The organism is Halolamina salifodinae (assembly GCF_017874235.1).
Lineage (GTDB): Archaea > Halobacteriota > Halobacteria > Halobacteriales > Haloferacaceae > Halolamina > Halolamina salifodinae.
The window spans coordinates 112386-170056 of sequence record NZ_JAGGLC010000002.1 but is presented as its reverse complement, the minus strand read 5'-3'; the positions used below and the strand labels follow the sequence as shown (position 1 = coordinate 170056).

General features: G+C 65.9%; 40 protein-coding genes, 1 tRNA gene, 1 pseudogene and 1 CRISPR repeat array (2 of these 43 cut by a window edge). Of the genes and pseudogenes, 13 read left to right on the top strand and 29 right to left on the bottom strand.

What is annotated here, in order from left to right:
- Positions 1–2608: direct repeats of the CRISPR family, unit length 30 nt; unit sequence GCTTCAAACCCACAAGGGTGCGTCTGAATC; it reaches 966 nt to the left of the window's first position.
- Positions 2609–3573: 965 nt separating this feature from the next.
- Positions 3574–5109, bottom strand: a complete 1536-nt coding sequence (locus J2753_RS05365; protein ID WP_245334511.1) for a uracil-xanthine permease family protein — start codon at positions 5107–5109, stop codon at positions 3574–3576.
- A 409-nt stretch (positions 5110–5518) separates the two neighbouring features.
- Between J2753_RS05365 and J2753_RS14670 the strand changes: the two genes are divergently transcribed.
- Together J2753_RS14670 and J2753_RS05360 are read left to right on the top strand one after the other, a co-directional pair.
- Complete coding sequence (locus tag J2753_RS14670; protein ID WP_345777179.1) at positions 5519–5749, top strand: hypothetical protein; 231 nt, start codon at positions 5519–5521, stop codon at positions 5747–5749.
- Between the two features lie 124 nt (positions 5750–5873).
- Positions 5874–9743 carry an Eco57I restriction-modification methylase domain-containing protein gene (locus J2753_RS05360; RefSeq protein WP_209490900.1) on the top strand — a complete coding sequence of 1290 codons (3870 nt, stop codon included), beginning with the start codon at positions 5874–5876 and terminating at the stop codon, positions 9741–9743.
- 350 nt (positions 9744–10093) lie between these two features.
- Here the strand turns inward: J2753_RS05360 and J2753_RS05355 are convergent.
- Together J2753_RS05355 and J2753_RS05350 are read right to left on the bottom strand one after the other, a co-directional pair.
- A tRNA-Trp gene (locus J2753_RS05355) sits at positions 10094–10269 on the bottom strand.
- Positions 10270–10317: 48 nt separating this feature from the next.
- Complete coding sequence (locus J2753_RS05350; protein WP_209490899.1) at positions 10318–10542, bottom strand: DUF5795 family protein; 225 nt, start codon at positions 10540–10542, stop codon at positions 10318–10320.
- A gap of 121 nt (positions 10543–10663) precedes the next feature.
- Here J2753_RS05350 and J2753_RS05345 point away from each other — a divergent pair, with 121 nt between their 5' ends.
- A complete protein-coding gene (locus J2753_RS05345; RefSeq protein WP_209490898.1) occupies positions 10664–10846 on the top strand; it encodes a DUF5786 family protein in 183 nt (60 codons plus the stop codon).
- A gap of 75 nt (positions 10847–10921) precedes the next feature.
- Here J2753_RS05345 and J2753_RS05340 read toward each other — a convergent pair whose 3' ends face one another.
- The 6 genes from J2753_RS05340 to J2753_RS05315 all read right to left on the bottom strand — a co-directional run bounded on the left by J2753_RS05340 (position 10922) and on the right by J2753_RS05315 (position 18686).
- The gene (locus tag J2753_RS05340; RefSeq protein WP_209490897.1) at positions 10922–12091 is read right to left on the bottom strand and encodes an NAD(P)/FAD-dependent oxidoreductase; all 1170 of its coding nucleotides are present in this window, start codon (positions 12089–12091) and stop codon (positions 10922–10924) included.
- Between the two features lie 48 nt (positions 12092–12139).
- The gene (locus tag J2753_RS05335) at positions 12140–14419 is read right to left on the bottom strand and encodes a PAS domain S-box protein (RefSeq protein WP_209490896.1); all 2280 of its coding nucleotides are present in this window, start codon (positions 14417–14419) and stop codon (positions 12140–12142) included.
- 68 nt (positions 14420–14487) lie between these two features.
- Complete coding sequence (gene kynU, locus J2753_RS05330) at positions 14488–15810, bottom strand: kynureninase (RefSeq protein WP_209490895.1); 1323 nt, start codon at positions 15808–15810, stop codon at positions 14488–14490.
- Between the two features lie 49 nt (positions 15811–15859).
- Positions 15860–16918: an AIR synthase family protein gene (locus J2753_RS05325; RefSeq protein ID WP_209490894.1), complete on the bottom strand. Its 1059-nt coding sequence runs from the start codon at positions 16916–16918 to the stop codon at positions 15860–15862.
- 77 nt (positions 16919–16995) lie between these two features.
- The gene (locus tag J2753_RS05320) at positions 16996–17403 is read right to left on the bottom strand and encodes a DUF7528 family protein (protein ID WP_209490893.1); all 408 of its coding nucleotides are present in this window, start codon (positions 17401–17403) and stop codon (positions 16996–16998) included.
- Positions 17404–17519: 116 nt separating this feature from the next.
- Complete coding sequence (locus J2753_RS05315) at positions 17520–18686, bottom strand: LEA type 2 family protein (protein WP_209490892.1); 1167 nt, start codon at positions 18684–18686, stop codon at positions 17520–17522.
- An 82-nt stretch (positions 18687–18768) separates the two neighbouring features.
- Between J2753_RS05315 and J2753_RS05310 the strand changes: the two genes are divergently transcribed.
- Positions 18769–18951, top strand: a complete 183-nt coding sequence (locus tag J2753_RS05310; protein WP_209490891.1) for a hypothetical protein — start codon at positions 18769–18771, stop codon at positions 18949–18951.
- Here J2753_RS05310 and J2753_RS05305 read toward each other — a convergent pair whose 3' ends face one another.
- The 6 genes from J2753_RS05305 to J2753_RS05280 form a co-directional block, all read right to left on the bottom strand.
- Positions 18952–21288: a heavy metal translocating P-type ATPase gene (locus J2753_RS05305; RefSeq protein ID WP_209490890.1), complete on the bottom strand. Its 2337-nt coding sequence runs from the start codon at positions 21286–21288 to the stop codon at positions 18952–18954.
- Positions 21289–21370: 82 nt separating this feature from the next.
- Positions 21371–22876 (bottom strand): ABC transporter ATP-binding protein, encoded by a 1506-nt coding sequence (locus J2753_RS05300; protein ID WP_209490889.1) that lies wholly within the window; start codon positions 22874–22876, stop codon positions 21371–21373.
- Positions 22873–23895: an ABC transporter ATP-binding protein gene (locus J2753_RS05295; protein ID WP_209490888.1), complete on the bottom strand. Its 1023-nt coding sequence runs from the start codon at positions 23893–23895 to the stop codon at positions 22873–22875. Before J2753_RS05295 ends, J2753_RS05300 begins: the two co-directional genes overlap by 4 nt.
- Positions 23892–25313: an ABC transporter permease gene (locus tag J2753_RS05290; protein ID WP_209490887.1), complete on the bottom strand. Its 1422-nt coding sequence runs from the start codon at positions 25311–25313 to the stop codon at positions 23892–23894. The genes J2753_RS05295 and J2753_RS05290 overlap by 4 nt, the downstream gene beginning before the upstream one ends.
- Position 25314: 1 nt before the next feature.
- The gene (locus J2753_RS05285) at positions 25315–26337 is read right to left on the bottom strand and encodes an ABC transporter permease (RefSeq protein ID WP_209490886.1); all 1023 of its coding nucleotides are present in this window, start codon (positions 26335–26337) and stop codon (positions 25315–25317) included.
- A gap of 126 nt (positions 26338–26463) precedes the next feature.
- Positions 26464–28365, bottom strand: a complete 1902-nt coding sequence (locus J2753_RS05280; RefSeq protein WP_209490885.1) for an ABC transporter substrate-binding protein — start codon at positions 28363–28365, stop codon at positions 26464–26466.
- A 168-nt stretch (positions 28366–28533) separates the two neighbouring features.
- Here J2753_RS05280 and J2753_RS05275 point away from each other — a divergent pair, with 168 nt between their 5' ends.
- Positions 28534–29502: a metallophosphoesterase family protein gene (locus tag J2753_RS05275; RefSeq protein ID WP_209490884.1), complete on the top strand. Its 969-nt coding sequence runs from the start codon at positions 28534–28536 to the stop codon at positions 29500–29502.
- A gap of 64 nt (positions 29503–29566) precedes the next feature.
- On the opposite strand, the gene J2753_RS05270 is transcribed toward J2753_RS05275, so the two are convergent.
- Positions 29567–29926: a hypothetical protein gene (locus J2753_RS05270; protein ID WP_209490883.1), complete on the bottom strand. Its 360-nt coding sequence runs from the start codon at positions 29924–29926 to the stop codon at positions 29567–29569.
- A gap of 117 nt (positions 29927–30043) precedes the next feature.
- On the opposite strand from J2753_RS05270, the gene J2753_RS05265 reads away from it, so the two are divergent.
- The gene (locus J2753_RS05265) at positions 30044–30445 is read left to right on the top strand and encodes a CBS domain-containing protein (protein ID WP_209491199.1); all 402 of its coding nucleotides are present in this window, start codon (positions 30044–30046) and stop codon (positions 30443–30445) included.
- A gap of 2 nt (positions 30446–30447) precedes the next feature.
- Here the strand turns inward: J2753_RS05265 and J2753_RS05260 are convergent, their stop codons facing one another.
- Positions 30448–32493, bottom strand: a complete 2046-nt coding sequence (locus J2753_RS05260) for a prolyl oligopeptidase family serine peptidase (protein ID WP_209490882.1) — start codon at positions 32491–32493, stop codon at positions 30448–30450.
- Between the two features lie 258 nt (positions 32494–32751).
- On the opposite strand from J2753_RS05260, the gene J2753_RS05255 reads away from it, so the two are divergent.
- Positions 32752–34659 carry an ABC transporter ATP-binding protein gene (locus J2753_RS05255; RefSeq protein WP_209490881.1) on the top strand — a complete coding sequence of 636 codons (1908 nt, stop codon included), beginning with the start codon at positions 32752–32754 and terminating at the stop codon, positions 34657–34659.
- Here J2753_RS05255 and J2753_RS05250 read toward each other — a convergent pair whose 3' ends face one another.
- The 6 genes and pseudogenes from J2753_RS05250 to J2753_RS05225 all read right to left on the bottom strand — a co-directional run bounded on the left by J2753_RS05250 (position 34660) and on the right by J2753_RS05225 (position 41269).
- The gene (locus J2753_RS05250) at positions 34660–35181 is read right to left on the bottom strand and encodes a hypothetical protein (protein ID WP_209490880.1); all 522 of its coding nucleotides are present in this window, start codon (positions 35179–35181) and stop codon (positions 34660–34662) included.
- Between the two features lie 175 nt (positions 35182–35356).
- Positions 35357–36334, bottom strand: a pseudogene (locus tag J2753_RS05245) (ABC transporter ATP-binding protein); the annotation flags it as partial.
- On the bottom strand, positions 36331–37608 hold the full coding sequence (locus tag J2753_RS05240) for an ABC transporter ATP-binding protein (RefSeq protein ID WP_209490878.1): 1278 nt from the start codon (positions 37606–37608) through the stop codon (positions 36331–36333). The pseudogene J2753_RS05245 and the gene J2753_RS05240, both read right to left, overlap by 4 nt.
- A complete protein-coding gene (locus tag J2753_RS05235; protein WP_209490877.1) occupies positions 37608–38636 on the bottom strand; it encodes an ABC transporter permease in 1029 nt (342 codons plus the stop codon). Before J2753_RS05235 ends, J2753_RS05240 begins: the two co-directional genes overlap by 1 nt.
- Positions 38637–38639: 3 nt before the next feature.
- Positions 38640–39587, bottom strand: a complete 948-nt coding sequence (locus J2753_RS05230; RefSeq protein WP_209490876.1) for an ABC transporter permease — start codon at positions 39585–39587, stop codon at positions 38640–38642.
- A 17-nt stretch (positions 39588–39604) separates the two neighbouring features.
- Positions 39605–41269, bottom strand: a complete 1665-nt coding sequence (locus J2753_RS05225; protein ID WP_209490875.1) for an ABC transporter substrate-binding protein — start codon at positions 41267–41269, stop codon at positions 39605–39607.
- A 213-nt stretch (positions 41270–41482) separates the two neighbouring features.
- On the opposite strand from J2753_RS05225, the gene J2753_RS05220 reads away from it, so the two are divergent.
- Positions 41483–41908, top strand: a complete 426-nt coding sequence (locus tag J2753_RS05220; RefSeq protein WP_209490874.1) for a YegP family protein — start codon at positions 41483–41485, stop codon at positions 41906–41908.
- Between the two features lie 21 nt (positions 41909–41929).
- Here the strand turns inward: J2753_RS05220 and J2753_RS05215 are convergent, their stop codons facing one another.
- The 3 genes from J2753_RS05215 to J2753_RS05205 are packed head-to-tail and all read right to left on the bottom strand — an operon-like array spanning position 41930 to position 45530.
- On the bottom strand, positions 41930–43534 hold the full coding sequence (locus tag J2753_RS05215; protein ID WP_209490873.1) for a TrkH family potassium uptake protein: 1605 nt from the start codon (positions 43532–43534) through the stop codon (positions 41930–41932).
- A 52-nt stretch (positions 43535–43586) separates the two neighbouring features.
- A complete protein-coding gene (gene trkA, locus J2753_RS05210; protein WP_209490872.1) occupies positions 43587–44921 on the bottom strand; it encodes a Trk system potassium transporter TrkA in 1335 nt (444 codons plus the stop codon).
- Between the two features lie 39 nt (positions 44922–44960).
- Positions 44961–45530 (bottom strand): SRPBCC family protein, encoded by a 570-nt coding sequence (locus J2753_RS05205; protein WP_209490871.1) that lies wholly within the window; start codon positions 45528–45530, stop codon positions 44961–44963.
- A 120-nt stretch (positions 45531–45650) separates the two neighbouring features.
- Here J2753_RS05205 and J2753_RS05200 point away from each other — a divergent pair, with 120 nt between their 5' ends.
- The 4 genes from J2753_RS05200 (at position 45651) to hpt (ending at position 49800) form a co-directional block, all read left to right on the top strand.
- Positions 45651–47609: an ABC transporter ATP-binding protein gene (locus J2753_RS05200; protein ID WP_209490870.1), complete on the top strand. Its 1959-nt coding sequence runs from the start codon at positions 45651–45653 to the stop codon at positions 47607–47609.
- A 276-nt stretch (positions 47610–47885) separates the two neighbouring features.
- Complete coding sequence (locus J2753_RS05195) at positions 47886–48167, top strand: hypothetical protein (RefSeq protein ID WP_209490869.1); 282 nt, start codon at positions 47886–47888, stop codon at positions 48165–48167.
- A 25-nt stretch (positions 48168–48192) separates the two neighbouring features.
- Entirely contained in the window at positions 48193–48993 is an 801-nt protein-coding gene (locus J2753_RS05190; RefSeq protein ID WP_209490868.1) for an NAD(P)/FAD-dependent oxidoreductase, read from the top strand.
- A gap of 243 nt (positions 48994–49236) precedes the next feature.
- Positions 49237–49800 carry a hypoxanthine/guanine phosphoribosyltransferase gene (gene hpt, locus J2753_RS05185; RefSeq protein ID WP_209490867.1) on the top strand — a complete coding sequence of 188 codons (564 nt, stop codon included), beginning with the start codon at positions 49237–49239 and terminating at the stop codon, positions 49798–49800.
- Positions 49801–50035: 235 nt separating this feature from the next.
- Here the strand turns inward: hpt and J2753_RS05180 are convergent, their stop codons facing one another.
- Both J2753_RS05180 and J2753_RS05175 read right to left on the bottom strand, forming a co-directional pair.
- Positions 50036–52174: an alpha/beta hydrolase family protein gene (locus J2753_RS05180; RefSeq protein WP_209490866.1), complete on the bottom strand. Its 2139-nt coding sequence runs from the start codon at positions 52172–52174 to the stop codon at positions 50036–50038.
- A gap of 55 nt (positions 52175–52229) precedes the next feature.
- Entirely contained in the window at positions 52230–53228 is a 999-nt protein-coding gene (locus tag J2753_RS05175; RefSeq protein ID WP_209490865.1) for a DUF4349 domain-containing protein, read from the bottom strand.
- A gap of 321 nt (positions 53229–53549) precedes the next feature.
- Between J2753_RS05175 and J2753_RS05170 the strand changes: the two genes are divergently transcribed.
- Entirely contained in the window at positions 53550–54299 is a 750-nt protein-coding gene (locus J2753_RS05170; protein WP_209490864.1) for a YqjF family protein, read from the top strand.
- 24 nt (positions 54300–54323) lie between these two features.
- Here J2753_RS05170 and J2753_RS05165 read toward each other — a convergent pair whose 3' ends face one another.
- Positions 54324–57671, bottom strand: the 3' portion of a protein-coding gene (locus J2753_RS05165) for a tetratricopeptide repeat protein (protein ID WP_209490863.1). The gene runs 174 nt beyond the window's last position; 3348 of the gene's 3522 nt are visible here — the last part of the coding sequence; the start codon falls outside the window, past its right edge; the stop codon is at positions 54324–54326.

Below are 57671 nucleotides of genomic sequence, written 5' to 3'. Positions count from 1 at the left end.
CCGTTGCTTCAAACCCACAAGGGTGCGTCTGAATCGCCGGTGTGGACCGCCGAGAGCGACCGCTGGGCGCTTCAAACCCACAAGGGTGCGTCTGAATCGTCGGCCAGCGCCTCTACCTCGCCGGGCTGCACGTCGCTTCAAACCCACAAGGGTGCGTCTGAATCGGGGTCATCGGTCCCGGCGATCTCTCGCTGCGCTTCGAGCTTCAAACCCACAAGGGTGCGTCTGAATCGGTGGTCGGCGTGGACGGCATACCGGGCGTCGGGGCTTCAAACCCACAAGGGTGCGTCTGAATCCGAGGAGACGCTTCGGACCTCCAGCACCGAGTTGGAGCTTCAAACCCACAAGGGTGCGTCTGAATCTTAGTCCTTACTCGGGCCGATAGGGGCGCGGTCGACGCTTCAAACCCACAAGGGTGCGTCTGAATCTCGATCACCGACTACGGCCGCCGGCCGGTAGAGGTGCTTCAAACCCACAAGGGTGCGTCTGAATCAAGTCGGGGGAGGATCATCCGCGGTGGAAAGGAGACGCTTCAAACCCACAAGGGTGCGTCTGAATCGTGGCGCTCACCTTAACAGATAGGCCTTGTAAGTGCTTCAAACCCACAAGGGTGCGTCTGAATCGACTTAGTGAGTTCCACAGTGTTAGCGTCCATATCCGCTTCAAACCCACAAGGGTGCGTCTGAATCGGCGAGATAAACCGCGATGTCACCGGCGAGCAGTCGCTTCAAACCCACAAGGGTGCGTCTGAATCGGGTTCGAGCCGTTCGACTACCAGCGGGATCTCCTCGGCTTCAAACCCACAAGGGTGCGTCTGAATCTTCTCGATATGCTCCAGATTGATGGCCTTCCGGTCGCTTCAAACCCACAAGGGTGCGTCTGAATCTCCCACTTCGGCGCTGGCCGACGGTCGACTGGTCGTCGCTTCAAACCCACAAGGGTGCGTCTGAATCGGCCGCGGACTGCGGGGTCCCGGTCGAGTCAACCGGGCTTCAAACCCACAAGGGTGCGTCTGAATCCAGTCCCTGACCAGCTGCAGGACTCCGTTGTGGATGCTTCAAACCCACAAGGGTGCGTCTGAATCGCGTTCCCGGCGGAGACAGCCCCCGACTCATCGGTGGCTTCAAACCCACAAGGGTGCGTCTGAATCGACGCTCCCGATCGCCGCCGCGCCCACTATCTCGGCTTCAAACCCACAAGGGTGCGTCTGAATCCGAGACAACCGAGGGCGACCTCACGACGATCTTCGAGCTTCAAACCCACAAGGGTGCGTCTGAATCTGTCGTCGGGGTCTTTCACCGGGTACGTCCGGCGCTTCAAACCCACAAGGGTGCGTCTGAATCAAGGGGACCGCTACGACAATCTGGAAGCGACGTGGGCTTCAAACCCACAAGGGTGCGTCTGAATCCGACGAGCCGCGTGAGGCCGTTGTCCTGGTCGTCCTCGAAGAGCTTCAAACCCACAAGGGTGCGTCTGAATCGCCGCCGGGTGGTTCGCCACGGCGACGGGCCGGACGCTTCAAACCCACAAGGGTGCGTCTGAATCGGCCTTCTTCAGGTCGGCCTCGCTGTCGGCGTCGGCGCTTCAAACCCACAAGGGTGCGTCTGAATCCCGGAGCGGTGGGGTTCTCCTCACGGGCCTACAGCGCTTCAAACCCACAAGGGTGCGTCTGAATCGTGTTCGCATTGCGGCGGGCCGACGGGCGCCGCCGACGCTTCAAACCCACAAGGGTGCGTCTGAATCACGGTTACTTGCGTCATAGTGTCGCTACGTGCCACAGCTTCAAACCCACAAGGGTGCGTCTGAATCTGTTGGGGGTGTGGTTGGCCGGGCGCTCTCGGGGGCTTCAAACCCACAAGGGTGCGTCTGAATCACTGAATCGACCCGCCGGGCGAGGAGCGGCGGGTGCTTCAAACCCACAAGGGTGCGTCTGAATCGACCTGTTCGACGACAACGCCGAGAAGCGGTTCGACCGCCTGCTCGGCGGCTTCAAACCCACAAGGGTGCGTCTGAATCCGAGACCGTTCCGGTGATCGGCGTCTGCATCCCCTGTGCGCTTCAAACCCACAAGGGTGCGTCTGAATCTTGACTCTGATGAGTGGGGTTACTGGCTACAGGCAGCTTCAAACCCACAAGGGTGCGTCTGAATCACGACATAGACATCACGGCCCGGGACTGCGATAAAGGTGCTTCAAACCCACAAGGGTGCGTCTGAATCGAGCGCCGCTGATCCCGTCGTCGTGCTGCACGACTGCTTCAAACCCACAAGGGTGCGTCTGAATCGATGTCGTGGATGAAATCGTGGAAGCCATCGAGGCTTCAAACCCACAAGGGTGCGTCTGAATCGATCCTTCAGGTGGCTGGTGTGCTGAAGTTCTTCAGGCTTCAAACCCACAAGGGTGCGTCTGAATCTGATACTGGGCCACCACCAGGTTATTCGCCAGGCTGCTTCAAACCCACAAGGGTGCGTCTGAATCATGGCCGACCTGCGGGCCGTGCTCTCGAAACTGGAGGCTTCAAACCCACAAGGGTGCGTCTGAATCAGATTTCAAATCCCGACAGCACAATGTCGATAATAGCTTCAAACCCACAAGGGTGCGTCTGAATCCATGCCCAATTCCGGACATACAACGCTGCTAAGAGGTCCCCGCACCAAGTAGCTTCCGTCGACCCGCAATCCGCTCCAACCCCCCGTGGGGTCGACATCTTGGAGGGCTCATAGGCCTTCCCCGTTCTACGACGACGTTCCATCCGGAGAAGTCGCCCTATGACTCACCGAAAGATGGCGCCCCCGCGACGCTCGGCTTGCGACGGTAGATCGCGTACAGCGAACGTGATGACCCTCATGGGTGACTACATGAACGGGGTTCAGGGGGAACTGAAGCACGGGGAAACGCGGTCCCTCGCTTGGAGGCTCGCGAGCAGTAGCACGTTTACCAGCCCCGAACGCATCGATGATCGCTCGATTCATGGCTGTCAGTCGCCCGCTGCTCCGTGCCCTTCACGCAGCCGTGGGGCTGTCCTGCTCGCTGTTCTACCTGATTCGCCGCCGCGGGCTGCCAGCTTCTCACGCTCCTTTGGGCGGCCCGGCCGGCAGCGGAGACCATCGTCGCCGTCGTCGTCGGACCGGTGCTCCTGAGCGGCTATCTGAGCTACCGGTTCGGTACGATCCAACTACTCCGGCGTCTCGACGCGGTCGAACTCCGTCAGGTCGTCGCCGAAGTGCTCGGTCATCTCCGCGAGAACGGTCTCGGCGATCTCTGCCTCCGCGTTCCGGCTGCCTCCAACGCGGCGATGCGTTCCCTGAACCGGGCCATGAGCTCGCTGTCCTGCGCAAGAACTCCGTTCTGTGACCCTCGTCGACCACCTGGGCCAACGACTCGGCCACGAGCGTGATCTACTCCAGCAGCTGTCCGGCCGCCGAGATGGTGGCGTGGGTCAAGCGGTAGGTCGAAGCCTCGGTGTCCTGGACGAAGCGGTTCTTCCACCCCATGCGATAACGCTCCGAACGTCGACAGTTATTTGTTGAGTCGCCGGCCGGAAAACCCGGCAGACAGCCGAACGCTCGCGCGTTCAGTCCCCCTTCAGGAAGCGCTCGTAGGCGGACCGGAACGCGCCCGACTCCTCGGTTAGCTCCTCCCACTCGTCGAGGCCGCGCTCGGCGCGCGTGCCGTCGACGGTGTTGTCGAGGACGAACGCGACGAGGCCGCCGACGGCCATCCCCGTCCCGCCGACGACGTACACCGTGTCGGCGACGATTTTGAGCGTGGCGTCGGGGACCACCGGCGCGGTGAGGACCCAGCCGACGACCGGCGTGTTCGCGACGCCCTGCTGGAAGGCGGCGGCGCTCCCGACGTTGCCCATGTACGCCGGGATGGCGAGACCGAGGAACAGCGCGATACCGATGATGAACGCGTTTCTGGAGGAGTCGAGGTCGACATGTTTCAGGTTCGAGAGGCCGACGGCCGCGATCTGCCCGAACATCGCGATGTAGAGACCACCGACGATGGGGTCGGGGATGGTCATGATCAGCGCGCCGAAGGGCCCGAAGAAGCCGACGACGAGCATCAACACGGCGCCGACCTGGATCACGAACCGCGAGGCGACGCCGGTGAGGCCGATGGCGCCGATGTTCTCGGAGTAGGACGTCGACCCGTTCCCGGTGCCCATGATCCCGGCGAAAACGGTGGCGACACCTTCCATCCCGATCCCGTGGTCGATCCGGCGCGCGGAGGGCGCTCGCTCGCCCGCGAGGCGCGCGACGGCGTGGTAGTCGCCGAAGGACTCGATCATCGAGGCGACGACGCCCGCGAACATCCCGATGATAAAGGAGGTTTGGAACGTCGGCATCCCCCACTGGAGCGGCGTCGGCACCTGAATCAGGCTCGCCTCGGCGACGACCGTGAGGTCGATGAACGCCGGCGAGTCGGCGGGAATGACCCCGAATACGGAGAACACGGTCGCGACCAGCCACGCGGCGACGATGCCCAGCAGGACCGGGTAGAGCCGGAACACCCGGTGGGCGTCGTCGAGATACTGGCTGAAGGCGACGATCAGGAGGACCGTGAGCCCCAGCAGCCACCAGGCCTGACTCGCCATCGTGACCTGTGGGGCGCTGAACAGCGAGAGGCCGATGAGGGCGATGGTTGGCGCGATGACGACCGGCGAGAGATAGCGTTTGAGCCAGCCCATGACGCCGAAGTAGCCCATGAGGATCTCGACGATCCCGCCGACGATGATCGCACCCTGTAAGGCGAGGATCGCTTGCTCCCAGTTGCCCTCACCGACGAAGCCGATGATGGCGATGGCGGGCGCGAGCATCGAGAAGGTCGCTCCCTGCACGATGGGGTAGCGGTTCCCGAACGTCGTCTGGAGCAGCGTGCCGACCCCGGAGACGACGAAGAACGTCCCGACGTACAGCGGCTGGTACTCCTTGGGCATCCCCATCGCGGTCGCGAGCGCGATCGGGACGGCGATGTTCGCGCCGACCATCGTGAGGTAGTGCTGGAGCCCCAGCAGTGCCGACTCACCGGCCGACGGGCGCTCGTCGATACCGTACTCGACGTCGCTCGACTGTTCGACTGATTCGGTTCCCGGCTGCCCCGCCATTCCTTCCGGTGGGGCCTCCGGGTTCGACTCCTCGGACATACGTTGATGAGGAGTCCAGCGGTCCCGCGTAAAAATCCGGCCACTCTCACTCGCCGGTCGGCGCCGAACCGCGCGGGCGGGGCCGGCGGACACACGCCAGGTTCCCTATCCCGACTGGGGCACGTGGGCAGTCACGTCAGTCGAGGGGGTCAGTCCGATATCTCGACCTGTAGAAAGCTACCGCTAGTGCGTGTCAGAGTGCCCGCCTATAGGGATAGACGGGCTGGGCTCCGTGATCTAGGCGGAAACCCGTTTAGGGGAATCGACGCATCGGAATAACGGTATCGTTGTCTAGGCGTGATACAGCTGCAAGGATTGCGGCTGTGAGTGGACAGAGGTAACTAAGAAGGGGGGTGTAGTTGAAGTGTAGATGCGCCGGTTCAGAGAGGGTGACAGCGTTCGAGTGGATATTCCCGACGAGACCGACCCAGACCACGACCGACTACACGGGGAGAACGGGACTGTCTCCGACGTCCTCAGGGATGACGCACCAAGAGAAACCGGCGACGAGAGAGACGCATACCTGTTCCGAGTGGAATTGGATAGCGGTGGAGTCGAAGACCTTCGATGGCGAGACCTCCGACCAGCCCCCGAGTCGTAGGCACTCGACGGGAGCCGGCGTTCCCGCCGTAATCGAAGGAAGGAGGTAACCTAATTGGGTGGCTACCCGCACGTTTATACCGCCGTGGGTGCCATCACGCAGTAATCAGCCGGCTGACGAAATTATGTCTTCAGCACCCCCATCAACCCCTGCCGAGTTCGTCGCCGAAGAGTTCGAAACCAGCGTTACCGACGCCGAGACCGATGCCATACTCGAAGCTATCGACAACGTGGTTAGCAATCTGAGAGATCAGATAGACGACGAACACCTGCTCACAACTCTACGGAAGGACCCCGGCTCGTACCGGCTCAAGAGCGAATACACGCGAGACGGTCTCCAGCCCGAATCGTTCACACAGGAGGCTGTTATTGAGCCGTTTCTTGACGCCCTCGGTTATGAGTACCGCTCGGAGGCCGGCGGTCTCTCCGGTGGACAAACGCAGGTCGCCGACTACACCATCTCGCTTCGGGACCACGCCGATATCGACTCTACCCGGCTCCTCGTGGAGGCAGAACCAATCAACAAGAAACTCCACAGCCGAGACCACGGTATCGGGCAGGTCAAAGACTGGCTCAGCCAACGAGAGTTTGAGTCCGACTTCGGCTTCGCTACCGACGGTATCCGATGGGTGTTCGTTCGATACGACCCGGACTCGTACACGCACAACGTCATTGAGGAAGTGGACTTGCGACCGGTCTTCCTCGCTCTGTTGGAAAACCAGATAGGTGCCCGCGACGACCTCTCGGAGGCAGTCTTCGACGCTGACCGCGAAGAGGTCGTCCGGCTCATCAGGACCTTCGAGTTCGAGAACTTCGTCTCCATCGCCAGCGACGCCCGGCAGGTCATCAAGCAGAAGAAAGAGCAGATCACCGACGAGTTCTACGACGACTACATTGAGTACGTCTTCGGTATCGTGAGCGAGGACGAGGAGACCACCCGCTCGCTCGTCGGCGAGGGCGTCGTCGCTCCTGACGCCGCAACCGAGGACGATTCTCGACTGTTCGCGGTCGAACTGATGAACCGGCTGGTCTTCGTGAAGTTCCTCGAAGACAAGTCTCTGGTCGAACCGGACCTGCTTCGCACTCTGAAAGAGACCTACGAAGAGAATACGTACACGAGCACGTTCTATGGAGAGTTCCTTCAACCGCTCTTCTACGACGTGATGAACGAGGAGGTGGGCAGTCGTTCCCCGCAGGTCCAGCAAATCGAGTTGTTCCAAGACATTCCCTACCTCAACGGCGGCCTCTTCCGGCCGACTATCAACGGTGACGACGGAGAGTTCGAGGAAGAGGATTTCGACGTTCGGAACTCGGTTCTGTTCTCCATTATCGACCTGCTGGAGCGGTATAGTTTCTCGGCTGGCGGCGCACCTACGGACCTCGACCCGAGTGTTCTGGGGAACGTCTTCGAGAAGACTATCAACTACATAACCAGCGACAACGCGGACACCAACAAGGAACTCGGTGCGTACTACACCCCCAGCGAAATCACCCGATTCAGCGCCGAGGAAACTGTTCGACCCGCCCTCCTCGACCGTTTCCAGACGGTGCTAATGGGGGAACGCGATTGGCCCGAACCAGAGGTGGAGCGCTACGACTCCGTCTACGAACTCATCAACGATATTCCCGGGAGTTGGGGCCTCATTAGTGCCCTACTTGCAGAGGTGGACGAGTTCCGGGTCGTCGACCCCGCTTGCGGGAGCGGTCACTTTCTCACCTCCGTCCTCGAAGAGATCGTCAACGTCCGGAAAGCTCTATACAGCAGGAACGCAGACGAGGACGACGACGAACCGTTCCCCGACGAGTACAAGCTGAAGAAGACAACCGTTCTGAACAACATCTACGGGGTAGACCTGATGGGGTCGGCTGTCGAGATTGCCAAACTCCGATGCTGGCTCTCGGTGATTGCGGAACTTGACACCGAGAACGTAGACGACCTTGCCGCCGACGACGCCCTCGCACTCCCAAACGTCGCGTTCAACCTTCGAGAAGGGAACAGCCTGATTGGATATACCGGCTTCCCGGAAACTACTGAAGAGGGCGACCGAACGCTGGGGAGTTTTAGCGAGGACAGCGTTCGTGACCGATACAGGGACATTATTGACGAGATCGAAGCACACGAGCAGGCACTCGACAGCGAGACTGCTGAAGAACACCGTGAATGCGCGAATCAAAAGCTACGCGATGCTCGGAAAGAACTGACTGAGAACATCCACGGGGACTTCGTTGAGGCTGGTATCGACGACATTACGCCCCGGACGGTCGAGACGATGGAACCGTTCAACTGGGTGCTTGAGTTTGCTGAAGTGTACGCGGATGGTGGCTTCGACGTGGTTGTTGGGAACCCGCCGTGGGACAGAATCAAGCCACTCCGCGATGACTTCTTCTCGCGGTACGATACCGACTTCATCACCCTGCTACCCGAAGCAAAGGATGCGCGACAGGAGGAGCTGTTAGAGGACCCAGAGATAGCGGAAGCGTGGGAAGAATACAAACGGAATATCCAGATACAGGCCGACTATTTCAATAACTCAGATGCTTACGAACTTCAGCGCCCGACCGTAGCGGGCCGAACTGAGGGGACAGAGAACGATCTGTCGGCACTTTTCCTGGAGCGTGTATTTCAAATCGCCCGAGATGACGGGTACGTTGCGCAGGTGCTTCCGGGGGCTATCTACAATGGGTCGTCGGCGAAAGACCTCCGGATGCATCTGTTGAACGAGACGACGATTGAGTCGATAATCACCTTCGAGAACAGGGGGATATTCCCGCTCGTTCACTACCAGTACAACTTCGGCGTCACGGTCTTCAAGAACGAGGGACGGACCGAGGAACTTCACGCAACCTTCCAGCAGATTGGTCCCGAGTCTTTGTCCATCCTTGAGAACTTCGAGGAGAAGGGGTTACTGATTCCTCGATTAGTGATGGAACGGTATTCTCCTGAAGCCCGAATATTCCCCTACGTTGATTCACAGGAGGAGGTAGATGTGTTGACTGAAGTTCTGAAGCATCCACCGGTTGCGGACGAGTCCCGAGACGGCTGGTTCGCGAACCCATACCGGGAACTCGACCGAACTAATGATACCGACCGGTTCGTAGAAAACCCCTCGCGGGGCGCCTATCCGGTTCTCGGCGGGAGTAACATCTACCAGTTCGTGCACAACGACGATTTCCATGGAATTGAACCCCCCGAATTTTGGAGTGTTGGCGAAGAGAGGGACCCCGACCTAAGCGCGAAGCGCCGTATCCGAGAGAAGCAGATCCGGAAACTCAAGCGCGCTGTCTACGATGCCTTTGACGGGACGGGTTCGCAGGTTGGCTTCGTTAACGAACTTCTTGAAGACCATCGGGGACATGAATTGAGCGAGGACGACGTACTACTTGACTGCACGCAACCCCGTATCGTCTTCAGGGACGTTGCACGTTCCTCTGACGAACGAACGATCATCAGTTCTGTCATCCCGGACGGCGTAGTCTGCCACAACACCCTCCACACAGTTCGACCTTATACGGTGGAACCCTCGGAGGAAGACCTCGAAAAGGAAACCCTGCATTCGGCCTACAAGCGAGTGTTCTCCAATAAGGAGTTATTCGTGGCTGTTGGACTTATCAACAGTCTTCCCTTTGATTTCCTGATGCGTACAAAGGTTGACACGCATATAGTGATGTACAAGTTCGAGGAGTCGCAGGTTCCGGAGCTTACAAACGGTGACGAGTGGTTCGACTACATCTCCACGCGAGCCGCCCGGCTCAACTGCTACGGCGAAGAGTTTGAGGAGATGCGCGACCGGCTGGGCAGTATCGAGCCGGCAACAGATATGGACGAACGTCGTGAGGTACAAGCCGAACTCGACGCCGCTGCGTTCCACGCTTACGGTCTCGACCGTGAGCAGACCGCGTTCGTGCTGGATGACTTCCACCGCGTGCAGAACCCCCGACTAATGGACGAGGACTACTTCGATATGGTGCTGGAGAAGTACGACGAGCTCGCCTGACTCGGAAACATATCTCACAACCCAAGAGGTTTCTGCGGCATAATTGGGCTGCTTTTGCTTCTGTGCCCAGAATCCATCCACCGGCAATTCTTGCTAGGCGTGAATACCGATTTTGTGTCCTCCGATTGGGACACGCCATCGTTTCGGGGTGAATACGACCGGCTGAATACGAGAATGGCCTTTATAACTCAACCACTCTGACGGCTGTTGTCCGGACTCTGAGCCTTCCCAGAAAGTGGGGACGGAGGGATTTTGAACCACGGTCGCTCGCGATGCTCGTTCCCTGCTTCAAATCCCACCGACCGATCACGTTGTAGCCGGCGCTCGACGGGTGAGCGCCGACAAGAAAGTGGGGACGGAGGGATTTGAACCCCCGATCGACTGATATCTCCGGTGCGCCTCGGTCCTCCAGAGGGTCGTCATCGCCGGCGATGATCAGTCGCCGACTCGGTATATCAGTCTGGAGTTCGTCACCGGGCGCGTAGCCTCTGGAGTCAGTCGCCATCCCGGGCTTGGCCACGTCCCCTTGCAAACATCGCTACATCCGTTCGGTGTAAAGGGATTTCGATCCGGTTCAGTCCCGGTCGATCTCGGACCAGTCACACTCCTGGCACTTGTACGCCGTGACGAACGCCGTCACGCTGGGCATGTAGCCAACACTGATCACGTCGCCGCCACACTCCGGGCAGTCCCGGTCGGCGTCCTCGATGGGTTCGGCCTCCAGCACGTCGTCGCCCTCCACCTGTTCAGCCAGCGATTTCGGCGTCACCATCCGTCCCTGCACGACACGGTTGCTCATGTTCCCGACGAGGACCCGAAGGCCGTAAGCCCTGTCGGTCTGCCCCGCATACCCGCGCCAACGGCCCGCACGGCGCGGACAGGCCCACAGGGTTTTTGCCCTCCACCCCGTCGCTCCGACTATGGGATTTGGCTCCTACGACGAGTCCGAGCAGGAGAACCAGAACCAGGACACTAACGACCAAGCGGAGGGCGTCGACATCGACGGCGGCGAGGAGGGCGACCTCTCCTTCGAGTCCTCGGAGTCGACCGACGAACTGGTCGGCAAACTCGAGGAGATGCGCGACGACGAAGACGACGAGTAGGCCCGTGACGACCGCGTCGCGAACCCCACCCCGTTCTTGATCGAACGACCCGCCAGCCGCGGCTCAGGGTAGCTCCTATATCTCGGTGATGTCGTCCGCTTCCTTCCGCAGCACCCCCAGCGCACGCCGCAGGGAACCGTGCTCTGCGAGATACGTCACCCCGACAGCCGACTTGAGCGCGGTCGCCGCGCTGCCGGTCAGTACCGTCGGCCCCACCTGCGCCACCGCGTCATCACCCACTGAGATCAGCCAGCCGGGACTCTCCCAGCGCCACTGCTCGACGTCGACGAACCCCCCGTCCGCGGTGGCGCTCGCGACGACGTTCCGCGCGGCCGTCTCCGCGGCGCGCACGGCCGCCGACGCGCTCGCGGGCACTGCCTCGCCGTCAGCGTCGACGATCCGTGCGGCGTCGCCCAGCGCGAACGTCCGCTCGTCGAGTCGGAGGTCCCCGCGCACCTGCGGGCGGTCGCCCCCCATCGCCGCACTCCCCTGGATCCCGCCGGTCCAGACGAACTGGTCGTAGTCGATGGCGGCTGACTCGGTTGTGATCTGAACCGCGTCGGCCGCGGTCACGGTCGTCCCGGTCCGGACTGTCACACCCTGTGCCTCGAGTCGCTCCCGCGTCGCCAGCCGGAACCCCTCGGGGAACCCCGGCACAACAGTCGCCTGCTGTTCGAGCAGGAGGATCTCTACGTCGTCGTCGACGCCGCGCTCGCGGGCCATCGCCGCCAACTCCCCGGCGACCTGCACCCCCGAGAGTCCCGCCCCGCCGACGACGACCCGCCCCGACCGCTCGGTCTCGGCGGCGGGGTCGGCGTGGCCTAACTGGTCGATCACCGCCTCGAACTCCCGGCGGATCCCGGCGGCGTGCTCCAGCGTTTTCAGCGGCGTGGCGTGTTCCGGGAGCCCCTCGATGCCGTAGTAGGCCGTTTCGGAACCCAGCGCGACCACGCAGTAGTCGTACTCGAGGCCGTCGCCGCCCGCCAGCGAGACGGTTCGGGCGTCCCGATCCACCCCAGTGACCCGGCCCTCGTGGAGCGACGCGCGGTCGAGCAGTTCCGGAAGCGGCACCGAGATGTCGTCGACGTAGTCGGGCTGGCGGATCGCCCGATGGAGTTCGTGTTGGACCAGGTGGGTCCCGGTGTCGTCGACGAGCGTCAGCGACGCCTCCTCGGGGAGCCGTCGCTCGAGCTTTCGTGTCACGAGCAGACCCGCGTAGCCGCCGCCGAGCACGAGAACGTCCATGTCGTTCCTTGGGGCGCCGACGGGAAAACCGTACCTGCCGCGGCGGACTCAGGCGGTCCGGTCGGTCCCCTCGCCCTGCGCGTCCAGTACCTCGCCGTCGACGAACGAGACGCCCGTGATCTCGAAGCGGGCCCCGCCGTCGCCCGCCGCAAGCGTGATGTCCCAACCGTGAGCCTCGGCGACCCGTCCGACGATATCGAGACCGTAGCCGGTGCCGTCGGTCGCCGTGGAGTAGCCCGACTCGAACACCTGCTCGCGGTGTTCCGCCGGGATCCCCGGGCCGTCGTCCTCGACGGCGAACCCGCCGTCGAGGGGTTCGAAAATCACCGTGACATCCGGATTGGCGGCGGAGTCCGTCCGGTCGTCCGTGGAGCCGTGTTCCACGCTGTTCCGGAAGAGGTTCTCGAGCAGGCGGATCAGTTCGGTCTCGTCGGCCTTGACGGCGACGCCGGTATCTACCTCGACGGACAGCGACGACGCCGGCTCCGAGACGGACGACCAGGCGCGCTCGGCCGCCGACCGGAGCGGGACCGAACTCACCGAGAGGTTCCGCTCGTCGGTCCGGGCAACCGTGAGCATGTCCTCGATGAGGTCGTTCATGCGTTCGGTGGCGCTCTCGGCGGCGTCGACGTGCTCCCGGACCGCTTCGGCGTCGGCCGCGTGCGACTCGATCAGTTCCAGACGGCCCTGCACGACGTTGAGCGGGTTCCGGAGGTCATGAGAGACCATGGAGGCGAACTCGTCGAGGCGCTCGTTCTGGGCCTCGAGGCGGCGCTCGTTCCGGCGCTGGGTGGTGATGTCCCGGGCGACCAACACCACTTCTGACTCGCTCCCCTTGGGCAGCGGCGCGACCCGGGCCTCGAACCACCTGGTGTCGGCGCCCTGCTCGACGCGGTACTCCCGCTCCTGGATCTCGCCCGTCGCGAGCGTCTCGTCGATGGCGTCGAGGATCGCCTGGGCGTCCGGTTCGTCCAGCTGTTCGCCCACGAACTCCCCGAGTAGCTCTCCCTCCGAGCGACCGCCCCGAGCGTCGTGCTGGGACGCGAGCCACACCTCCTGATAGACGCCGTCCTCGTCGAGGAAGAACACGTATTCCGGGAACGCAGCGGCCAGCGAGTCCCGGCGCCGTGAGCGCTCGCGGAGTTGGGCCTCCCGCTCGGCCCGGTCCAACGCCACCGCGGCGTGGGAGGCGAGCGTCTCACCGAGTTCCCGGGCGTGGTCCGTCTTCGGGCCGTACCCCCGGAGACAGAGTACGCCGTGGCGCTCCAGAGGGACACAGAGCATCGTCCCCGATTCAGTCTCGTAGGTCCGACTCTCCCCGGTCTCTATCGCCGCCCAGTCGGGGCTCTCCGCCAGCGGGATCGGATCGCTCGGCGCGTCGGGGTCGCTCCCGCCCACCGCGACTGGTGTGAGTTCGTTCTCCTCGCGGATCACCAGCGCACAGAACGTCGGGTCGAGTACCGACTCCGCGGCGTCGACGACCCCGTCGTACACCGCCTCGTGCTGTTCGGCGCCGAGCAGCCGGTTCGCCGCCGTATGGAGCCGTTCGAGGTGGCTCTTGTGTTGCTCCAGTGCCGCCTCGCGGCGCTTCCGGTCGCTGATGTCCCGGATCGTCGCCAGCACCCGGCCGGCGCCGGCGACATCCATGCACGTGAGCGTCACTTCGACGGGGAACTCCTCGCCGTCGGCGCGGACGTTCCGCCACTCGAACGTCTGTGGGTCGCCGTCGGCGGCCGCTTCCAGGCGCTCCATCGCGCGCTCTGTCGTGTAAGGCTCCTCGTCGGGAAACACGTCCGCGAGGTCCACCTCGGCGGCGTCCTCGGCGTCGTAGCCCAGCATCTCCGCGTACTGGGGGTTGGTGTCGATGACGCGGCCCGTCTCGGCGTCGTGGATCATCATCGGGCCGGCGCCCTCCTCGAACAGCGCACGGTGGCGCTCAGTCGACCGGTAGCGCTCCGCGTGGCGCCGGACCCGGTCGGTGAGGCTATCGAAGTCGGTGCCGGCGCCCTTCTGTACGTAGTCGTCGACGGCCGCCGAGGCGGTGGCGTCGATCCGGTCCCGGTCTTTTCCGGTCAGCAGCACGCAGGGCGGGCCGCCCTCCGTCGCCTCGATGACCGGGCGGAACGCACCCGCGCGGTCACCGTCGTAGTCGCTCAGTACACAGTCGAACCGCTCCGACGCGAGGCGGTCCAGCGCGGCGTCCGGCGACGCCGCCGAGACCACCACGAACGGGGATTCGGCGCCCAACAGGTCGGCGACGAGTTCGCAAAACGACGCGTCGTCCTCCACATGGAGGACCCTGATCGGCCGACCCATCCCGTGATCCATCGGGGTAAACTATGTTAGCACGTTACAAAAATACCGCGATGGCCCCCCTCGATGGCCGCGGAATTCGGCTACGAGAGGCCCTCAATCGCCTCGAACTCCTCGCTGGCGCCCTCGTCTATCACGGCCCGCAGATGGTCGGCCACGTCGAACACGTCAGCGTAGCCGACGTACAGCGGCGCGGGACAGATCCGGATCACGTTCGGCGGCCGGTAGTCGACGACGACCCCGCGCTCGCGGAGCGCCTGACTCACGCGGTCTGCGTCGGGGTGTTCGACCGCGACGTGGCCCCCGCGGCGGGCGTCGTCGACGGGCGTGCCGACCGCGTAGTCGTAGCCCGCCGCGGAGAGGTCCTCGACCAGCGTCGCAAGCAGATTCGTGAGTTCCAGCGATTTCTCCCAGATCTGCTCGATGCCGGCCTCGTCGAGCAGGTCGAGCGAGCCCTCCAGGGGCGCCGCCGAGAGCATGGGGATGGTGCCGACCTGCCACGCGCCGGCGGACTGCTCGGGTGTGTAGGCGAGTTCGAGGTCGAACTGGCTCTCCTTCTCGTTGCCCCACCAGCCCGGGAGCGCGGGCGTGAGGCCGTGGTAGCGCTCGTTCACGTACAGCCCGGCAATCGCCCCGGGTCCGGCGTTGAGGTACTTGTAGGAACACCAGACCGCGAAGTCCACGTCCGCCGCCCCGAACTCGTGGGGCACCGCGCCGACGGAGTGGGCGGCGTCGAACCCGGCGAGCGCGCCGTGGTCGTGGGCCAACTCGGTCAGGGCCTCGACATCGAACAGCTGGCCCGAGCGATAGAGCGCGGTCGGCATGAACAGGATTCCCACATCGTCGTCCATCGCGTCCCGGATGTCCTCCTGTGCGATGGTTCGGCCGTCGCGGCTCTCGACCAGTCGGAGGTGCTCGTCGGGGTCAAGGCCGCGCTGGCGGAACTGCGCGCGGATCGCGTAGTGGTCGGTCGGGAAGTCGAGTTCGTTGACGACGACGACGTTCCCTGATGCGTCGACGGGCGAATCTTCGTCCGGGACTGCGCCCGGCGTGTCGGCGACGTGGTCGAGGAAGGTGCCGATCAGCGTGTGGATGTTGACGGTCGTGGAGTTGGCGATAACGACCTCCTCGGGGTCGGCGCCGACGTAGGGCGCCAGTCGCTCGCCGAGGTACTCGGCGTAGTTCCACCACGGCTGCTCGCCATCGGTCCAGCCCTCGATGCCGCGCTCGCGCCACTCGTCGACGACTCTGTCCAGCGTGCGCTCGGCATCCTCGGAGACCGGCCCGAGTGAGTTGCCGTCCATGTAGAGGTCGCTCGGGAGGTCGAAACGCTCGCGGAACTCCGAGAGCGGGTCGTCGGCGTCCCGCGCGGCCGCGTCCTCGCGGGAGACGGAGAACAGGCTCATGGATCCGGGTGGGGGCGGGCCGACAAAGGCGTTGCCACCGCGGCCGCGCTCACTTCTCGAACGCCGCGTAGGCGTCCCACGACTGATCGCGCGGTGGCTCGGTCCACTCCTCGCCGCGGAACCGAACCCCCGACCCCTCGCGCACCTCGCCGATTTCGGCGACCGGCGTCTCACGGGCCTCGATAGCCCGACGAACCGCGTCGGCGTCCGCCGGGGGAACCGCCAACACGAGCGTCCCCGAACTGGTCACCGTCCACGGATCGACGCCCAGCGCCTCACAGACCTGCGGGACGCCGGCGTGCATCGGCACCGCGTCGGCGTCGTCGGGCGAAGCCCGACTGCCCGAGGGACGTTGTCCCTCGACGTCGACGTCGAAGCGAACGCCCGCGCTCCCGGCCATCTCGCACAGCGCACCCAGCAGGCCGCCTTCGGTGGCATCGTGCATCGCCGACACCGCTCCCGCCTCCGCGGCGGTGACGGCATCCCGGACGAGTCGGGCCTCGTCGATGCCCGCGGCGGCCTCGGCGACGGTTTCCGGCGCCAGACCGCGCTCGCCCAACTGCTCGGGGTAGAGCGAGGCGAACAGCCCCGCCGTCTCGACGGCCGGTCCGCGCGTCACGAGCAGGCGGTCGCCCGGGCGCGCGCCGTCCGGGCGCACGACCGTTTCCGGGTCACACACGGCCATCGCCGTCGCGGCGCCGACCCACGGGAGTTCCGCGCCCGGGTAGCGCGCGGTGTGGCCCGTGACGATACTCGTCCCCAACTCCCGGCACTCCTCGTGGATCCCGGTCCAGAGCGCGTCGAACTGCTCGTCGGTGACGGACTCGGGCAGCGAGAACGAAACCGCGAGGTGGGTGGGCGCGACGCCGGCGACGGCGACATCCGAGAGCGCGACGTGGAGCGCGAACCGGCCGGCACGTTCGAACCCCAACCCCGGCAAGACGGAGATCGGGTCGGTCGCGATAGCCAGCCCCGTGCCGTCGAGATCCAGCAGGCCGAAGTCGACGCCGTGGGTCGGCCCCAGCGCCACGTCCCCCCGTTCGGCGCCGAGGCGTGGGGCGATCCGCTCGGCGAAGAACGCCCGGTCGATCTTGCCGCGGTCGGTCATACCCCACGTGGCGGCGGGAGCGACGTATGCCTGCCGACCGACGCGCGTCGGGCGACTTGTCGCCCGGCGTCGCTGGGTCAGTCACTGTTGCCTTTCTCGGCCAGCAGCGGCCGCTCGCTGACCAATCGACAGTCGAACGCGGGATGTTCCGCGAGGTGGCGGACGACCAGATGCCGGCGGGAGCCAGTCGGCCCGCGCTCGCCCACCTCCGCAGCGCCGAACTCACGGGACAGCGCGTCGTACAGCGCCCGCAGCGCGCCGAAGGAGTCGAACACCTGTTCGTTGCCCGGCGTATCGGCGCCCCGCCGGGAGACGGCGTAGCTCCCGTCCCGGCGGTAGTGGCCGGCGGTTCTGAACAGCTCCAGCCGCCGGTCCAGCGCGTCGCCGACGGCCGCGCGCAGCGCGAGCGCCTGCTCGCGGCTCAGTTCGTGGTGTTCGCCGTCGACGACCAGCCGAACCGTCCCGTCGTCGGCTTCGACCGACATCGGCGTCTCATCTCGCGAGAAGAACCCGATCAGGAGCGCGGTTACTCCGCATACTCGTCGTTTCTTCCGGCCACCGCAAGAACGTGTCGGCGCTCAGAGCCGTGTTGACACGACCCTCAGCGCGGCGCCGCGACCGAGAGGATGCCGTCGTCGGTGGGTGTCGGGGTCGGCGTGGGGGTCGGCGTCGACGTTGAGGAGTCACCCGGCGTGGGCGTCGCCGTCCCGTCGCCGGATGTCGCGGTTCCGGAGCCAGACGGCGTCGGTGTCGCCGTGCCGTTCTCCGTTCCGCCGTTGTTCGTTCCGCCGTTGTTCGTTCCGCCGTCGCTACTGCCCTTATTGCCGAAGATGTCCGTCTCGATGGTCCGCTCGATAGAGTCGAGCGGGATTCGGACGGTGTCGCCGCCGAACGAGGAGAGGTCGACCCGGGCGTAGAACGCCACCTCCAGTTGCGTTGTCTGGTTGTTCCGGAGGTGGGTCACCCACCACTCGTCTAAGTTCTCGTTCTGGAGCGCCGTCGTCGCCCGGACCGTCTCCATCTCGCCGGGGTTGATCGTGACCGCGCTGGATGTCGAGCCCTCGCCCATCGTGACGTTGTTCATCCGGATCTCGTAGCCGATCTCCGAGATGGCTACCGGCGTGGGGTTGGGGTTGTACAGTTCGAACTGCGTGTCGATCTCGGTGGTCTCGTTGCTCACGTCGCCCCACTGGCCGCTGGTGCTGTTGAGCCAGAGCACGGGGTTGGGCGCGGCCGGTTCGTCGACGTCGATGGGCCGGTCCTCCTCGCTGTTGAAGCCGCCGATCACGTTGGTGTTGACGCTGCGCTCGATCTGCGGGCGGAACTCCTGGCCCAGCAGGTCCGAGTGGACCGAGGCGTTGATCACCAGCGTCGTGTTCTCGCCGTTCTCGACGTGGCTTGTCCACCACGGCGGGATCCGGTCGTTGTTCATCAGTGTCGTCACCGGAATGGTGGTGTTGCCGCTGGCGTTCACGCCGATCCCCTCACGGCCGCCGGTCGCCATCCGGACGCCGTTCATCTCGACCGAGTAGTCGACGGTCAGCCCGCCCAACCGAACCCCGAACGGGTTGGGGTTGTTGACGACGAGTTCGGACTCAATCGTCGTCGTCGACTCGTTCACCGGGCCGAAGGCGTTGTCGACGCCGACGACCGAGGGTGCGCCGATGATCCCGACGGCCCACGCACCGCCGACCGAGAGCGATACCACCCCGAGCACCGCGACGGCGGCTTTGAGTGTCGACGCCGCCACGAGCTTCCCACCGAGCATACGTGTTGGTGAACGCTCGCGACTCTTAGAGCCATCGGGCCGGAAGCGAGTCGCTCATGGCCCCGGAGTCCCAAGAACATTCATGGACGAACGGACGGAGACAATCGTCGGTCTGGGGGCCGCTGTGGTTCTCGTCGTCGCGGGCACGCTCGCGACGGGCTACCTCCCCAGCGAGCCGCGTTCGCAGCTACTGGCCGGCGGAATCATCGTCGCCGGGTTCGCGCTCGGCTTTCTCGTACTGGGGGAGTTCGAACTCCCCGACTGATCACGCCACCCGGGACTCCCGGAAGGCGTTGCCCGCGATCAGCCCACAGCACAGCACCGCGGCCGCCATCGTCAGCACGGGGTTCAGGACCCCAACGAGCGCCAGCGGGATCGCCACGACGTTGTAGAGCAGCGCCGCGCGGTCGTTCCACCGACGCCGCCCGTAGCTCTCCGCCGAGAGGTCGAACGCCGCCGCGACGCCGGCGAGGTCGTCGTCGACGACCGCCAGATCCGACGCTTCGGCCGCCAGCGCGGTGCCGCTTCCCAGGGAGATGCCGAGATCCGCCGCGGCCAGCGCGGGTGCGTCGTTGGTGCCGTCACCGACCATCGCGACCGGGCCCGACGAGCGGAGTCGTCGGACTGCAGCGGATTTCCCCGCGGGCGGCACGCCAGCGAACACGTGCGTGACGTGCGGGCTGGCGGCGAATTCGGCAGCGGCGGACTCGTCGTCGCCCGTGAGCACCACCACGTCGAGCCCCTGGGCCGCGAGGCGTTCGAGCGTCGCCTCCCAATCCGGGCGTGGCTCGTCGCCGACGATGACGATACCCGTCGCCTCCCCCCCATCGCCGACGAGCACCGTGAGACGTCCCGCGTCGCGAGCCGCAGCAGCGCGCTCCGCAATCCCCGCAGGCACCGCCCAGCCGCGCTCGGCGAACAGGTCGGGATTGCCAACGAGCACGCGCCGGCCGTCGACGACGCCCTCGACGCCCGTCGGATGGCTGGTGAACGACTCGACATCAGCGCCGTCGTCGCCGAACGCGTCGACCAGCGCGGCGGCCGCGGGGTGAGAGGCACGCCGCTCCAGTTCGGCTGTGGCGGCGAGCAGTTCTGTGTCGGCATCGTGGTCGAGTACCTCCATCTGCCCCGTCGTAAGCGTCCCCGTCTTGTCGAACACGACCGTCTCGACGCCGCGCAGGCGCTCGAACGTCGTCTCGTCGAAGACGGCGACGCCCCTCTCGAGTGCGCGGGTAACGCTGCTGCCCGCTGAGAGCGGCGTCGAGAAGCCCAGCGCCCACGGCGCGGCGGCGATGGGGACCGTCAACGCGGCAGCGATGCCGCCGGCGATGCCGCCGCCGAGTGCCAGCGTGCCGGCACCTGCGAGCAGCGGGAGGCCGACCAGCGCCGGCGTGACGCGCTCGGCGATCCGGTTGGCCCGGCGCTGGCCGCCGTGGGCCGCGCTCTGGAACCCCCAGACCGAGGCCGCGAGGCGGTCGACGCTGCTCTGGACGTCGTCGCCGACGACGAGCGTCGCCGCGCCCGTCGTGACCACCGACCCGCCGATCAGGTCGTCGCCGGCCTGCTTCCGAACGGGTCTGGACTCGCCGGTGACGACCGCCTCGTCGACGGTACATTCGCCCGACGCGAGCGTGCCGTCGACGGGCACGCGCTCACCCTCGGGGACGAGCACGCGGTCGCCCGGTTCGAGGCGTTCGACCGGCACGGCCTCGGTGCCGGAGTCGGTCTCGCGTGCCGCCTGTTCGACCCGGGAGACCGTCAGGTCGGTCAGCGCGCTGGCGGCCTCGCGTTTGGCCAGCGACTCGTAGAACGTCGCGCCGGTGACGGTAGCGACGGCGACGACAGCGAGGTCGTAGTAGGCGGCCGTATCGCCCGCGAAGAAGCCGGCGACGCCGTAGAGGAACGCCGCCAGCGCGGTCAGTGTGACGAGCAGGCCGGTGTTGGGCTTCCGGAGCACGAGGGCGATGTAGGCGTCCCGCAACACCGGCGCGCCGGTGACGACGATGACGACGAACGTCAGCACGAGGAACACTGGCAGCACCGTCGCGATGGAGCCCTCGCCGGCCAGCGGGTCGGTGTAGCCGAACAGCGTGGCCAACTGCGAGGGGTAGAAGACGACGGCGTAGGGGATCAGCAGGAACGAGGCGAACACGACGCCGGCGGCGTAGCGATAGCCTAGTGCGCCGTCGACGATGCCGCCCTCGGTTTCGACGGAGCGCTCGCCTGTGGCGCGGTCCTCGCGGGGCGTGGCGTCGTAACCGAGGCCGCTGAGCGCCTCGCGGAGTTGCTCGGTCGGCGGGTCGCCCTCGCAGTCGACCCTGACCGACTCGGTGACGTAGCTTGCGTCGGCGTCGACGACGCCCTCGACATCGCCGGCGACCGCTTCGAGATACGCCTCGCAGGTCGCGGAGTGCATCCCCTCGACCGAGAAGTAGACCGCCGTCGAGTCGTCGGACTCGGCGTGGGAGGGTGTCGCCTCGCGTTCGGGGGGCGCCGGGAGCGTCTCGGCGACTGATCGACAGCCTGCCGAGCAGTACCGCCCCTCGCGATGTGCGGGGACGGGGCTGTCACAGAGAGCACACGCTGACGAACCGGGACTCACGGGGGAAGCTAGGGCCGCGCGGCGTAATGTCGGTTCCGGACGCGGACGGAAGCCGCGGCCGGGGACCGGGCACAGAGTGGGCTCAGTCGCTCCGGTAGCGCTGCTCGATAACCGCGTCGGGGTCGGTGTACTCCTCGCGGTGGCGGAGGCACCGACTCCTCCGGCCGTCGCCCACGTCTGCGGCCTTGGGGTGTTCCTCGGTACAGACGCTGCCGAACGCGTCGTCGAGGCGGGTCGCGGCGCCGTCCTCGTCGCCGGCGCGGGCCATCTCGGCGGCCTCGTAGACGACCGCCGCGGCGTCGTCGGGCATGTGCAGCGAGATGCCCTCTGGGGTTTCCTCGGAATCGAACAGTTCGAGCAGGAGTTCGTCGACCGTCGACACCTCCTGAATGCCGAGTCGCTCCTTGACCACGGTGATGAGCCCCTTTTCGGCGTTAGCGCGGGCACGGAACACCGAGTGGAGTTGGTCCAGCGCCTCCCAGTGCTCACCGGAGACGCTGTACTCGTCGGGCCGGATCTTCGCCGGGCAGCGCGTCGAGAACCGACAGCCATCGGGCGGGTCACGCGGGCTTGGGGGCGTCCCACGGAGCGTGATGCGCTCGCCCGTCTCGATCATCGTGCCGGGGATGGCCGACAGCAGCGACTCGGTGTAGGGGTGGGCCGGGTCGGTGAACACCTGCTCGGTCGGACCGAGCTCCATCACTTCGCCCAGATACATCACCGCCACACGGTCGGCGATGTGCCGGACGACGCTCAGGTCGTGGGCGATGAACAGGTAGGTGAGGCCGAGTTCGTCCTGCAGGTCCTCAAGCAGGTTGATGATCCGGGCCTGCACGCTCACGTCGAGCGCCGACACTGGCTCGTCGAGCACCAGAAACCGCGGCTCGAGTGCCAGCGCGCGGGCGATGCCGACGCGCTGGCTCTGCCCGCCCGAGAACTGGTGGGGGTAGCGGTAGAAGTGCTCCTCACGAAGCCCCACCTGTTCGAGCAGGTGCCGCACGCGCTCCTCGCGCATCTCGGCGGCGTGTTTGGTCACGTCGACGCTGACCTGCTCCTCGTCGATGTCGACCTCCAGGTCGTCGACCGAGAGCGGCGCGTCCCCCCGGACGGTGACGCTGTCGTCGACGCCGACGATCACGTCAGGGCGCTCACCGTCCTCGGCGCGGTGGGCGCGCGTGCCCGCGACCGAGCGGCCGCCCTCGACGGCCACCGCGAAGTTGGGCCAGTCGTGGGCGTCCAGCGGCTCACGGATGATCTCGCCGACGGTCATCCGCTCGTTCAGGCTGGCCTCCGGGTCCTGAAACACCATCTGGGCCTGGCTCTGCCACTTGCGGAGTTCGCTCCCGGAGATACTCGTCACGTCGGTGTCGCCGGCCAGCACCTCGCCTTCGGTGGCGGTCTCGAGGTTCAGGATGGTCCGACCAAGCGTGGTCTTCCCACAGCCTGACTCGCCGACGAGGCCGAGCGTCTCGCCCTCGCGGATGTCGAAGTTGACGCCGTCGACGGCCTGCACGGGGTCGTCGCCGAACAGGCCGCCCGTGTCGTAGTACTTCTTCAGGTCCCGAACTTCGAGGAACGCCTCGCTCATGCGGACTCACCTCCGTGGGCTTCGACGCCGCCCTCGGGTGGCGTCTCCTCGAACGTGTCGTCGTAGAGCAGACACGCGACCTCGTGGTCGGTGTCCACGTCGCCGACGCGGACGCGGCCGGGGTGGACCTCCTCGCAGGCCCCGAACGCGTAGTCACAGCGGGGCGCGAACCGACAGCTCGTCGGCTCGCTCGTGGAGGTGGGCACCTCGCCCTCGATGGTGGGGAGCCGATCACCCTCGGCGTTCCGCCCGGGGATGCTCGCGAGCAGCCCCCGGGTGTAGGGGTGTCGCGGTTCCTCGAACAGTTCGTCGACCGGCGCGCTCTCGACGAACTCGCCGGCGTACATCACGTTCACGCGGTCGGCGGTCTCCTCGATCACGCCCATGTCGTGGGTGATAAACAGGACGCCGAGGTCCTCCTCGCGCTGGAGGTCGTCCAGTAGTTCGAGGATCTGGGCCTGAATCGTCACGTCGAGTGCGGTGGTCGGCTCGTCGCAGACCAGCAGTTCCGGGTCACACGCCAGCGCAATCGCGATGACCGCGCGCTGGCGCATCCCGCCGGAGAACTGGTGAGGGTACTCCGAGACCCGGCGTGCGGCGTCGGGAATCCCCACGTCCTCCAGCAGTTCGACGGCCTTCTCCGTCGCCTCGCTCCCGCGGAGGCCCTGATGGATGCGGAGTGCCTCCTTGATCTGGTTCCCGACGGTGTAGACGGGGTTGAGCGAGTTCATCGGGTCCTGAAACACGATGGCGATGTCGCCACGGTGCTGGTCCCAGTTGCCGCCGACGAGTTCGTCGCCGCGGAACCGGATCGAGCCCTCCTCGATCACGCCCGGGTCGTCGACCAGTCCGAGCACCGAGCGGGCAGTGACGGATTTGCCCGAGCCGGATTCGCCGACGAGGCCGACCGTCTCGCCCTCGGAAACGTCGAAGCTCACGCCGTCGACGGCGTGGATGGTCTCCTTGTCGGTGTGGAACACCGTCCGGAGGTTCTCGACTTCGAGCAGCGTCTCGCTCATGCGCCAGCCCCCGCGCCGGCGGTCTCGTCGCCGGCGCTGTCGGACTGCGGGTCGATGGCGTCACGGATCCCGTCGCCGAGCGCGTTGAACCCCGTCACGACCAGCGTGATGAGGATGCCCGGGATCAGCGAGATGTGCCACGAGCCGGTGCGAACGTAGTCCTGACCGAGGTTGACCGCCCGGCCCCACTCGGGGGTCGGCGGCGCCACCCCAAGCCCGAGGTACGAGAGCCCCGCGATGGAGATGATGGCGCCGCCGAGGGTCATCGAGCCGTAGATGAGCAGGTAGCCAGTGATGTAGGGGAGCATATGTTTACGCATGATCGTCGTCGGTCGCTGGCCGAAGCTCCGGGCGGCGTCGATCCACTCGCGCTCGGACACCTGTAGCGCCGGCCCACGGAGCGAGCGCCACATGTACGTCCAGCCGGTGAACGCGAAGATGAGCGCGAGCAGGAACCCGCCGCTGTAGATCTCGTTGATCCACGTATCGCCCAACACCGTGGTCAGCATGATCAGCAGCAGGAGCTGGGGCATCGCCATCACGGCGTCGGAGACCAGCACCATGCTGAGGTCGACACGCCCCTTGTAGTACGCCGAGGTCAGCGCGAGCGACGCCGCGATGGTCGCGCTCAGGCCGACCGAGAGCACGCCGATCACCAGCGAGATGCGTGACCCGACCATCAAGAAGGTGAACAGGTCCCTGCCGTTCTGCATCGTGCCGAACGGGTGGAACCGTCCGTAGTCGTCGTAGCTCCACGGGCCGACGTTCTGGTTGTTCCCTCGGGAGGCCGAGCCGAGGTTGGCCTCGCCGACGACGATGGTCTCGACTGAGCCGCTCTCGCTGTCCCAGTAGGAGATATCGTTGCCGTAGGAGTTGCGCATGTTCTGGTCGACGGTGGTCGGCCCCAGCGCGGGGGCGAACACCGCCATGGTGACGAACATGAACACGATCACCAGCCCGAACAGCCCCCAGTTGTGGCTCCGGAGGCGGTCGAGCACGTCGTCGCGGGGCGTCCAGTCGGCCTTGCGGTACGTTGAGCGGTAGAGCCGGTAGCCGGCGACGACCCAGCCCATGATGCCGAACGCGTACACGTAGACGAGCGTCGCGCGGATCGCCCACGCCACCGCGGGCGCGAGGCCGAGGAACGTCTCCTGATAGCCGCTCCCGTTGTAGTAGCCCTGATTCGGGATCGCCTCCCGGGAGAGCAGCGTCGGGATCGAGCGCGCCGCGCTCTCGAGGCCGGTGAGGAAGCCGGCGCTGTCGACGCCGGGCACCGCGAGGGCGATCTTGATCAGCGCCTCCATGGTGAACGTCGCCGCCGCGCCCGCTTCCAGCAGGAACAGCAGCAGGCCGATCCCGAGCCACGCGAGCGTGCGGCCGTCGCCGGACGCCCGTTGGAGAGTCTCTCTGTTCAGCATCTCAGTCACCCTCCAGTCCGACTCGCGGGTCGATCAGCGTGTAGAGCACGTCCTGTATCAGGTTGATGCCGACAATCATGAGGATGAACACGTACATCAGCGTCCCGACGAGCGGGAGGTCCCCCTGGATGGCCGCCTGGTAGAACAGGTAGCCGATCCCGTTGATGCCGAACACCGTCTCGACGAGCACGCTGCCGCCGATGAGCAGGAACGCCTCGCTGGTGATGATGGGGACCAGCGGCACCAGCGCGTTGCGGAGGATGTGTTTGTAGACCAGCGAGCGCTTCGAGACGCCCTTCACCTTCGCGAGTTCGACGTAGTCCTGGTTCTTCACTTCGAGTACGGCCGTCCGGCCGATACGCATCTCGTTGCCCATCGACGCCGACCCGAGCACGATGGCGGCGGGGAGCACCTTCTTGGTCGCCCGGAGGAAGCCGTCGACGGTGCCGAGTTGGGTGAGGTCGGGGTTGCCGGAGATGCCGGTCAGCAGGTCCGGGCCGACCGTCTCCCAGGCGAAGCCGAAGATGGCCTCGGAGCTACCCAGCAGCGCGAGCAGCATGATCCCGAGCCAGAAGTTCGGCATCGCCCGCCAGACGATCCCGCCCATCGAGGCGACGTAGTCGGCGACCGTGTTCGACCGCATCCCCGCGTAGAACCCCAGCGGGACGCCGACGAAGATGGCGATCAGCACCGACCAGAACCCAAGCCAGAGGGTTCGCGGGAGGAAATCCATAATGAGTGCGTTGACGTTCGACCCCTGATAGAGCAGCCACGTCTGACCCAGGTCGAACACGAGCAGGCTCGAGAGCCAGTCGAAGTAGTGCTGGAGCGGTGGCTGGTTCAGACCGAGTTGGGTCTGTGCGGCCTGATACGCCGCGGGGTTGCGGACCTGTCCCTCGCTGAGTAGGCGAGCCGCGGGGTCGATCGGACCCATGAAGATGATGAACCACGTCATCGTCGCCCCCAACCAGACGACCGGGATCGCCATCAACAGGCGCTTCCCGAGATACTTGGCTCGACTCACGTCCGCCCTCCGTCTGTCGACTGTTCAGTACGTTCGTTTCGGAGGTCGAGGCCGCGTACTTGATGCATTCGTGTGCGTTCGGGTGCGGGTAAGAAGGGGGTAGTGAAAAGACGGCCGGTTAGCGGTCTACCGGCTCAGCGTCAGATCAGTGAACGACTGGTTCTCCATCACGCCGTACATCTCGACATCGACGTGAGTATGCCAGAAGCGCTGGCTCGTGGTGTGGACGATCGGGAGCTCCTGCACTGCCGCCCAGTTGACTTCCTCGATGGTCTGGAACGCCTCGGCCCTGGACTCCTGGGTGGCGTCCTCGGCCGCGTAGTTCGACTCCCAGGCGTCCATCGCCGTCGAGCGGAGCTCCTCGTCGTGGGAGCTCCCCTCGGCGCCCCAGCGGGTGAACTGGCCCGAGGGCTCCGAGCCCCAGAGGAAGCGCAGGAAGTTCTCCGGACCGGGGTACTCCATCCCGTCACCCAGCGCGAACACTTCCATGCTGCCGCTGATCGCCTGGCTGATGATGGTGCCGAACTCGGCCTCGGTGATCTCCATCTCGATGTGGGCCTGTCGGAGCTTCGACTGCAGGCGGGTGAACACCTGCTGGTAGCCGCTGTCGCCCGAGATGGTCGTCGCCGTGATCTCGAAGGGATCGCTCTCGCTGTAGCCGGCGTCCTCCATCACCTGCTTTGCGGCCTCGAGGTCGGTCTCGGCGTGGCCGTACATGTAGCCGTCGGCGGCCACGTCGAGGTTCGACTGATAGCCCGACTCGGCGTGCTGGGTGTACGTGTCGTTGGCGTCGACGCCATCCTCGAACGTCGGGTAGGCCGCCGGCGGCGTGATGTGGTACGCCGGCTGGGCGGTGCCCTTGTAGACGTTCTCAGCTACGTCGTGCTGGTTCAGCGCGTAGGCGAACGCCTTCCGCACCGGGATCGGTACCTCCAGCGTGTTGAAGACGAGATACTCCGTCGACAGCGACGGGATCTCGCCGTAGTTGACCGTCGTGCCGCCGAGGTCGTAGGTCCCGATCGATCGGTTCCCCTGCTCCTCCTCGATGGTGACGTTGTCCGGGGTGAACGACGCCGCCGGCATCCCCTCGAGGATGTCGGCGTTGCCGTTCTCGAACCGGCTTAGCCGCGCGTTGCTCCCCGGAACGACCGTGTAGACGATCTCGTCGATCTGGGGGACCGTCCCGTAGTAGTCCTCGAACTTCGACAGGGTGATCGCGTCACCCTTGCTCCAGGAGTCGACCTGGAACGGGCCGGCACCCGCGAAGTGGGGGCCGTCGCCGGACGTGCTGAAGAACTCGTTGTAGGAGTACTCGCCGTCGTACCCCTCGATGTCGCCGACCGATCCGGCCGGCAGGACCGCGAACGCGCCGCCAGCGATCTGGAACAGCGTCCACGAGAACGCGCTCTCGAGGGTCATCTCGACGGTGTAGTCGCCGGTCGCCTCGACGGCGAGTGAGCCGGAGACGTAGTCCGCGAGCGTCGTCTCGTCCGTCGGCTCCGCGACGGTCGCGTCCTTCTCGTGGACGACCGTCATCGTGTCGCCGACGATGTCGTCGCGGTTGCGGGAGTTGTCGGACTCCGCAAGCCGGTGGAAGGAGTAGACGACGTCCTCCGCGGTGACATCGTCGCCGTTGTGGAACGTCGCGTCCTCGCGGAGCGTGAACGTGTAGGTCAGGCCGTCCTCGGACAGTTCGTAGTCCTTGGCCAGTCCGGCCTCCGGCGGGTACTCCCCGTCCGGGAACTGGAGCAGCTGTTGGTTGTACTGGTTGTAGCCGGCGCCCGACCCCTTCGCGTTGATGGGGTCGAGCGTCTGGATCGAACCCTGCGCCATCATCTGCAGGGTGCCGCCCGCCATCGGTGTTCCGCTCTCCTCGGTCTCCGTGTCGTCGGAGCCGCCTTCAGGTTCGTCTGTCGGGGTTGCCGTTGCTGTCTGATCCGGTGCGTTGCCACCACAGCCGGCGAGAGCCGCCGCCACGCCGGTGCCTGCCGCCGCCAAGAACGATCGCCGAGTTTTCTCCTCGGGCATCACCTCAACAGGATTTCCGGCAATGGAAATAGTTTGCCCTCTACAGTGGTCATCGCTGCATATTACGAACTGAACATGGCTCTCGATGCCCCTATATATGCATATATAACGGTCGATCCAACGGGCGAAGCTCCACAGGTTTATGTGCCGCGTTGGCCCAATCAGGGTATGGCTGACGGACCCGTCGACCACAGCGGCAGCGCACCCGGAAACGTGATGGCGCGACTGGAGCGCCCGCGCAGTGACGAGCGAACTCGTATCGCCGTAATCGCTGACCCCCACGTCTCCACCCGTGAGGAAGGCACGTCAAAGCTGTTTGAGCACACCGAAGCCCACCTCGCGAGCGCTGTATCGGACATCAACGACCGCGACATCGACTACACGCTCTGTGTCGGCGACATCACCAAGGACGGCGAGCGCTGGAACTACGACGCCGCCGACGAGATCCTCGCCGATCTCGAGACGCCGTTCCGGTCGGTCCCCGGTAACCACGACGTGTTCAAGGAGGGCTACGATCACGAGAACCTCCCGCTTTCGGCGTTCGAGGAGCGCTACACTCCCGACGGCGAACTCCCCTTCCACGAACGCGTCGGCGGCGTCGACGTGGTCGGCCTCAACAGTTCGGGCGGCGACGACTGGCTGACCGACTCCCACGACGGTCTCGTGCCCGAGGACCAACTGGAGTGGCTCGACGAGACGCTACCCGAACTCGATAACCCCCTGATCGCGGTCCACCACAACCTCCCGACGATGTCCGAACAGTTGGTCCAGCACCGCGACAACAACGAGCCCGAGATGGCGATCCCGCCGACGCTCCGGGAGCCCGAGGCGTTCCTCGACGTGCTCGAGAAGCACGACGCCCCGCTGGTCGTCACGGGTCACCTTCACCTCCCCTCGGCGACATCGGAGCGCGGCGTCCGGGAGATCATGTCCCCGACCACCTGCTCGTTCCCGCAGTCCTACCTCGTGTTCGACGTTGGGCCGGACGGTACCGAGGTCCGCCTGATCCCCGTCGCCGACCACACGGGGATGATGATCGGCCACTACGAGCGCCACACCGACTCCTACACCGGGAAAGGCCTGACCGACATGGCGGCCGTGCGGCTGGCACAGTTCCCGCTGGTCGACGAGTCCTGAGCAGTCAGCGTCGTCGGCGACACCGATTCTCGTTCTCCCGGCCGTCACCGACCGGCTCAGAGACTCAGAAAACGTACTTCGCCGCCGCGCGCAGCGCGGTGTCGGTCCAGACGCCGACGATGATCGCCAGTTCGGCGGCGACCGGGAGCCCCTCGGGGAAGAGGACGTAGACGACCACCGCGAGCACGAGAAACACCGCTAGCGGCGGCACGTCCTCGAGGCGCGTCTCGTGGGTCCCGGTGTAGTAGAACGTACCCCCGGCGGCGACGCCGATGGCGACCGTCAGCGCGAGCGTCGACGCCCCCGGGAGCGCGGGGACCGACCCGCCCCAGAGTTCGACGTAGATCAGCGCCGTCGCGACTACCGCGATCAGCGCCGAGATGGTGACCGACTCAGCGATCTCCGATTCCGCGTCGTCGTCCATACGCCCCCCTGACCCGGGAGCGGAAAAAGCGTGCCCCCTCGACGCCAGTGGCGATTCGAGACCTGGTGAGGGGGAAGGGTTATGGCCCGTCTCGTGCTGTGTAATGACATGGACGATATCGACGATCTCTTCGTCGCTCGCCTGATGAGCACCGGCCTCAAGACGGTACGCCCTGACACGCTAGTCGAGGACGCTGCGGACCTGATGTTGGACAACGTGATCGGCTCTGTCGTCGTCGTTGACGGCGACGGCGAACTCGCCGGGATCCTCACCCGGACGGACTTCGTCGCCATCGTGGCCGGCCAGGAGCCCAAGGATCAGACGCCCGTCTCGGAGTATATGACCACCGACGTGCTGACCGCAAGCGCCGGCGACTCGATCCGGGCGGTGGCCGACCGGATGGTCGAGGCCGGCATCCACCACATGCCCGTCGTCGACAAGGAGGAGGGCGTCATCGGCATCATCACCACCTCCGACCTCACGGCGTACCTCTCGACGGTCCAGACCGACAGTCCGTAGTCTTACTCCCCGACTTCTGCGCCCAGTCGGTCACAGAGCCACGTCCACTGATCGACCTGCTCCTCGACGATCATCTCGGTCGACTTGCCCACCCCGTGGCCCGTGTCGGTCTCGGTCCGCAGGGTGATCGGTTCGTCGCCGGTCTGGTGGTCCTGCACGAGCGCGGTCATCTTCCGCGCGTGGCTCGGGTGGACCCGGGTGTCCCCCGCGGCGGTCTTGAACATCGTCGCCGGATACGCGCGCTCCTCGACGTTGTGGTACGGCGAGTACTCGCGGATGTACTCGAAGGCGTCGGCGTCCTCCGGCGAGCCGTACTCGACGGTCCAGGACTCCCCGAGCAGGAAGCGGTGGAACCGCAGCATGTCGAGCAGCGGCACCGTACACAGGACCCCCGCCCAGAGATCCGGGCGCTGGATGAGTGCCGCGCCCGTGAGCAGGCCGCCGTTCGACCCGCCGTAGGCGCCCAAGTGGTCCGAGTCAGTGTAGCCCGCCTCGATCAGTCCCTCGCCCACGGCGTGGAAGTCGTCGAAGACGTTCTGTTTGTTCTCGCGCATCCCGGCCTCGTGCCACGGCTCGCCGTACTCCGTGCCCCCGCGCAGATTGGCGACGACGAAGATGCCACCGGCGTCGAGGAACGGCCCCGCGAACCGCCAGAAGCTCGGGGTCTGGGGAATACGGAAGCCGCCGTAGCCGTACAGCACTGTCGGCGCCGAGCCGTCGGGCTCCAGTCCCTTCCGGTGGACGACGAACGCTGGCACCCCCGTGCCGTCGGCGGACTCGAAGAACTCCTGCGAGACACTGACGTCGACGCCGAGTTCGATGTCGGCTTGGCCGACCGTCTCCGCACCGCTGCCATCATCGCCGAGCCGATAGCACATCACGCGATCCGGCGCCTCGAAGTCGTGGACGACGTAGAACAGCTCCTCGCCGCCGTCGTCGATGTCTACGCCATCGATGGTACAGAACTCGGGGCTCGGCAGGCTCTCGACCTTCTCGCCGTCCTCCCAGACCGAGAGCTCCGAGGAGGCGTCCCGAAGGTGGTTCGCGACCAGCGCGTCGCCGGCGACGGTCACGTCCTGCAGCACTGCGTCGGTCTCGGGTATCGATTCCGTGAACTCCTCGGGATCCAGATCCTCGCCCCCAGCGAGTGTCTCGATGTCGGCGGTGAGCACCCGCGAGAAGTCCGCCTCGTAGTTGGTGAGGAAGTGGACCTCGCCGGCGTCGGACGCGATGTGCGGGCCGAACGTGGCGTCGTAGTCGGTGAGGAGGGGAACGAGCGACTCCTCGGCCTCGGGGTCGACGCGGTAGAGGTCGGTGTGGGTCGTCCCCTCGTGGACCGCCGCCAGCAGCGTGTCGGTCTCCTGGTCGTACTCCAGTTCGGGCCAGGCGTGCTCACTGAACGCGTCGGTGATGAGTTCGTCGTCCGCCGGCTGATCGCCGTGGGTGTGGCTGTACAGGGCCTTCTGTAGCTGCTCGCCGCCGCCGGGGGAACCGGTACGGACCGAGTAGAAGCCGTCGTCGGTCCACGCGAAGCTCCCGGGGTTCACGCGGCCGGCGTCGGGCACCACGTCCAGCCAGCGCCCCGTGTCCGCATCGACGACGCGCACGTCGTGCTGCTCCTTCCCGCCCTCGTCGTAGCCGTAGGCCACGCGGTCGCCGTCGGGCGAGACGGTGAACCAGTTCATCGACGCCGCCTCGCCGTCGAAGCGGTTGGGGTCGACCAGCGCCGTCGCCTCCTCGTCGAACGAGCGGCGGACGTACAGCACGCCGTGATCCTCGTCGGGTTCCTCGATGGTCTGGAAGTAGCGCCCGCCCGCGGCGGTCACGGCGCCGAAGTCGGTGACCCGGGCCACGTCCTCGAAGCGCGGGCGCAGGGCGTCGCGGGTGTCGGTGTCCAGCACGTGGTCGGCGTACTCGTTCTGGGCCTCGACCCACCCGTCGACCTCCTCGCTGTCCTCTTCGAGCCAGCGGTAGGGGTCGACGATCTCCTCGCCGTGGAGTTCCTCGGTGACGGGCCGTCGTTCCGTCTCTGGGGGACTGTCTCGCATACGGGAACCGGGTCGCGGGAGCAGCTTAAAAGGGTGGCAAGCGGCAGGACGGTACACTCAAGTTCCCTCCGGTCGACGCTCGCCACAACGTGAAGTCGATCCGCTGCGGCCGGTTCTGAGACGGACCGGCCCCGTCGTTCGCTCGCTGTCCAGCGTCGCCGTGGCCCAGCCTGCACGCCGAGGCGACCGCCAGCCTTCGGTCCGGTCGGTTCTCCACGCTCCCGTACCACTAGCGACCGCGCCGCAGGCAGTTCCCGAATGGCCGACGACACTCAATCCGACACAACCACGACCGACGACTCACAGCCAGCACAGTTCGCCGACCTCGCCAACGGGGTGGAGCGCCCGGTCCGGCGACTGCTCGAAACGTACTACCGGCCGTACCTGCCACACCTCGGGGCGTCGGTGCTCCTCCTGCTTCTCGCCCGGGTACTGTGGTATCTCCCACCGGCGGTGCTCGGCGCCACGGTGGACGCCACGCTCGCGGAGGACGCCCCCTACCGGCTCCCGTTCGTGCCCCCGCGCTATCTCCCGACCGGTGACGCCGCGGAACTGCGCTTCTCCGTGTTCGCGATGGTCGGCGCGTTCCTCGGCGGCGCGCTCGCCTACCTGCTCGGCGCGTGGGTTCGCAGCGTCGCGACCTACCGCGTCCAGCACGACGTTCGGGTCGACGCCTACCGGATCACCCAGCGGCTGCGGTACGGCTTCTTCGACAACGCTCGAACCGGCGAACTGCTCTCGGTGCTCAACAACGACGTGAACACGGTTGAGCGGTTCTTCGGGGCGACGCTCACCCGGGCGATCAACGCCGCCTTCATCGTTCTCGTGACGGCGGCGTACATGCTCGCGATCCACCCCGGGCTGACGCTGTTCGCGTTTGTGGCGCCGGTTGTCGTCGGCGCCGTGAACTACGCGTACAGCCGGCGGATCGCGCCCCGTTACGACGACCTTCGGGCGAGCGTCGGCGACATCGGCAGCCGGATCGAGGCGGCGCTGGGTGGCATCGACGTGGTGAAAGCCTACGGCGGCGAGGCCCGGGAGGCCGACACCATCGCCGCCGAATCCGCCCGCTACCGCACCGTCTCGTGGCGCATCGACCGCGCGAAGGCTGCCTACGGGCAGCTGACGGGTTCCCTCACTAACCTCGGCTACGTCGCCGTGTTCGCGGTCGGGGGGTCCTGGGTGCTGTTCGGCGCCCCGACGGAGCTTCCCGGCACGCTGACCGCGGGGACGCTAGTGACGTTTCTGATCTACGTGGACCGGTTCGCGTGGCCGTTCCAGCAGCTCCCGGGCGTCGTTGACGGCTATCAGGAGATGCGCGCCGCGGGCCAGCGAATCCTCGCGCTGTTCGAGGAAGCCGACACCGTCGCCGACGACTCGGGCGCAACGACGCTCGACGACGTGTCGGGCCACGTCGCCTACGAGGATGTGACGTTCGGCTATCCCGGTGCCGACGCGCCAGTCCTCGATGGCGTCTCTCTCGACGTTCCCGCGGGCTCAACCGTCGGCGTCGTCGGCGCGACCGGCGCGGGGAAGTCGACGCTGCTGAAGCTCCTGCTGCGCTTCTACGATCCGGACGACGGCGCCGTCCGAATCGACGGCCACGACCTGCGCGATCTCGACCGAGCGTCGCTGCGCGAGTCGATCGGCTACGTCGGGCAGGAGCCGTACCTGTTCGATGGCACGGTCCGGGAGAACGTCGCCTACGCGCGCCCCAACGCGAGCGAGGCGGTGATCGCCGATGCAGCCGAGCGGGCGAACGCCCACGGCTTCGTCACCGACCTCCCTGACGGCTACGACACCGATGTCGGTGAACGCGGCGTCAAACTGTCTGGTGGACAGCGCCAGCGACTCTCGATCGCCCGGGCGGTACTCGCCGACCCCCGAATCCTCGTCCTCGACGAGGCGACAAGCCACGTCGACGCCGAGACGGAGGCCCGGATCCAGCGGAGCCTCGACCGGCTGAGCGAGGACCGAACGACGTTCGTTGTCGCGCATCGGCTCTCGACAGTGAAGGACGCGGACCGGATCGTCGTCCTCGACGAGGGCGGGGTCGCCGAGAGAGGGAGTCACGAAACGCTACTCGAAGAAGACGGACTCTACGCGGCTCTCTGGGGCGTGCAGGTCGGGGAAGTGGATTCGCTGCCGGCAGCGTTCGTGAACTGACTACTCGATCTGGAACGTCGTCTCGGCCCGCAGTTTCTCGGCGCCGTTGACCGCGTCGATACCGACGCCGAGCGTGTGTTCGCCGCGCTCGGCCGAGCGCCACTCCTTCTCGTCGACGCGCACGCGCCCGGACCAACTCCGGCGGAACCGCTTGCGCTCGCTCCGCGAGAAGTGGAACGTGCTTCGGTCCTCGGGGTGGTCTGCGGGCACCTCGGAGCCCTTGGGGTTGCCGTCGATGGACCACTCCCAGGATTTCGGCGTCTCGGTGACGATGGTGATCGGGAGCGGAAACCGGTTGGCGAACGTCACGCCGAAGTGGATCTCCTCGCCCGGTTCGTAGCGGTCCTTGTCCGTCTCCACGTCGACCGCGATGGCCCGCGAGCGGATCGCCTGCGGGACGAGCGCGTGGCTGAGGTTGGTCCAGTTGACGTGGTTTCGGCTGGCGCTCTCGTCGTCCTCGACCGGCGAGAACGGGTCGTCGTCGTCACGCCGGAGCGCCTCCGAGTCGTACACCCGTCGCATGGCTGTTCAGTCGCGGTCGACGGGGAAAAGGGTCGCGGGCCGGTATCGGCCCGCGGCGGTGTCGGCGCGGCGTCAGTCCGCTGCCGCGTCGACTTCGATCGCCGCGCCGTTAATCAGCTGCCGCGTCGACTTCGTCCTCGATCTCCTCGTGGAACGGGCAGGCGATGCTGTGTTGGCCGCCCACGGCCTCCAGATCGGGGTGGTCGTTCCATTCGGCACACTCATCGTGTGCAATCGGACAGCGGGTGTGGAACTTACAGCCCGACGGCGGATTGATCGGCGAGGGCACGGTGCCCTCGAGGATGATCCGGTCGCCCTCCCAGAGCGGGTCGGGTTCGGGAATCGCCGACAGCAGCGCGCGGGTGTAGGGGTGGTACGGCGGGGAGAAGATCTCCTCGGTCGTCCCGACCTCCACGATCTCGCCGAGATACATCACGGCGATGCGGTCGGCGATGTGTTCGACCACGCTCAGGTCGTGGGCGATGAACAGGTAGGATAGCCCGAACTCCTCCTGTAAGTCCTCGAGGAGGTTCAGGATCTGGGCCTGGACACTCACGTCGAGTGCGGACACCGGCTCGTCGCAGACGATGAACTCGGGGTCGACCGCGAGCGCGCGGGCGATGCCGATCCGCTGGCGCTGGCCCCCGGAGAACTCGTGGGGGTAGCGTGAGGCGTGGCTCGACTGCAGGCCGACGGTCTCCAGCAGTTCCTCGACGCGCTCCTCGCGCTCTCCCCCCTCGGCGAGACCATGTACGTCGAGCGCCTCGCCGACGATGTCGCTCACCGTCAGACGGGGGTTCAGCGACGCGAACGGGTTCTGGAACACGAACTGCAGGTCCTTGCGGTAGTCCCGCAGTTCGCTCGAGGAGAGCTCCGTCAGGTCGACGCCGTCGTAGTAGACCGAGCCGTCGGTCGGCTCCTCGAGGCCGAGCATCGTGCGCCCCAGCGAGGACTTCCCACAGCCGGATTCGCCCACGAGCCCGAGAGTCTCACCCTCGGCGATCTCGAGGTCGACGCCGTCGACGGCTTTCACCGACTGCGGATCGCCGATGATGCGGTCGAGCAGCCCCTCGTCCGTGCTGTAGTGTTTCTTCAGCCCCTCGATCTTGACGAGTGGCTCGTCGTCGGCGCCGGCGTCGTTATCGACGCTCATACCGACTCACCTCCGTCGGTCGCGGCGTCCTCACGGATCTGCACGTCGAAGTCGACGCCGTCCTGAAGCTCCCCGGTGTACTCGAGACAGGCCGCAGAGTGGACCGCGGGGTCCGGATCCTCGACCGGTTCGCCGGTCTCGACGTCGACCAGCGGCGGCTCGTGTTCGAGGCAGGCGTCCTCGGCGTACGGACAGCGCGGGTGGAAGCTACAGCCCGACGGGAGCTGCACCAGGTCTGGCATCGTCCCGGGGACGGTGTCGAGCCGCTCTCGGTCGTCGCCGATCCGCGGGATCGAACTCATCAGCCCCACCGTGTAGGGGTGTTTGGGTTCGTAGTAGAGCTCCTCGACCGAACTGCGTTCGACGGGTTTGCCCGCGTACATCACCATCACGCTGTCACACAGCTCCGCGACGACGCCGAGGTCGTGGGTGATCAGCTGAACCGCCACGTCCTCCTCGTTGGAGAGCTCCTTCAGCAGGTCCAGGATCTGGGCCTCGATGGTCACGTCGAGCGCGGTGGTCGGCTCGTCGGCCACGATCAGCGCCGGGTCACAGGAGAGCGCGATGGCGATCACCGCCCGCTGCTGCATCCCGCCGGAGAACTCGTGGGGGTAGTCCGAGTAGCGCTCCTCGGCGTCCGGGATGCCGACCCGTTCGAGCATCTCGATGGCGCGCTCCTTGGCGGCCCCGTCGTCCATCTCGAGGTGTTTCCGGATCGCCTCGGCGATCTGTTCGCCCACGGTGTAGACGGGGTTGAGCGCGGTGTGGGGGTCCTGGAAGATCATCGCGATCTCGTTGCCCCGAAGCTCCCGCATCGCGTCCTCGGAGGCGTCGAGCACGTCGACGTGGCCCGCCTCGATGTGGAGGCTGCCGTCGTGGAGACTCGTCGCGACATCCGTGGGGTTGTCCCGGACCGTCGCGCCGGGGTCGCTCCCGACCGCGCCGGACTCCGAACGGAGTTCGGTCACGTGGATATAGCCCGGGCTGTTCTCCGTGGCGACGCCCTCCGGGAACTTCCGGGCGAGCGTCGCGACCGCGCTGGTAGAGCGGAACGTCACGTCCCCGCCCTTGACCCGGCCGGGGTCGTCGATCAGCCGCATCAGCGAGAGGCTGGTGACGGATTTGCCCGCGCCGGACTCGCCGACGACCGCGAACCGCTCCCCACGGTCGATCTGGTAGGAGACGTCGTTGACCGCCTTGACCTCGCCCTCCTCGGTGTAGAAGCTGGTCTGCAGGCCGTCGACGGAAAGTAGGGGTTCGTCAGTGACGCTCATCACCGCACCCCCGCGTTGCCGCCACTGTCACCCTGTGGGTCCACGGCGTCACGCACGCCGTCGCCCACGAGGTTGATCGAGAGCACGAACAGGAAGATGGCGAGCCCCGGGAACACCGTGATCCACCACTGTCCCTGGATCAGGCTACTCCGACCGCGGGCGAGCATGCTGCCCCACTCGGGGGAGCCCGGTTCGAGCCCCAGGCCGAGGAAGCCAAGCGCCGCCGCGTTGAGCACGACGGTCCCGATACCGAGGGTCGCCTGCACGATGACCGGCGCCATCGCGTTGGGGACCACGTGCCTGAAGATGATCGAGCGGTCGCGCGCGCCCAGTGCCTTGGCTGCGGTGACGTACTCGTTCTCCTTGACCGAGAGCACCTCACCCCGCAACAGGCGGGCGTAGGCGATCCAGACCACGAGTACCAGCGCCGTGATCATGTTCCAGAACCCCTGGCCCAGCACCGAGATCAGCGCGATGGCGAGCACGAGGAACGGGAACGCATAGAGGATGTCGACCAGACGCATGATGACCTCGTCGACCCAGCCGCCGTAGTAGCCCGCGATGGCGCCCAGCGGGACGCCGACCGAGAGCGCGATGCCGACCGTGATCACGCCGATCGTTAGGCTGTAGCGGCCGCCGTACATGACCCGCGAGAAGATGTCCTTCCCGGACCAGTCAGTGCCGAACGGGTGGGCGATCGACGGCGGCTGATTGAGCGCGCCGAAGTTGGAGGCGGTGGGATCGAACGGCGCCAGCGAGAACGGCTGGATCGTGACCCCCTCGAACGCGATGGGGCGGGCGAAGACCGTCGTGAACAGCATCACGGCGATGATCGCAAGCCCCACCAGTGCGGTACGGTTGCGTTTGAACCGTTCCCACGCGCGCGTCCAGCGCTCCCGGGAGACTGTGCTCTCCGCCTGCTGCCACTCGAACCGCTCGTCGCGGTCCTCGAACACGGAGGTGTCGAACCCGGTCACCTGAATCCGGCCGCGTTCAGTCGTCGTCGTTCGTTGTGATTCGTGAGACATGTGTCAGTATCGGATACGTGGATCGAGCCACGAGTAGAGTAGGTCCGCGATCAGATTCACGAACACGATGGTGACGGCGATCATTAGCACGATCGCCTGCAGCACCGGAAGGTCCCGCTGGGTGATGGCCTGAATCAGCATGCGTCCCACACCGGGCCACGAGAACACCTGTTCGATGACGACCGACCCGTTGACGATGAACGCCACCTGGATCGCCGCCACCGTGACCACCGACACCATCGAGTTCCGCAGTACGTGCTTGACGATGACTGTCCGTTCGGAGAGTCCCTTCGCTTTGGCCGTCCGGACGTAGTCCTTGTTCAGTTCCTCGACCATCGAGGAGCGGGTCAGCCGCATGATGAGCGCCGAGGAGGCGGTCCCGAGGGTGATGGCCGGCAGGATGACGAACTTCAGCATCGGTAAGCTGAGCGTCGGCATGTCCGGCGGGATGACCCGGAACCACCCGAGCTGCACGCTGAACACCAGCAGCAGCATCAGGCCGAGCCAGAAGTTCGGCGTCGCGATCCCCAGCAGCGCCCCGACGCGGCTCGCCTCGTCGATGGTGTTGCCGTTGTTGACTGCCGCGAGGACGCCCAGTGGGATCCCGATGGTGACCGCGATCAGGAACCCACCGCCCCCCAACAGCAGCGTCTTCGGAAGCCGCCGCAAGATGGCCCCGGAAACGCTCCGATCTGAGATGAGCGAATCGCCGAAGTCGAGCACCATCGCGTCGCGGAGCCAGAGCCAGTACTGCACGTACACCGGTTCGTTGAGGTTGTACTGTGCTTCGAGCTGTTCGCGGAGCCCCGGCGTCGTCTCCTGAAACTGGAGGATGTAGTCCACGGGGGACCCGGGCAGCATCTTCGTGAGCGAGAACGTCAGTATCGATACACCGAACAGTACTGGTATCATCACCAGCAGCCGCTTAACGAAATATCGTTGAAGAGACATGGAGGGGAGGGGAGTCGTTACTCCTGATTCAGGTAGGTGAACCCACCGTCAGCCGGGGAGTAGATACCCTTGAACTCGTCACCGTTGATCGGATACGTCCGGAAGCCCGTCACGGCCGTGTTGTCGTACACGTCCGTCTCCTCACCGAACCGGATGTACGTCATCGGTGCTTCTTCCGCGAGGATCTCCACGAGGTTGGTGTAGATCTCCGCGCGTTGTTCGAGCTCGTACGTCGAGGCCCCCTCCTGGAGGAGGCTGTCGACCTCGGCGTTCTCGTAGTGACTGAAGTTGAACCCGTTCGGCGTCCAGTTGCCGCTGTTGACGAGTTCGTTGATGTACGCGTCGGGGTCCCAGCCACCGGACCAACCGACCGCGATGATCTCGTTGGTCGACGCCGTGGCTTCGCTGGTGATCTTCCCGACGTACGTGTTCCACTCGAACTGCTCGACGGAGACGTCGAAGTAGTCGGTGTTGTTGAGGCTCTCGGCGATGAGCTGAACCCACTGCACACGCTGGGGGTTCTCGTTCGTGATGATGCTCGTCTCGAACGGCGGTTCGACGCCGGCCTCGTTGAACCCCTCCTCCAGCAGAGTGTCAGCCTGCTCTTGGTCGTAGCCGAGGTACTCCTCGGCGAGGCGGTCGTTGAGTTCGTTCCACTCTTCGGTGTCGTACACCGCCGAAATCTGCGAGATAGCCATGTAGGCCGGGACGCCGAGCCCCTCGTACACCGACTCGACGATGTCGTCACGCGGGACGAGTCGGGAGATGCCGCGGCGGACCTTCTGGTTCGTGAACGGTTCGACTTCGAGCGGGTAGGACATCAGGTCGTAGCCACCCGCGAGACGGCGGTTGACCGTGAAGTCCTCGTTCTCCGCGAAGTCACTGATGCTGGCCGCCGGCGGCGCGTTGGAGATGTGGATGTCCCCACTCTCGAGGGACGCCTGCTGGGCGGACTGCTCCACGATGATGCGATAGGTGACGGTCTCGATCGGTGGCGTCGCCGGCACGCTGTCGTCGCCCTCGAACCAGTAGTCGACGTTGCGTTCGATCCGGAACAGCTCGTCGGGCTGGTGCTCGACGAACTCGTAGGGACCGGTGCCGATCGGGTTCTCGGTGATGTCCAGGTCGCCGTTCTCGACCTCCGCCGGGATGACGGGGATGCCTGCGATGTTGAACCGCAGTGGGGCGTACGGGTTCTTGAGCGAGAACTCGATCGTGTAGTCGTCGATGATCTCCGAGGACTCGTACCAGTCGTACACGTCCGCAGCGTTGGTCTTGCCCTCGTATCGCTCGTAGGACACCTGAACGTCCTCCGCGGTCAGTTCCTCTCCGTTGTGGAACATGACTCCCTCGCGGAGCTCCGCGCGGAACGTCGTGTCGTCGACCTCCTCGAACGTATGAGCCAACTCGTTGTTGATGCTGCCGTCGAACCCAACCGAGAGCAGCGATTCGTAGGTCAGGCCAAAGGCCTTCGTGGACGTGGTGTCGGCCGCTTTCGCGGGGTCGAACTGCGCCACGTCGGCACCGAAGGAGGCGATAAGCTCGCCACCCTCCTGAACGTTCTCGGGGTCGGCGGGGGTCGTCGTGCCGCCGGGTCGGGCCGCCTCCTCTTCCGTCTCCGTTCCGTTGCCGCCCATACAGCCAGCCAGCCCCGCGACACCGGTGATGCCGAGCGACTTCACCAAGTTACGGCGGGTAAGGCCGAAGTGCCGTTCCGTGCTATCTGATGCCATGTGCGTAGTACCTATGGTGAGGCCGGACCGTATCAAGGTTTCGCTGGATGATACGGAGTTTCGAACCGGGTTAGGTGCCAAGAAACGGCGTTTTCAGCCGCTGGAACGCCGGCTCGAGAATTCGGTACGGAGCTATATGCCTCCTGGAGACGTAACAGATACTTGAAACTCCCTACCAAAGTATTGGGGGACGGCACGCTCCACGAACTGTACCGTTCACGCATCGGCGACCCACGAACCGACGACGAGGTCCGTGGCTACTGGCTGTTCGCACTGGGCAACCTACTCGGGACTGTCGTGCGGTTCCCGGTCCCCGAGCTCGACGACGTGCTCGAGGATGCGAGCGCCGACGAGAGCGACCTCGACGCCCGACTCCGGTCGCTCCGGCAGAGCCAGTTCCGGTTCGAACTGTACGAGGCCAACGCCGGCGAACACCGCTTCCGCCTGCGCCACCGCAACGGCGACATCGTCGCCGACGGCGGCGAGGGGTACGCCGAGAAGTCCGAAGCCGATGACGCGGTCGACCGCTTCAAGCTGAACGCGCCCAACGCGGCGGTCGAGGACGCCGACGCCGCGGCCGAGGAGTAAGCGAGCGGCCCCTTTTGCGGTTCAGCGCCGCCAGTACTCCGGCGTGAGACAGACCAGCAACGGCAGGATCTCCAGGCGGCCGGCCCACATCAGCACCACCATGAACAGCTTCGAACTGTCCGGAAACCTGAGGTAGCTACCCATCGGGCCGAGCCGGTAGAACGCCGGCCCGACGTTCCCGAGCGTCGAGGCGGTGCCGGAGATCACCTCGAGCACGGTGAACTCGATACCCGCCCGGGCGACGTCGAGGTAGAGCACCAGCGCGCCGAGGAAGAAGATCGCGATGTACAGCAGCGTGAACGTGAATATGCCTCTGACACCGCGCTCGTCGATCGTTCGCCCGCCGAGGCGGACCGGCCGGATCGCCTCCGGGTGGGCGGTAGTGAACAGCTCGCGGCGGACTGCCTTCGCCACGACGATCCAGCGGATGACCTTGATGCTCCCACCGGTCGACCCCGCAGAGCCGCCGACGAACATCCCGAACAGTAGGACGTACTGTGCCGGCGCCCCAAATACGTCGAAGTCCATGCTTGCGTAGCCGGTGGTCGTCACGATGGAGACCGCCTGGAACAGCGCGTGGCGGATCGCCGGTTCGAGGTTGCCCGAGATCATCCCCGCGTACTGCTGGAGGTAGGCAGCGTCGAACGTCGCCCCCTCGGGTACGCCGGTCGCGAAGCCGCCGGTGAACAGCAGGCCGGTGATGATGGCGGTCAGCACCGCCATCGCGCCGAGGTAGCCACGGAACTCGGTGTCGCGCCAGAGCTTTTCGGGCGACCCCGAGAGCGCGTGCCAGATGAGCGCGAAGTTGGTCCCCGCGATCACCATGAAGGGGATGATCACCCACTGCACCGCCGCGGAGAACGCCTCGATACTGCGGGCCTGCGGCGAGAACCCGCCCGTTGGCATCGTCGTCAGGCCGTGGGCGACGGCGTTGTACGCGTCCATGTTGGCGCCGGCCATCCCGGCCAGATCCAGCCCGTAGAGCAGCAGGATCTCGACGACGGTGATCGCGAGGTACGCCCCCCAGAGCACGCGGGCAGTTTCGGCGATCTTGGGGCTGAGTTTCTCGATCCCCGGCCCCGGCGCCTCGGCATCCATCAACTGGGCGCCGCCGACTGAGAGTTCGGGCAGGATCGCGACCGCGAGCACGACGATCCCCATCCCGCCGAGCCACTGGGTGAGTTGGCGCCAGATCATCACGCCGCGGGTGTGGTCGGTGACGTTGATCGTGCCGAGCACGGTCGCACCTGTCGTCGTGAAGCCGGACATCGACTCGAACAGCGCGTTCGCGGGGTTGCCGAGCGTCGACCCGGGGTGGATCGGCTCTAGCAGGAGCGGGATGCCGTGGGCCTCAACTAAGTACGGGACGGTCCCGACGAGTGCGACGGCGATCCACGTCGTCGCGACCATCAGAAACCCCTCGCGGGCGCCGATATCGGGTTCTGGTGCGAGCCGTTCCAGTCCCGCACCGACCAGCAGGGTGAGGGCGACGGTGAGCAGGAACGGCGCGACCGTCTCTCCGTAGCTCAGGGCGACCGCTACCGGGAGACAGAGCGGTACCGTGAGGTACTTGAGAACGGTGCCGACGAGGCTCAGACTGGCACGGTAGTCGACACGGATCGACACTGTAGCCCGAGAGAAGAACCGTTCGGCGCTTCAAGCTACTGTTTCGGGGACGCTACAGCATGGAGGCCACTGTCTCGGCGTGCTCGATAGCCGCGAACAGCACGACGTGGTCGCCGGCCTCGATGACTGTCTCCCCACGAGGGACGATGTACTCCCCGCCGCGGGTGATGGCGCCGATGACCACGTCGTCGGGCAGCGACCGGATCGACTCTCGGATCGGTTCGCCCACCAGTGGGCTGTCGGGCGAGACCTCGATCTCCAGAACCTCCGCGCGGCCGCTCTCGACCAGCGCGACGTTCTCGGCGCCGCCGGCACGGGTAAACCGGGTGATCTCCTCGGCGACGACCTCTCGGGGATTGACGCCCACGTCGACGCCGACCGCCTCGAACAGGTCGACGTACTCCGACTGGTCGATCACGGCGACGCTGCGGTCAGTACCGACACGCTCGGAGAGCAGCGACGCCAGCAGGTTCTTCTCGTCGGAGTCGAGCGCCGCGACCACCACCTCGGCGTCCCCGATGTGCTCGCGCTCGAGGAACTCGATATCGGTCGCGTCGGTCTCCATCACGATGGTCTCGGGGAGCTCCTCGGCCAGCTGGCGCGCGCGCTCGGGATCCTGCTCGAGCAGGCGCGCGTCGACGCCGCGGTCGGCCAACAGCCGGGCGACGTGGTAGCCGATCTCGCTGCCGCCGATGATCACCACCTCGCCGGAGAGTGCCGTCTCGTCGGGCGCCACGTCGCCGGCGAACGCGCGGACGCTCCGGGGCGTGCCGATGACGATCAGTCGGTCGTCCGCACGGAGTTCCGTGCTCCCGGTGGGGATCAGCATCTCCTCGCCACGGACGACCGCGGCGAACGTCAGCGAGTCGTACGTGTCGGCCTCGGCGACGGTCTGGCCGGCCAGCGGCGACTCCTCACCCACGTCGAACTCCGCCATCTCCACCCGGCCGTCGGCGAACGTGTCGGCGTCGCGCGCGGCCGGGAGACCAACAACGCGGACGATGGACTCCGCCGCCAGCAGGTAGGTACAGACCATGAAGTCGATCCCGAACGCCGAGCGCGAGCGGCGCCAGGTCCGGAGATACTCCGTGTTCTTGACGCGGGCGATGGTGAACGCGTCCGAGACGGCCTTGGCCGTCGAACAGACGACGATGTTGGTCTCGTCGTCGTCGGTCGAGGCGATCACCATGTCAGCGTCGGCCACGTCGGCCTCCTCCAGCGTCGAGACGCTGGTGCCGTCGCCCTCGACGGCCAGCACGTCGAGGTTGTAGTTGATCTCCTCGACACGATCCGGGTCCTGCTCGACGATCACGACGTCGTGGGCGTCGCTCAGGTCGGCCGCGATGCTCTCTCCGACCTGACCGGCGCCGACGATGATCACACGCACGGGAAGCTCACTTGTCGAACACCACTCGGCCGCCCCCCATCATGCTTTCTCTTCGGGCGGGAACGCCGAATCGGCCGCGTCGGCGCCCGTACGGACCGTCAGATCGACCGACCGTGCCCGCCCCTCGAGGTCCGCGGCGGCGCGCTCGACGACGGTCCGGGCCTCGCGCTCCACGAGCGGCTTGGCTTTCTCGATCACCCAGTCGAGCGACACCAGCCGCGGCAGGTCGACCAGCCCGGAGTGGGCCGTCTCGGGGGCATACTCCACCTCGAAGCGCACTGCCGTCGCGGTCTCGGCCCACTCCGGAGCTCCTGCCGGGGTCTCGCGCTCGGCCACGAGCCACCGCCCGCCGGCGTCGAAGTCGCCCAAAAGTTCCCACTCGATACGCTCGTCCTCGTCGACCGCAGTCACGACCGAGCGCGCGGTGTAGTCGAGTTTCCACCACGAGAACCGCAGCGCGTAGCGCGCCTGCTCGCCGGCCTCGGCGTCGAGTTCGTCGACGCGTTCGAGATACTCGGAGTAGTTCGCGTAGCCCGGGAACTCTCGCAGGAACGTGAACACCTCCTCGGCCGGCCGATAGACGACTGTGTCGACGACGAGACGGTCCATGACCCACCACGTGGCTCCGGCGGCTTGAGCCCCCCGACTCGGCCGACACCGGCAGCCCCTTCCGGTACGTGTCACCCGGCTTCGATGCCTTCTTCCGGGGGGACGGGGTTTCGCTTCGTAATGAGTGCGGAAGAGGGGAGCGTCTTCGATGTCTACCGTGAGCGCGTCGAACGGCCGCTCTACCGACTGTTCACGGAGTATGGCCCCGGCCGGCTGAAGTGGATGGCCGTCGGGATGATCGCCAACATCATCGCCCGGGGGGCGAGCCTGCTCCCCCCGCTGGTGCTGGGGGTCGCCATCGACAGCGTGCTGAACAACGAGTCGCCGTACACCCTGCCGCTGGTGCCCAACGGCTGGATCCCCGAGGGGCAGACGGCTCAGTTCTGGTTCTCCTCGGAGCTGATCGTCGCCTCGTTCGTCGTCACCGGCGCGTTCACGTGGATCTACGGCGTCTCCGCCAACAACTTCGCCCACCGCGTGATGCACGCGGTCCGGACCGACAGCTTCGCGACGATGCAACGGCTGGACATGACCTTTTTCGACGACAAGCAGACGGGGGAGGTCATGTCCGTGCTGAACAACGACGCCAACAACCTGGAGAACTTCCTGGACAACGGCCTCCAGAACTCCGTGCGGCTGACGGTGATGATCGTCGGGATCGCGATCATCCTGTTCTCGATGAACGCCCAGTTGGCGCTGATCACGCTCGTCGCCGTGCCCGCGCTGTTCGGGCTGACGGTCTGGTTCATGCGGGCCGTCGAGCCGCGGTACGTCGACCGCCGGGCCAGCGTCGGCAACCTCAACACCCGGCTCGAAAACGCGCTCTCGGGCGTCGAGCTAGTCAAGACCAGCGGCACCGAGAGCTACGAGTCCGAGCGCGTCGAGGACGCCTCGTGGCGCTACTTTCGGGACACGATGGCGGTGCTGCGCCTGAACTACGTCTACCGGCCGGGGATGGAGATGCTGGCGGGCCTCTCCTTCGCGGTGACGTTCATCGTCGGCGGCCTCTGGATCTTCCAGAGCGAGGCGCCGTGGATGCTCACTGGCGACCTCCGGACGGGTGAGTTCGTCACGTTCCTGTTCATGACCCAGCGGTTCGTCACGCCGCTCTCGCAGGTATCGAACATCATCGACCAGTACGAGAACGCCAAGGCCTCCAGCGAGCGCATCTTCGGCCTGATGGACATCCCCTCGATGATCGCCGAGGCCGAGGATCCCGTCGAACTCGAGGACCCCGAGGGCGGCGTCGAGTACGACCACGTCGACTTCGGCTACATGGGCGTCGAGGACGACGCGCCCGAGGAACTGGTGCTCGAGGACGTGAGTTTCGAGGCCGACCCCGGCGACACGGTCGCGTTCGTCGGCCCGACGGGGGCCGGGAAGTCGACGCTGCTGAAACTCCTGATGCGACTCTACGACCCCATCGACGGCGAAGTCCGCATCGACGGCGTCGACGTGCGACAGCTATCCCTCGAAAGCCTGCGCTCGACCATCGGCTACGTCTCCCAGTCGACGTTCCTGTTCGACGGTACCGTCGCCGAGAACATCCGCTACGGCCGCTTCGACGCCGAACGCGGGGAAGTCGTCAAGGCCGCGAAGGCCGCCGAGGCCCACGAGTTCATCGAGTCGCTGCCGAAAGGGTACGACACCCGGATCGGCGAGCGTGGCGTGAAGCTCTCGGGCGGGCAACAGCAGCGACTCTCCATCGCCCGAACGATGCTGCAGGACCCCGAAATCCTCGTACTCGACGAGGCGACCAGCGCCGTCGACACCGAGACGGAGATGCTGATCCAGCGGAGCCTCGACCGCCTGAGCGAGAACCGCACGACGTTCGTGATCGCCCATCGGCTCTCGACGGTGCGGGACGCCGACACGATTCTCGTGCTGGAGGACGGCGAGATCGTCGAGCGCGGCGACCACGACGAACTCATCAGGGAGGACGGCCTCTACGCCAAACTCTGGGGCGTGCAGGCCGGCGAGATCGACGACCTGCCCGAGGAGTTCGTCGAGCGCGCACGCCAGCGCGCCGCCGAGCGCACGGACATGCTGGAAGAAGATACCGACGTGGACGACGACTAGTGATTCGGCCGGCAACGGTCCGCCGGACAGGGCGACTGATCTCGCCGGCACGGTGAGCCGGCCGAGGCGACTGATTCGGCCGACCACATCACTCCTGCGACCCGCTTTTCAAGTACCATCGAGCGATCACCCAGCCCGTGGTCTGAGAACGACCCGGAGCGTGAAGCGGTCGTGGGGTGTGTCGCTCCGGGACGGGAAGCACCCTCTGTTCGCCATCGCGGGGGTCAGTAGGAACCCTTACCTCCGCGAACCCGGAACGTCGGGACAGTGGAAACCATGACCAAGTGGCTCGTCGCGGCCGCCGCGCTCGCGGTCTTTCTGCCGAGCGTGTTCGTCCTCGGGAAGCCGCTGCTGGGCGGCGTCGCGGCCGCAACGGTGGTCTGGGCCGCCATCACCCACGACCGCGACGGCAGCCTCTCGGCGCCGCCGGTGCTGCTGGCCGGGGCGGTGGTCTGTGCCGGGATTCTGAGCGACGGCTACCTCATCTACGCGCTGGTGGGCGCGAACGTCGTGCTCTATCTCGCCCGGAACGGCCTCCCGGAACTCCGAAGTTCCTAACTCGGCACCCGCTCTCTCGGTGGGCATGTCCGAACCAACCGACACCGGAAGCGACGGCGAGCCACAGCACCGGGAAGTCCTGATCGTCGGCGGCGGGGTCGCCGGCCTGACCGCGGCGGTCTACACCGCCCGCGCCGGCCTCGACACGCTGGTGTACGACGGCGGCGAGTCGATCCTGCGTCGGAACGCCCACCTCGAGAACTTCCCGGGGTTCCCCGCGGGCGTCAACCCCCGTCTGTTCGCGGATATGCTCCACGCGCAGGCGACCCGGAACGGTGTCGACCTCGTGGACGGCCAGGTCACCCGTCTGGAGCACGCCGAGAGCGGTGAGGATGGCGGATTCCTCGCGACCGCCGAGGACGGCGAGTCGATCCGCACCGACAGAGTCGTCGCCGCCTCGTGGTCCGACACGGACTACCTCGATCCGGTCGCGCCCGACATCCGCTCGGCTGGGAGCAAGGCGTTCGTCGAGGACGACGAGCACGGGCGGACCAGTGTCGACGGCCTCTACGCCGCGGGACGACTCGCTGAGCGCTACCACCAGGCGGTCGTCGCGGCCGGCGACGGCGCCGAGACGGCGATCACGCTGATCCACGACTCCGAGACGCCGTTCTACCACGACTGGGTGGCGCCCGAGGGCTACTTCACCGACCGCGACCGCGAGGTCCCCCCGGGTTGTGAAGAGATCGACGAGACCGAGCGCGCGGCCCGGCGGGCCGAGTCCCGCGCGGCGATGCGGGAGTACTTCGCCGAGGAACACGGGGAGCGCCAGCGGACCCACCCCAGCCTCGTCGACGACGAGACGGGACGGCTCGGTAGTGAGTAATACCGATCACGTTCACGGGAGCAAAGCTCCCGTTAGCCAACCAGAAATCGAAGATTGCTGGTGACGGCGCGCGATCTGTCGCGGACTCTGTTCCGCGTTGACGAGAGCCGTTGGCTCTCGTCCGCCAACCAGAACACTCCGAGTTCTGGTGACGACCGTCGAGCCCACGCCGTGATCGTGTAACCCCGACCCACCCCCGGTGCAGACCGCCACGTTTTACCTCCCACCTCCGGAACAGGCGACATGGATCAACTCCGCCGGTCGCTCCTCGAAGCGCCGATCATCGAGAAAGGCGAGTACGAGTACTTCGTTCACCCCATCAGCGACGGGATTCCCACACTGCAGCCGAGCCTCCTCCGCGAGATCGTGATCAAGATCTGCCGGAAGGTCGAACTCGAGGACGTCGACAAGATCGTCACCCCGGCCGCGATGGGGATCCACATCTCGACGGCCGTCTCGCTGATGAGCGACGTGCCGATTGTCGTGATCCGCAAGCGCCAGTACGGGCTGGCTGGTGAGGTCTCGCTCTCCCAGCAGACCGGCTACTCCGAGTCCGAGATGTTCATCAACGATGTCGAGGAGGGCGACACGGTGCTGGTGCTCGACGACGTGCTCTCGACCGGCGGCACGCTCTCGGCCATCACCGAGGCCCTCGAAGACATCGGCGCCGAGGTCTCGGACGTGCTCACGGTGATCAAGAAAGCCGGCGACAACGAGCTCGACGGCGTCGTTGACTACAAGACGCTGATCAACGTCCGCGTCGAGGACGGCGAGGTCGTCATCATCGACGAGGAAGGCGACGGATAAGGCCATAGATACGTTTTGACAGTGCTCTCCTAGCGTCCGGGTATGGCCCGCATCCCGTGGCTTCCGGATGCGCTCGACCGCTGGCTTACTGGCGTCGGCCAGACCCTGTTGACCCAGTCGTCGGCGATGCGTTCGGTGCTCACGCTCGTCACGCTGTTGGCCGGGTTCGTCGACGCTTCACACCAAACACAGCGAGGACGAGTTCGCGGCGCGGCGCCGCTGGGAGGAGCGAGCGCTACGGCGCGTCCTCGTTCTCGCGGCCGTGCGGGTCGTCGGCGTCCGGATCCGTCACCTCGGGATCGTGGCGGCGGTACCACGACGTGATCTCCTCCAAGCGGTGGATCGCACGGTCGGGGTCGCCGACGTTGTGGTTTTCGTCCTCGTAGACGACCAGCCGACACTCCGCGCCGGCCTGCTGGGCGGCGACGTAGAGCTGTTCGGACTGGGACGGCGGGCAGCGCCAGTCGGCGCCGCCGGCGGCGACCAGCAGCGGCGTCTCGACGTTGCCGATATCGGTGATCGCCGAGGACGCGTCGATGGCGTCCGGGTTCTCCCACGGGTAGCCGTACTCGTTCTCCATCCAGATGTGGGAGTCGTCGGTCCCGTACGCCGAGCGCAGGTCATAGATGCCGTGCTCGGGCGCCGCGGCAGTGAACAGGTCGGGATACTGCGTGACGAGGAACCCCTGTGCGATGCCGCCGTAGGAGAAGCCGTGGCCGAACACGCGGTCGGGATCAGTCCAGCCGCGGTCGGCGAGTTCCTCGATGCCGGCGGCGATGTCGCTGGCTTCGACGGTTCCCCACTGGCCGTGGAGCGTCTCGCAGAACTTCCGGCCGAACGAGGAGCCACCGCGGTAGTTCGGACGGAAGACGAGATAGCCACGCGAGGTGAACGCCGCGTGGCTGAAGTCGAACACTGGCTCGTCGTAGGAGACGGGGCCGCCGTGGATCGCACACACCGTCGGCGCCGGATCGGATTCGCCGGGCTCGTAGTCCGGCGGGTGGTAGAGCACGCCGGAAACCTCCCAGCCGTCGTTCTCGAAGGTGACACGGCGGACTTCGGGCATCTCGTACTCGTCGGTCAGGTCGTCGTTGACCTCGGCGAGTCGAGTCAGGGAGTCCGGTTCCTCCTCGGCGTCGAGGTCCGAGACGGGGAGCGCGTACGGGTCGTGGCCCTCGTTTGGGTGTGAGAGGCCCAGCGCCACCGTCTCGCCGCCGATGGAGAGGCCCGAAACGGCGCGGTCGTCGCCCTGGGCCTCGAACGTGCGCTCCCAGTCGGGCCCGGCAGCATCACACCGCAGGACCCGCGTCCGGGCCTCGTCGCCGACCAGCGTGTAGAACGTCTCGTCGTCGACCCACTCGAAACTGGAGGCACGCGCGAGCGTGCGGTCGAGGTCACCCGTGACCGAGACGTGCTCCTCGCCGTCCCAGACGCGCGCTTCGGTCGGGATGCACCAGTTCGTGTCGTCGCCGGCCGAGAACGCCAGCCGCTCGCCGTCGGGCGACCACGTCGGGCTGTTACAGCTCAGATCGCCGTCGGTGATCGCGGTCGCCTCGCCACCCTCGGGTGAGACGGTGAAGATGTCCGTCACGAGGGTGCTGTCGGGACCCTCACCGCGGTAGGAGACGAACGCGATGTCGCCGCTCTCGCCCCAGTCCGGTTGGAGGCCGCTCAGGCCCTCGAACGCGCCGCGGCCGTAGGCGTCCGCCAGCTTTCGGGCGGAGTCTGTATCTGCGGCCGCGTCGCCGAGCACCGCGTCCTCGCCGACGACGAACAGGTAGCTGGTGACGGTGTCGAGGTAGCCGGCGCCGTCGAGTTTGTGCTGAGTTCGCTCGGTCTCGATGGGGCCGCCCTCGCGGCGCTCGTCGAGGTACGCCGACTCGGTGTCGGTCGGGTCGCGGGCGGTGACGACGATCCGCTCGCCGTCGGGCGCCCAGTCGAACTCGCGGACGCCCTCCTCGAAGTCGGTGATCTGGCGGGCGTCGCCACCCATCGCGAGGTCGAATGCCCAGACCTGTGACTTGGGCTCCTCGTCGCCATTGCCGCCGTTGTTGCCGTTTGCTTCCTCCTCCGCTTCGTCCTCGTCTTCCTCCTCCCGGCCGACCCGGAGGTCGCTGTCCTCGTCGCGGGAGGCCAGGAAGGCCAGTCGGTCGCCGTCGGGGGACCACGTCGGCGCGGAGGCGCCGGCGACCCGGGTGAGTCGGTGTGGGTCGCGGCTGCCGTCGGTGGGGACGACGAACAGCGACGACACCGACTCGTCGGCGTCGGGGTCGTACTCGGTGGTCGTGAACGCCGCGCGCTCACCGTCCGGGGAGACGGCGACGGCGCCGACCTGCGTCAGGTCGTAGTACGCGTCGAGTGGTAGCTCGCTCATCGTCCACGGGGTTCCCCGCGGCGGCGAAAAAGCGTTCGGCAAGCGGAAGCGTGCGCTACCGTTCGCGCTTGTCGGCGTCGCTCGACGCCGCGGCATCGTCGCCGGCGTCCCCGGCGTCGCTGCTGGCACCGCCACCACCGCTGCCACTTCCATTACCGCTGCCATCGCCACCGCCGCGGATCGACGGGAGGCCGCCACCGATCACGATCCGCTTGAACACCAGCCCCAGCGCCGCCAGCGGGACGCCGAACGCGATCAGATACGGCAGCGCGTAGGCGATGCCGATCACCAGCGCCCGGAGCGCGACGATGGCGCCGTCGACGGACTGGAGGAACGCCGCGATCACCCCGGTGTCGTACCAGTGGTCTCTGTCGTAGTCCACGTCGGGGCGCTCCTCCCGGAGTTCGACGGTCACGGTGGCGTACGCGACGCGGTCCTCGAGCGTCTCGAGTCGGGCTTCAGTGCGCTCGATCTCGCCCTGTACGTCCGAGAGTTCGCGCTGGACTGCGAGCACGTCCTCGGTGTCGTTGGCCTGCTCGTAGAGCTCGCGGAGGCGGTCGCGCTCGGCCCGGAGGTTTTCCAGTCGGGCCTGGAGATCAGCGTGCTGGCCTGTCACGTCCTGGACGTTCTCGTTTTCCTGCGTAACTGTCCCTTGTGCGCGGACCGTCTCGAGGAACGCGGAGTAGTTCTCGGCGGGCACGCGGTAGGTGAACTTCCCGTCGCGGTACGTCTCGTTGTTGCGCTCGTTCGCCTGAATCTGGGAGTCGCTGACGTAGCCGCCGTACCCCTGGGCGGCGTTCGTGAGGTTCGACCGACTGGCGTCGAACTCACTCACCCGGACCGAGAGTTCGGCGCGGTAGATCCGCATGCGGCCGTCCGCCGCCGACGATTCCTCGTCGCCGGCGGGCGTCCCGGTCGCCTCGGCGTACTCGGGGTCGTCACCGCCCAACGACGCCTGTGTGGCGCCGTCGCCGCCGTTGCCCCCGCCCGTACAGCCTGCGAGTACGAGCAGGCAGGCCAGCCCGACAGCCACGAGGAGTCGTTTCCGTTGCATGCGTTGCTCTGTGACCTGTTACCAGTAAAAGATTGGCTAGCAACAAAGAGCCGTTTGAGTCACGACGGGCGAGCCACGGCACAGTCTCCGCGAACACGGCCGAAGAGCCGTGCCCACTCGTGCGCCGTCGGTCACGACGGTCGAGCCACGGCACAGTCTCTGCGAGCACGGCCGAAGAGCCGTGCCCGCTCGTGCGCCGTCGGTCACGACGGTCGAGCCACGGCACAGTCTCCGCGAACACGGCCGAAGAGCCGTGCCCGCTCGTGCGCCGTGGCTCACCACGGCCAACACGGGGAAGTCCCGGGAGATCCAACGGAGGGTATGGAGCGCCACTACATCTCGATGGGGTGGCGGGACGCGCTGTTCGCCCACTGGCCCGTCGACGCCGATGTCATTGCGGAGCGCCTCCCACCCGGCGTCACGCCGCGGACCCACGACGGCAGCGGCTGGCTGGGCATCATCGCCTTCGTGATGGAGGACATCCGCCCACGCGGCGTTCCGCGACCGCTAGGACTGACGTTCGGCGAGGTGAACCTCCGGACGTACGTCGAGGGCCCCGACGGCGGCGAGGGGATCTACTTCTACAACCTCGACGCCGCCGACCGACTCAGCGTGGCCATCGCCCGGCAGTTCTACCAACTACCGTACTACCGCGCCCACATGGATATCGACCGTCTCGGCGCGCTGCCGGGCGAAACCGGCCCCCACGAGCGATCCGTCGAGTTCACCAGCCATCGCGCCCACCGGGGCGTCGCTGACGCCCACTTCGATGCGACTTACGGCCCCGAAGGTGATCGGTTTCTGCCCGAGGAGGGATCGCTGGCCCGGTTCCTCGTCGAGAACTACCGGTTCTACCTCGCGGAAGGCGACGTTGGCGACGAAATCGCCGACCCGGATCTCTTCTACGGCGACGTGGCCCACCCGCCGTGGGACCTCTACGAGACGGATTTCGACCTGCGCTCGACGAACCTCTTCGACGTAAACGGCTTCGAGCGCCCCGACACCGACCCGCTTGTCCACTACTCGCCCGGCGTGCCCGTCGACGCCGACCGGATCCGGCGGGTGGAGTGACGACACCGATGGTACCGCCAGCGTCTAGTCTCCAGCCGGGACCTCTTCGATGGCGTTCAGCGCCCCGGCAGCCTCCTGTTCGAGCGGTTCCGCGCCGATTTCGCAGGCGATACGAAGACCCCTTCGGAGGCTCTCCTCCGCTTTCGTCTCGTCTCGGTGTTTCGCAGCGAAGCGTCCCGAATCGATGAGTGCCTGCGCCTTCATGTAACTATCGTCGAGGCCCGCTGCCGTCTTTTCAGCCTCATCGAACAGGCGTCGCGCTTCGCTCGTCTCTCCCGCTTCCCTGGCGAGAGCCGCCCGAAGCCGAAGCAACGCAACCTCCGTCCCTTCGTCGAAGGAATCACCCGTCTCGAGTCTCTTTCGAACCGCTTGGACGGAATCTCGTGCTGCATCGAGGTTCCCAGTGTCGACCTCCAGTCTTCCGAGAGCGATTTGCGAGGAGACCTCCGGTCCTTGGAGGCCGAGTTCACGGAACGTGGCAATCGACGCTGAGAACTGTTCGCGAGCAGCCTCGTAGTCGCCCCCTGTTCGAGCGATTTCTCCGAGTACGTGACGACAGCGAGCTTGCCCTCTCCGGTCTTCGACCGTCTCCGCTCGCTTCAACCCGGATTCGGCGTGCTCTTTCGCCTCGTTGCGCTTTCCCTTCCTCCGGAGCGTTCTCGCGAGGTTGTACCGCGTGTTTGCATCGTCCCTGTCCTCGAACACGTCTAGCCCCCGGCGGAGGTACTTCTCTGCGTCGTCCAGATGACCGAGCATGAGGCTGGTTCTCCCGAGATTACTGAGTTCCGTACACTTCCACTCTGGATTTCCGAGATCCATCGCTATCGCAAGCGAGTCGCGGTGATACTCCAGCCCCGTCCGTGTCTCGCCACGACTGATCACCGCTCTGGCGAGAAGGTTGTAACACTGTGCGATTCCGAGGTCGAACCCGATTTCACGTCGAATCTCGAGGCTCTCCCTGGCGTAGTTCTCTGCCTCGTCGTAGTTTCCTCTATCGGCGTGACTGACAGCCAGATTCCCGAGGGCGTTACTGAGCTTTTCCCGTGCACCCGTCTCCTCAAAGGCATCGCGTGCCCCGCCGTAGTACTGTGCTGCCTCGTCGTACTGGCTTCGATAGTTCGCGATCTGCCCGAGAGACAGTAGGCAGTCCCCGACACGCACTCGATTGTCCTGTGCCTGGTGGATTCGAAGTGCGTGTCGAACGTGTGCTTCCGCAGCATCGAACCACCCCTGATACCGAAGCCCCATTCCGACTCCCGCGATGCAGTTCGCCAGTTGCTCACTGAATCGGTCCGAGCTCCACGTCCGATAGATGCTTCCGATGACCGTCTGGTACTCGTCTAACGATTCCTCCATCTTGCCGCTGCGTCCGAGTATCTTGGCTCGCCGATATCCACAGTCGTAAACGACTCCCGGAGAGCAGCTCTCCCGAATCTCGAAAGTCGGGTCGTCGAAACGGCCGTAGTACGGCGCCAAGGAGTGGATCTCCTCTCCAACCCTGAACAGTCCCTGTACGAAATCGTCCGCCCACTTCGTCGCATCAGCCTTCAACCGCCGCGCGAGTGAACCGCGGCTACCGTGCCTCGTTACATCCTCTCGGAACGATTCATCCGCTGCAAGACGGAGGGCGCTGTTCACCGCCTCGCCGAACAACTCGGGCGAATCGGGGAGCAGTTCAAGCGCCTCCTCGACGAACAGTTTCGACCATTGGTTGTGCACGGATAGGAACGTCCCTCGCTCGTTTTCCTCGAAGACGAGTCCATACTCCTTCAACGGAGCGACGACATCGACCTCCTCGGAGTCATCGAGCGATACGGCGTGGAAGAACTCCTCGTGGAGCGGCATCTCGGTAACGTTCAGGAACTGAGAGAGCATCGCCGCCCTGAGAACCGGTCTGGAGCCCTTGTCCACGAGCGCATTCAACCGAGATTGAACGTCCTCGATGAGTCTGGTCGGAGTGATAGAGTCGTCCGAAACGAGTGGGTCAGCACTGAGACAGACGGTGTGCGCTAGCAGGAACATTCCCCCGGAGGTGGCGTCGTCGCCTTCAAGTTCGACTACGAGGTCTTCGCCGGTCGTTTGTAGCTCCCGGCCGGTCGTGCCCTGATACTTCTCCATGAACGCCTGACACTCTCCTCCATCTGGAGACTCCAACCGTATCTCGTCGATGTCCTGCTGGTACTCCCTGAGGCTGGCGTCTACCGGAAGGTTCCTCGTCTCGTTCCACTCCGACTCACGGGCGTCGAAGAGGAAGTGAACGCCGTCCCAGCCTTCGAACTCCTCGGCGATTCGGAACACCTTGTTCGCCTCCGGACGCATCGCGTCCTCGACGACGACGAGCACGTCCCGTTCGACCCGCCGGAGATACCCTCGAAGGCTCGCAAGCGACTCGAAGGGAGCACCCCGCCCGGATTCACGGTAGATGACGGCACCGAGGTCCCGGTCGTACCACTCGTGTGCCACCACCTTACAGAGTGTGCTTTTCCCATTCCCCGGTTCCCCGGTAACTGCACAGTCCCGTCCGCGACGAAGAGTGCTCAGAATCTGCTCGGCCAGTGAGTCCCCGTCCGCGGTCACGCGCTCGATAGCGTGGCCTTCGCGAACGTCAGCAAGACTCAGCCCAGTTCGAAGTGCGGTGTTTAACGCTCTGGGCTCGTGTGAGTCGAAATACTGCTCGGTGAGCGCGATGAACCCCTCCCCCTCAAGGACCTGTGGAACGGACTCCACAGCGTCCTGCCCGTTCGAGATATCGACTCTGTCGTTCAGATATGCGGTCTCCAGTTCGTCGTCAACTCTCTGGAACCTTCCGTCCAATCGGTCGAGGAACCCCCTGGCCCAGTCAATCGCTGCTTCCGTCTCGTTTCTGAGGGCACCGAACTCCCCGACCTCCGGGTCGTAGACCAAGACGTAAACTACCTGCTCGTCGCCGTCACCCAGAAGGGCGACGAAAAAGTCGGAAGAGTCAACCGTTGTGACCTTTCCACCCTCCGCAGCGAGCGAGGTGAGTGATTGTCGAGTAGTCCGGATGCTGGCATACAGTTCCTCGTCGAGGAACAGTTCCACGTCCTGCTCTTGTGGTTTCAAGGCGTCTTGCCACTTGTCGAGAAGCAACAGCCCTTCCTCGGATGAGACAAGCAAGCGTGCGGATTCGACCTGCTCGATTTCCTCGCGGAGGCGAGACGCGTTCCATTCTGTGCATCCCTCACCGGCAGCGAAGAACTCTGCCCCAACAAGAGCCTCCGAAGGTAACTCTTCGGAGTGGTTCAGCGGATGGACAACATCGGAAGAGTCGAGGATATATCCCTCCCGCTCGAGGAACGTCTCGTACGTCTGTACTGCTTCTGTCGCGGCAAGTGTCGGTTCGTAGCCTCC

Coding starts and splice junctions, on each gene's coding strand:
- J2753_RS05365 (WP_245334511.1), bottom strand. CDS start 5,109: ATGGCGGGGCAGCCGGGAACCGAATCAGTCGAACAGTCGAGCGACGTC.
- J2753_RS14670 (WP_345777179.1), top strand. CDS start 5,519: ATGCGCCGGTTCAGAGAGGGTGACAGCGTTCGAGTGGATATTCCCGAC.
- J2753_RS05360 (WP_209490900.1), top strand. CDS start 5,874: ATGTCTTCAGCACCCCCATCAACCCCTGCCGAGTTCGTCGCCGAAGAG.
- J2753_RS05350 (WP_209490899.1), bottom strand. CDS start 10,542: ATGAGCAACCGTGTCGTGCAGGGACGGATGGTGACGCCGAAATCGCTG.
- J2753_RS05345 (WP_209490898.1), top strand. CDS start 10,664: ATGGGATTTGGCTCCTACGACGAGTCCGAGCAGGAGAACCAGAACCAG.
- J2753_RS05340 (WP_209490897.1), bottom strand. CDS start 12,091: ATGGACGTTCTCGTGCTCGGCGGCGGCTACGCGGGTCTGCTCGTGACA.
- J2753_RS05335 (WP_209490896.1), bottom strand. CDS start 14,419: ATGGATCACGGGATGGGTCGGCCGATCAGGGTCCTCCATGTGGAGGAC.
- kynU (WP_209490895.1), bottom strand. CDS start 15,810: ATGAGCCTGTTCTCCGTCTCCCGCGAGGACGCGGCCGCGCGGGACGCC.
- J2753_RS05325 (WP_209490894.1), bottom strand. CDS start 16,918: ATGACCGACCGCGGCAAGATCGACCGGGCGTTCTTCGCCGAGCGGATC.
- J2753_RS05320 (WP_209490893.1), bottom strand. CDS start 17,403: ATGTCGGTCGAAGCCGACGACGGGACGGTTCGGCTGGTCGTCGACGGC.
- J2753_RS05315 (WP_209490892.1), bottom strand. CDS start 18,686: ATGCTCGGTGGGAAGCTCGTGGCGGCGTCGACACTCAAAGCCGCCGTC.
- J2753_RS05310 (WP_209490891.1), top strand. CDS start 18,769: ATGGACGAACGGACGGAGACAATCGTCGGTCTGGGGGCCGCTGTGGTT.
- J2753_RS05300 (WP_209490889.1), bottom strand. CDS start 22,876: ATGAGCGAGGCGTTCCTCGAAGTTCGGGACCTGAAGAAGTACTACGAC.
- J2753_RS05295 (WP_209490888.1), bottom strand. CDS start 23,895: ATGAGCGAGACGCTGCTCGAAGTCGAGAACCTCCGGACGGTGTTCCAC.
- J2753_RS05290 (WP_209490887.1), bottom strand. CDS start 25,313: ATGCTGAACAGAGAGACTCTCCAACGGGCGTCCGGCGACGGCCGCACG.
- J2753_RS05280 (WP_209490885.1), bottom strand. CDS start 28,365: ATGCCCGAGGAGAAAACTCGGCGATCGTTCTTGGCGGCGGCAGGCACC.
- J2753_RS05275 (WP_209490884.1), top strand. CDS start 28,534: ATGGCTGACGGACCCGTCGACCACAGCGGCAGCGCACCCGGAAACGTG.
- J2753_RS05270 (WP_209490883.1), bottom strand. CDS start 29,926: ATGGACGACGACGCGGAATCGGAGATCGCTGAGTCGGTCACCATCTCG.
- J2753_RS05260 (WP_209490882.1), bottom strand. CDS start 32,493: ATGCGAGACAGTCCCCCAGAGACGGAACGACGGCCCGTCACCGAGGAA.
- J2753_RS05255 (WP_209490881.1), top strand. CDS start 32,752: ATGGCCGACGACACTCAATCCGACACAACCACGACCGACGACTCACAG.
- J2753_RS05250 (WP_209490880.1), bottom strand. CDS start 35,181: ATGCGACGGGTGTACGACTCGGAGGCGCTCCGGCGTGACGACGACGAC.
- J2753_RS05240 (WP_209490878.1), bottom strand. CDS start 37,608: ATGAGCGTCACTGACGAACCCCTACTTTCCGTCGACGGCCTGCAGACC.
- J2753_RS05235 (WP_209490877.1), bottom strand. CDS start 38,636: ATGTCTCACGAATCACAACGAACGACGACGACTGAACGCGGCCGGATT.
- J2753_RS05230 (WP_209490876.1), bottom strand. CDS start 39,587: ATGTCTCTTCAACGATATTTCGTTAAGCGGCTGCTGGTGATGATACCA.
- J2753_RS05205 (WP_209490871.1), bottom strand. CDS start 45,530: ATGGACCGTCTCGTCGTCGACACAGTCGTCTATCGGCCGGCCGAGGAG.
- J2753_RS05200 (WP_209490870.1), top strand. CDS start 45,651: ATGAGTGCGGAAGAGGGGAGCGTCTTCGATGTCTACCGTGAGCGCGTC.
- J2753_RS05195 (WP_209490869.1), top strand. CDS start 47,886: ATGACCAAGTGGCTCGTCGCGGCCGCCGCGCTCGCGGTCTTTCTGCCG.
- J2753_RS05190 (WP_209490868.1), top strand. CDS start 48,193: ATGTCCGAACCAACCGACACCGGAAGCGACGGCGAGCCACAGCACCGG.
- hpt (WP_209490867.1), top strand. CDS start 49,237: ATGGATCAACTCCGCCGGTCGCTCCTCGAAGCGCCGATCATCGAGAAA.
- J2753_RS05180 (WP_209490866.1), bottom strand. CDS start 52,174: ATGAGCGAGCTACCACTCGACGCGTACTACGACCTGACGCAGGTCGGC.
- J2753_RS05175 (WP_209490865.1), bottom strand. CDS start 53,228: ATGCAACGGAAACGACTCCTCGTGGCTGTCGGGCTGGCCTGCCTGCTC.
- J2753_RS05170 (WP_209490864.1), top strand. CDS start 53,550: ATGGAGCGCCACTACATCTCGATGGGGTGGCGGGACGCGCTGTTCGCC.